The following is a 57,671-nucleotide window of genomic DNA, read 5'->3' on the forward strand; positions in this document are numbered from 1 at the left end:
CCTTCCTGATAGATGTTGCCGACCGAGTCGGAGGTGAAAGCGCCCTGGGTGATATTGCCCTGGGTTTTGCCGGTGATGGAGATATAGGCGGGTGTGGACATGACGGATTCCTTATGTCGTCGAGAGGGCCGCAGCGGCCGTTGATTCCGTCCCATGCGGGGATGATGACGACATCGCAGGGGGCATGCCAACATTTGCTTTGATTCGGAGAAATCGCTGAAACCCGCGAATTTACTGGGGGTGGCGGGTGCTTGGATGATTTTGGGAAGGCGTATTCGGCGAGATAAAACGCGGGGAATTCAGGGGTGTCGGGCCATTTTTGGCTCGGTGTTATCTAAGTTATTGAAAATAAAGGAAATTGACCGGGCCATTTTTGGCCCGATTGGGCCAAAAATGGCCCGGTCAAAATTTGATCAATGGCGCTTGAGTGAGAGCTTGCCTGGAATACGGTTTCCTGACTCGATTGAGAACGCGAAACGCATTCCTGCTTCGATGGATTTTGTCAGTCCATGCGGGAGGCGCTGAGGCAGTCTGTCATCAGCTTTGGTTAAAGCTGTCGGGTCATTCGACCAAAAAACAAGCGCTTGGAACAGCTTCGTAAGAAAATGCTTGCCAAGTTTTCTGAGGCAGTACCTAATTTAGTCTTTTAAACAGCGGGGTGTTCCAAAAACCTCTGTTGAATCAAGGAGATACGTGGAAAGCGGTTGTCCCGTTTCCCGCTCCAGTTTGAATACTGTGGCGTTCGCACGGTGCAGTGGTGGTGAAGGCTGTAAAGGCGCTTCACGCCGATTAGCGGTAAAGCTTCAAATTGCGGGAATAGCTCAGTTGGTAGAGCACGACCTTGCCAAGGTCGGGGTCGCGAGTTCGAGTCTCGTTTCCCGCTCCAATTATAGATTTACAGAGTTCCATGGAGGTCTGTAAGTCGTTGAAATCAGACGCTTCGGCGTCTTTTTTCGTTCTAGCCAAAGCCACTCCGATTCATGGGCATTCGGACTTTTTTAGTCCAGAAATTAGTCCATGAACTCCGGACTCCCACCGTGGCGGTTTGTTGCTGGAGCGGAGCGTCGAGCGTCACGTTTATCTAGCCCTGAATTTCATGTTCAGGAGCTTTTGCACGGCACTCTCAGATGCAACCGTCCGCCAGGCCAAGGCCACTGGCAAGGACTACACCCTCGGCGATAGCGATGGCCTCTCACTTGGCGTGAGCGGGGGGGGAGCAAGTCGTGGCACTTCCGCGGTCGTGTGCTCAAGAAGGGCCGGCAGAGCACACTGGAGCAGATCGAGCGTGTTTTCGACAACGACGTGCTGCCGGCGTTGGGTAAGTCTTCGATCTATTCCATCAAGCGGCACGATTCGCTTGATGTATTGGCCAGAATCGAGCGGCGTCGAGCCTACACCGTGGCCGAAAAGGTCAGGACTTGGTTCAAACAGCTGCTTTGCTTCGTCTTGGTCAAGGCGCCAGGGCTGGAGCGCGCATGCGCAACTCCAGGTCATAGGCCCCAACATCGCGAAGCAGAAACGCCACCAGTCGGGCCAGTCTGTGGTAGTTGTCACCGCTGGGCACGAACTCGCGAAACTGCTGTTGGTCCAGCCCCGCGATCACGATGGTGAACTTGCTGTTGCGTGACACGGTGCTGCCGCCCACCAGGAAGTTGTCGTTGAGCGTACAGTTGCGCGAACTCAAGCCATTTCGCTGAGCCTGTGGTATCTGCACGGCGCGTTTCTCGGACTCACGGATCGTCATGTCCTGAAGATCGAAGCAGTGCGCTCAGCACTGAGTACATCGGCGATGGGGAGTGACAGTTTCGGAGAAACTTCGAGTCGCAAGTGTCTTCGGGTTTGGGGGGGAAGGGGAGCGTTGCTCAAGATCATCGCCGTGTACCTGGTAAATCAACTCCAGAAGCTGGAAGTCCGAGTACTGATGGGCCTTTGGCAACATGCAGTCCACAAGCAGCACGGACTTTTTGTCTAATTCATCGCCCACGTCAAATCCTCAGAGAACGGGATGGTTTCTATATGAGGGGTAGATTTGTAGGGATAATTACCGGTTAGTAGGCGTTGATCAAACAGGCGCTATTCGGCAGTTGTCTCCAAAAGAAAACCATGCAATGAAGAAGGACTTCCAGTCGAGGCGCGAAGTGTAAGCAAATGTTTTTAGAAAGTTGGTTATCGCTCTGTCGCGCAGCCCACAGCATTTTCCTGTTCGAAATAAGTCTGGCGCGTGGGGTGTTCAGTCGTGCTGGTTGCTGCCGCTAATTCCGAGCGATGCGGTGGGGAAATGCAGAATTTCGAGTTAAATGTTCGGTTACGGCGGGCTCAGCGGCTAGCGACCCTGACCAAACTCGGAGAACAGTTTGTGCAGTCATTGAACTATGTCGTTCACTCAATAGAGCAACTGCGCGTGGATCGCCAGAAGGCGACGATGATAAGTCCAGCATTGGGTTCGATCTACGAAACGTTTATCGAATTGCTGTGTGAGAGCGTCAAGTTCATCCTGCCCAACGTGCGTTTTTTTCTGGAAAATGGCCCGGCCATGGCAATTCACACCATGGCCTGCCCTTTAGCGGTACTCGATGGTGAAGCTCAGTGCACCTTTGGCCTCGCCAGGGGTAACCGTCGCTTCAGTCTGGTAATACCGTGCGCGAAGATCAAGGCGCACCGTGCCAGGGGCAAGGGCCACCATATCCACGAACTCTTCCAGTTGCACTGGGGTGTTGTCGCTGCGCAGTACCTGGATGCCGAGGCCGCTGGCGGTCGAGTCTGTGGTCAGGCTGAACAATCCAATGCTGCGGTCTATCGAGACGGAGCCGTCTACGCCGTCCAGGCGCATGAAGGCGCGGGCGACGCTGCCGGCCGGATCATCCTCGCAGTCGCTGAGCGCGATAAAGAAGTCCACAGGGGCGGTGGTGCTGCCCGGGCCTGTGAAGTCGGCGATGTCGTGAGTGCCAAGTTGTACCGGGTTTGCACTGACTGCGTCGGCCTTTACTGTGCACTGGGCCTGCTGGACTTGCCCGACCAGGGTAAGCCTTACGGCATCTCCGACATCGCTGACTACACCCCTGACAACCTCTTGATTGAACGGGCTGACGCCAGCTGGAATGGGGCCGGTCTTGATCAGGGCCATGTATTTGATGGTGAGGTTCCTCATCAGCATTGAGGAGGGCTGCATGTTCTGCTGGTTTACACCCACATAAGGAATGGCGCCGACGCCCCCGTCGTCGGCAAGGAACGCGTTGGTGGCCGAACCATTGAGGAAACCGCCCAGTTCCAGGTACAAGCCTACGCCCGGAATGTTGGTTTGCAGCACTTTGCCCGTCACATCTTTACCGTCGACAGGGGGGAAGGTGCCGGGAGCGATAGGTAGTGGCGTACCCATATTGGCCGTGAGGGTTAGCGTGCCGTTGTTGTCGCATGCCAATCCAAAGCCGGGGCCCACTACGCCGGTAGTGGTGGTTGAGTAGATCTTGCTACCCACGGGTGCCTCGCGTGCCACCCACTTTACACCAGTCAGCGTATGGGTGAACTGCATGGGGCCTGTGACCGTTGGCCATTCGCAGCCCAGCGCATGGGCCTGGTTCGACATTGCCATTATCGTCGCCGCCGCAGCGATGCCGATGAAATAACGTGATAAAGAGGGCATGGTCGGTTCCTGTTGCAAGCATGCGGCTTCGTCGCACGGACTGAATCATGGGATAGGGCAGCGCAAGGTTTGCAAGTGGTAGCCTTGCTCTTGCGGCATGGTTGACGGGTCGATCTTCAGCAGGCAGCGCTGCTCGGCACGGTCGCCCCAGCTCACTTCCAGGGTTTGGGCCTCGGCACCGGTTGCAACCAGCGCCTGACCGGCCTGGCCCACTACTGCCAGGTGCTGGCCTTGCTGGTCATTAACCTGGGCGCCGAAGGGCAGTGGGCGGCCGTCGTTATGCTGTAGGGTGAGGATCAGGCGGGTAACCTGGCGCGCTTTGAAGGTTGCCAGGGCGACAGCGCCTCGGCGGGGTACGACCTGGGTGGCACCGTTTTCGATTTCCACATCAGGGCCGAGCTGATCGGTTTGCAGGGTTACTTGGTTGACCCGATAGGGGCGCATGTGCGGGGCCAGAATGTAACCATTGCTGTCGGTGCTGCCACCAGGCACGTTATCGACGCCAACACCGGGCACGTCCGGCACGTGCACCAAGGCAGTGGTCTCCCCCAGGTATTGCCCCAGCACGACGCCGCCCGCGTGTGCCAGCACCGCACCACTGGCGTTGACCGAGAGGCTACGGAAATCATCCGCTTCGGTATAGCCGGCACCCAGGTTCACTTTCTGTGTCTGGTAGCCCACCGAGACCGAGGCCGTCTTGTTCTGTTGTTGGTCGTTGGCCAGCGATGCCAGGTAGCTTAGGCGGTTGTCCTGCGAGCCGCCGTTCAAGGTGGCGCGTTCGCTGAAGTGGCCGTTGCTTTCCTGTACATCGAAACTTGCAGTGGTTGAGGTGCCCCAGCCCAGCGGAATGGTGACCCCCAGGCCAACGATGCGGTCACTGCCGCTGGTATCGCTCAGCGACTGAGAGGCATACAGATTGATGCTGACGCGACGGTATTGGGTATTGAACTGGAACTGGTATTGGCGACGCTGGCGGTTGGTGTGCCAGTAATCGTCCTGGGACAGAGTCAGGCTCAGTGAGTTGCGGTTGTTGAACGTTTGGTAGATCGAGCCCTCCACGCGGCTGCGACGGTTGCCCTGGTAGCGGCTGGAGGCGTTGCGCTGCTGCACGGCTTCGTCGAATTCGCGATAACCCTCAGTGGAGTAGCGGTAGCCGGCGAAGCGCAGGCTAGTGCCGGTCTGAAAGGCTTTACCGTAGCGTACGGAGTAACTCTGCCCCTGCACCTGGCCGCCTTGTTCGCCCAGGTCGGTACGGGCCTGGGTCACATCCAGCGATACTGCGCCAAGAGGGCCGAAGTCGCGAGCGATGCCAAGGTTGGCAGCATCGTAGTACTCGCTGCCCAGCAGCCCGCCATACAGTGTAGTGCCCCACTTGCCGCCGCGGGCCAGGGTGGCTTGCCACAAGGCCGGGTTGTCGATGCCGTCGGCGCCATCATAACGCCCGGCCACGAGGTTGTAGCGCCACACCCCTTCACGCAGCAGGTTGCTGAGCGTGGAGTAAGGCTGTATGAAGCGGCGCACCTGGCCGTCGGCCTCGGTGAGGACGATTTCAAGGTCACCGCTGCTGCCACCAATGCCCAGGTCATTGATTTCGTATGGGCCAGGGGCAACGTAAGTGGTGTAGATCGGGTAGCCGTTCTGCAGCACCTCCAGTTTGGCGCGGGTCTGGGCCACGCCACGGATCACGGGTGCGTAGCTTTGCATCACGTCGGGCAGCATACCCATGTCGGTGGCCAGTTGTACCCCTTTGATGGGCAGGCTGCGAAATACGTCGCCACTGCTGAAGGTTTCACCCAGGGTCAGTGTGCCCCATTGGCCGGGTAGGTCATGCTGGGCGTAGGTGTTGAAGTGCACCCAGTCCTGCCCTTCGCCGTCGTCGCGCCAGCTTTGACTGCTGCGCAGGCGCCAGCCGCCTAGGTTGATGCCACCGTTGAGGTTCAGGTCCTGGCTGCTGTTGGACGTGCCGGCGCGGCCGCTGAAATGCTGTGCGGAGGCCTGATAGCTGACGAATGCGGCATTGATGCCGCTGTCCCAGCGCTCTGGTGCGACGCTGCCGGCCACATCTCGGCGCAGGGCGATCTGTGGAATGGACAGTGCCAACTGCAGTTGGCCGGGGTCCAGGTCGTAGGTGGTATCGGGTACCAGCGCGGGTAGGTCCACGCAGCGCTCGTCACTGGGCAAGGGCTCGGCCAGGCCCTGTTCGCGCAGGCCCAGCTCGCGCAGCAGGTTGGCGCTCAGGCACGGCTCCAGGCCCTTGCCGTCGCTGCGTGCACGGAAGTCGATTTCGTGCTTGCCTGCCGGGGCCAGGTTGACCATGACTTCAACCTGGTAGCGGCCTGGCGCCAGCGACGCTTGATTGGCCAGCGTGCGCAGGGCGGCCACGCTGGCGTCGCTGGACTGGCCTGGGGTTTGGCGCATGAAGTTGGGATTGAACTGCAGGGGGCGTTCTTCTGCTTGGGCCAGATCAGCAAGTAAAAAAGACAGGACGTAACCTGCCATGGGTAGACCCAAGGACAAGTAAGAAAGCGTAAGTTTTTGCCGATGCTGAGTCAGTTTGAACATATTAGGCACCGCTGATGTATGCCGCACATTGACTTTGACGATTCGTCGGGGATGGTGGAAGGGCGACAAGGCTACGGCAACATAGAATAAGGTCGTGTAGGAAAAAGCTGATATAAAGTCAGAAAATCCTACACGTTGCCCTCTGTTTTCATAGGCATGAGGGCAACCCGTTTGTGGGCTGCACTTATGCGTGTTCTACGATTTGATTGTTGTGGCGTATCCCTCTAGTTGAACTTCGGATTTTTAGGAGGAACGTAGCTGTATTTTGTTCGGCTTGGCCAGTGGAGTGTCCCTTCTTTCATTGCGCCGATCGCACTTCCACTCCAATCTCGAGTGGGCGCCGGAGGTACGACTTGAGCGGGCTCGGTAAACAGATTTTCTAACTGGTAGGAGCCAATTGAATTACCAGATCCAGTCGACGCCGTGGACGCTGTAGACGCCGTGCTGCGAATCGAGTGTTGTGGCGTCATGGAAGTGGCCGCCTCAGCGAATGTTGTAGGGGCCATCTGCGTGCCTGCGTCAACGCCTATACCTGTTGCCACTGTTTGGGTTGAAATATTATTGTTGAATGGCGTTGTCACTTTGCGCCAGAGTCGTCCAGGAGCAGTGCCGAATCTACGCCCGAAGAAAACATCACCTTCTCTGGCGATCACCCGCGGTCCGCTCAGCGAAGCGGCGCTGTCAGTTTGGGTGCCAATACTGGCGGCCTTGCCCGCTCCCTTCGCCGCCAACCTGCTGTAACCTATGATCCCCAACGTACTCAGTGCACTGGCAATCCCCAGCCCGAATGCCCAGTCATTAGCCGTTTCGTTCATTGTCACCAGCCCTACCACAGAAACAACTGTGCCAGCCACGTCAATTGCCAGGCTGGCTGCGCCGAGCGAGAACGCCATGGTTAAGCCCACCGGCGGCAACAGCATGAAACTGACCACAGCGAAAACAGCACCCAGCGCTACACCAAGCCAGGAGCGCCAGTCGGCCTTGGGCTTGGGTTGTGCAACGGGGGGCACGTACGGGTACTCTGTGCTGTTACGCATGCCGTAATGGCCGCTTGGGTCGTACCAGTTGACTGGGTTGCCGCCGCAGTACACATACGGGTTGATACCGGCATTTTCTGGTGACGCCGAGTCCGGGCTGTGGAAGCGCATCAGCCCTGGGTTATAGGCGCGGTAGCCGCGCCCCAGCAGCGACCAGCCCAGGGCGCGCTCGCGGACTTCGCCGTTGAAGCCTAGCAGGCCCACCAAGGGGGCGTTGTCCGGTGAGTCGCCATAGGCGCTGTAAGTATTAGCGTGCAGTTCGTCTTTGCTGCATTCACCAATCACGCTGTTCGCCGCGTCGGTCATGAACAAGCGGTTGTCTGCTGTGCTGGCAGGGCGTTGTAGCCCCAGGGGGCGCTCGCCTGCATACAGGTACTCGGTGAGCAAGTCGGCGTCGCGTGTACTGGTTAACCGGTAGCCCTGGTAACGGCGCGTTACTTCCGCGGCTTGCTCATGGCGCACACCTATCAGGTCGTTGTGGCCGTCATAGCGGTAGCGGTAGAGGGGTAGCCCATCGCTGGAACGTTGTACTTCCTGCAAGCGACCGCGGTCGTCGTATACCAGCTTGTTGCCCTGCTCATCGTTCAGCAAGTTGCCCTCGGCATCGTGCTCGAAGGCCTGGCTGGCTGGGTAATCTGGCTGCAGCGAGTGCTCTGCCTGTTTCAGGATGAAACCGTCGTAGGTGTAGAAAGCCTCGTCCGATGTGCCATCGGCAAAATCGGTATAGCACTCGGTCAGGTTGTTCAGTTCGTCGTAGACGAAAAACTGATTCTTGATAAACCGCCCAGCCCCGTTTTGTGGCAAGGCAGTGCCTTGGCAGTTGTGCTGCTCCAAGCGGTCGAGCGTATCGTAGTCAAAGGTTTCCAGTAAGAGTTGCTTGCCGTCACGGGTAAGGGTGCGGCTACGTAGCTGGTCATCTTCCTGCCATGTCAGGGCGATGCTTTGGCTGAGGGTGGTGCCATCGTGCCGTGTGAGGGTTTGCTCGCGATTTATTTCCCTACCCAGTTCATCGTAAGTCTGCAGGCACACCAATACCTGGGTGTTGCTCAGGTCTTTGGTGGTGGTTTTCCACAGCCGTCCGAGAGCGTCATACTCGAACTGGGCAACCAGGTCGCCCTGGCAGGTCTTTTCAAGCTGGCCCAGGTCGTTGTAGGTGTGGTCCACCTGAACGCCGTCACTTTCCCGATAACCTAACTGCATTCCCTGAAACGAACTGCGGTAGTCGCAATGGTGGCCGATGGCGCCCTCGCCCACCCATTGGGTTCTCAGCAGGTAGCCTTGATCGGTGTAGGTATAGCTATGCGTGCCTTGGGCGTCGCTGGCCGAGCTGATAGACGAGGTCCTGGCATCGTAATCGAACGTAGCCCTCTTAGCAGTGTTGACGTCGATCTGGCTGGGTTGGGCAGAGCGCGCAGGGCGGTAGTGGTAGGTAAAGGTGCGCTGCGCTGTTGTGCGGGTTTCTACCAGCGAGGTGTTGCGCTTGTAGTTATAGGTTTCCTTCTGTTTGCCGGCCGTCAGGGACTTCAAGCGCTCCAGGCCATCGTAATCCCGTTGCCAGGCAAGGGTGGGTTCAAGGTCTTTACGCCGCTCGACCAGCAGCTGTTCGGCCAACGGGGCGGCACTGTGTAGCGCGAAGCGGCTGAGTACGGCCGACTGGTCGGGCCGTTCGCTACGGGTCACCCGGCCTTCGCTGTCGTAGGTGTATTTGCTGATCCGGCTGACCGGCTTGTCGTTCCGTTTGAAGGTGTGTTCTTCGAGGGTGCAGCGGCCAAGGCCGTCGTAGCTGAAATCCCGGCGGCCAACGATATTGCCTGCGTCGTCCAAGCGGTAGTGAGCTGCCGGTTTGTCGAAGCCATTGCTTTCGGTAACCTGCTGCTGCTGACGCACACCAGGGTTGCCCGGTGTTTCGACCCATTGGGTGACGATGTCGCCAGCTTCGCCGAACGGGGAGAATTCGCTGTGCTGGGTAACGCCGTGGGGCAAGGTGGTCTTGCACAGCTTGCCCCATGCATCGTATTCGAAGGTGGTTTGCAGCGTCAGGGTCTTGTCGTCGAAGTAGTCGAAGGAGGTTTCGTCTTTCAACTGGCCCAATTCATCGTAGTTGCGCTGTGCTACCCGCTCACGCTTGCGTGGTTTCTCATCGCCCGCTGCGGTGTCTGGGTCTTGTGCAACTTCCGCTTCGCGTTCTTCGGTCACCATGCGGCTGCAGCCATCGAAGGTGAGCACGGTGATCACGCCGGTACTGCTGGTGACCGACTGCGTGGCCAGCCCGGCAGCGCCTTCTTCGGGATGGTTCACTAGCCCGTACTCATAGCGCTGCTTGGACTCCTCCATACCCTGGCCCGGCGCTAGGGTTTCCTCCACCACGCGGGCCAGGGCGTCGTAGCGGCGGCGAATGCTGTTGCCGGTGTCATCTTCTTCGTAAACGTTCTGACCATGTAGGCTAGATACAGCCATGCTGGTGGTCTTTTGCACCAGATCGAAGCCGAGCACGGTTTCATCGGTCCAGTACTCCAGGCCATAGACGTCGTCGACGACCTTGCGGTACCCCCATTCGATACGTGAACTGCGGCTTTCAATGGCCCGGCGCACCGTGTCGGTACTGTCGTCACCATAGCGGGTGGTTACCTGGTAGTCGGGGCGGCCGTGCAGGAAGGCATTGTCAGGCAGGTTCAGGTAGCCCCGTTCCACCTTCAGCAGCAGCTGTTCGCGCTCATCGGGCTGGCTGGGATTGAACACTTGCAGCACTTGTTCTTCACAAGGCGCAAGCCACTGGCTCGCCTGGCCAAGGCTGGCTAGCGCCGGGAAGGCTTTGTAGGTTAGCCGCGTACGTTGCACGGGGGCGTCGTTGGGCATATTGGGCACGGGGTAAACCGTCTTGCATTTCAAATTGCGCACAAAGCCCTGCGGGTCAGGCGGACAGGCCCAGGTGTCTCCGTCTTTTTCGCCTTCCTTGTCATAGTACTCGTAGGTGGTGCGTACACCGGTGGGGGCTTGCTCCTCGGTGACGTTGCCGTAATCGTCGAAGTGGGTGATCGCGGTTTCCAGGTGCAACTTGCTGGCGTCATCACGCAGCTTCCAGCGTTTGGTGATGGTCTTGGGCAATTGGAAGTAGCGCGGCTGATCGTCGAAGCCGATGCCGGGGCGTTCATGGAAAACAGTTTCGGTTTCTTCGATATGGCCATCCTGTTCGAGCGTTTGCTTGGTCATCAGGTGGTAGCGGTTGAACGTCTGTGTCTGCTTGCGTGCGACCTTGCCTGCTTTCCAGTAATGGGCGGTGACGCTGTAGCGGTAGGAGGATTGTGCGCGGTACAGGTTGTCTTCGCCGTCGTCACGCCAGCTGATACCGCTGTTGCTGCCGACAAAGCTGTGTGCCACTTCGATGCTGTTTTCCTCGTCGAAGTGCTCGTAGGTGTAGGTCGTCCTCATCGGTGGCTGATCGGCGCGGGGCTTGACTTCATGGCTGGTCACCCGTGGCCAAGCCCTTTGAGGGTTTGTCCCGGGCAGCAGATGGCCAGGGTCGTCATTCTCCCCGTAGCGGATTTCCTCCACGGTGCCCGAGGGTGCGGATACTTTGGCAAGGCAGGTTAGACCACGGGCGGTGGTGTAGCCGAAGCGCCAGTTGCCGCCCACTTCAGGAGGCAGCTTTACCTCAACCAGTACTCGGTTTTTAAGTTCCAGCATGTAGCGCATGAACGGAAGGCCTTCAGCACCGGCCCCAGGGTGAGTATCAATGGTTACCCTGCCATCGGTGTACTTCAACGCCAGCAGCTGTGCGCCATAGTCATCAACGATTTTTTCCAGCCGGCGGTTTTCTGGGACGTAGCTGAGGGTTATCCCGTGGCCGGAGGGCGCCCTGACTTTGCTGGGCAGCGCAATAGGGTTGAGCACATCGTGCAGGGTCAGTATTTCCACAAGGCCAGACTTGTGCTCCACCCGGTACGAGCCATTTTCGCCGTCGTCGTAAAAGTGAAAGCTATGAATTTTCTTTTCACGCATAGCCGGTTGCGGACCACTGCCGGTGACCTTGTAGCTTTCCCCCGTGTGCATGGTAAGCATCTGGGTGGCGGGGTCGTATTGGGTCAATGCTAACTGCCAGCCGATGCCAAAACCCGAGTCTTGTGTGTTGAACGGGCTGTACGACAGGCGCAAGGGCAGGTTGGGGCCGGTCAGGTCATTGCCTGCCGGCATTCTCAAGTCGATCGCCAGGTTGTATTGGCCCGTGCGCTGGTCGACCTGGTTTTGTACAAAGCTCTGGAAGTTGGTGGCGTTGCTGTGAGCACCCGCAGAACTGGCCATGTTCAATTACCCCTCTCGGCAAAGGTGACTACGATACAGGCGAGCTCTCCTTGCTTGATTGGGTCACCTTTGCCGGTCACCCTGAAGCCACGGCTTGGCGCATTGCTATCGATGCCGTTGTTGGTCAGGTAGCCCGGTTTCTCGGGGCTACCAGCGTAGGTCCATAATTTGTCGATGCCTATTTTTTCCAGCGAAGCGTTGGCTCGGCTAGTATCGAGTTCAACCCAGGCGCTGTTGACCTTTTCACAACGCTCGTTATTAGTGAGCAGAAGCGTCGATTTGATCGGTACGTTCCGAATGCGGATGGCATGCGGCGCTATGACGCTACCGTCTACTTCCGCGCACTCTTTTTTGGGGAGCAGTTTCTGGGGTAAGCCGCCAGGTATTGCCGTCAGTTCCAGCCCGCAAGCAGGCTCGGTGTTGTTATCCACTGTCTGGTACAGGGCGAGCATAGGCGTTGGGTCGGCCTGGGGTGAATCTGCGGCGCCAGCACCCAAGGCGGCTGTGCCATACACAAGCACGGGTGCGGCCAACATCAACTGTTTCATGGTCGATGGGATGGCTAGGCGCCAGCAGTTTAATGGTCTCATATTTAGGCTCCCTGTTCGTTCAGGTGACTTGAACAGTTAGAAGAAACGTATTTACGTCGTTGGGTGAATAAGGCGGTGTGTTCGGAGCTTATTGAACTTGTTGGGGTGTGACACCTATTAGAATTAACAGGTGCGCTAAAGGTGCCTGCGTGGGCATCGAGGGGGCATGCAAGTTTTTGAAGGGTTGTCACCTGGTAGATTTATCAGGTGCAAGCGTGCCTTGAGCGGGCGTGCTAACTGTTATTTCTGCCAGTAGCCAGCGATGGGCATTAGTCTGAAAACTAGGGGCATCTCAACCCGCCTGGAGCCTATCCATGGTGCCTCAACGCCCAGTGAAAAATAGGGGACAACAGTCCCCGCGTAACCCCGCACCTGAAATCCCCGCGCAAAATGCGTTGGGTGAAATTGATCTCAATGAATTAAATGGCCAGCCGTTAAAGTTTCTGATCAAGGATGCGGACTTAAAGTTCGGTCAGTATATCTTCCCCGTCTGGCGAGGCCTCGCCGCAGACGGCACGCCTTTTGATGACCTGGGTGCGCAATGTGAAGTGCCTGTGGACTACGACACTACAAAAACGATGGTGGCCGAGATTTCTAATCGTTTTGTTGAACCCTTTGATGGGGGGTGGGCATTTTTATCATACAAGGTTGATGACCGGGCAGAGAGCACCCCGGATTCACACCGCATCTTTTGTTACTTGGGTTTGCGCGACCGTGGCGATGTTGCCGAAGCCCTGGCGGTTGCGCAGGCGCGAGAGTCGCATGACCGTGTGATTGTCGCAGCAGACCTTGAAACAGAAGGTGTGCGTTTGCTGGCGCCAAGTTACCGGGCCATGCAGGCCGGCGACCGCATCGAACTGGTGGTGCGCAAGTTCAATGCGGCAGGCGACGAGGTAACGCCTCCGGCGAGCGAGTTGTTTGAGGTGACCGAAGCCAATGTGGGCGAACCTTTGCAATGGCAGGTGGCCAAGTCGCATTTCATTCGCGTGCAGGAGGGCAGGGTAGCGTTTCAGTACACCGTCACGCTGGTCGGTAACGGCGAAGAAGTTGTTTCCCCTGTGCAGGAAATGGCAGTAGCCAGGGCTTCGAGCCCCGTTGACCTGTTGCCAGAGGCTAAGCTCGATGGTTTTACGGGGGCGCCGCTTGACCCTGGCAAGTTTCCCGACGGGGTAACTGTGCGTGTGCCGGTAAACCCCGATGTGCAAGCGGGGGACTACTTGCTTCTGCACTGGAAAACACCTCTCAAGACCGAGCCTGAGGTGCAGTTCGCGCGTATGGATGCCAGCAGCCTGGAAAGCGATGAAACCGTGTTCCGAGTTGACGCGGCGTTGCTTGTGCCGGGTGATCACCAAGTGTTCTACCAAATTGCGCGTGCGGGCCATGCGCTGACGTCGCAACGCCTGGATGTCGCGTTCGAAACGGCACGCAACCTTGCTGCGCCAGGCATCGAGCGCGCTAGCGAAGATGGCAGTGGCAAGCAAGTGCTATTGGCGGACAGCGCGATTTTAGGGGCTTACGTCACGGTGCCTGATGTGCCTTTGCGCCCCGGCGAACACCTTGAGGTTCACTGGGACGGTTATGAGCATAACGGCAAGCAGATTACCACCACGCCGGTGGAGGAAGGCGGCCGACGCTTCAAGATTGACCCCAGCGTGGTGGCTGCGAACATGCACCAGCCCGGCGCGGATAACAGCAGGCGTTTTAAAGTGTTCTACCACATCGTCGATGACGAGGGGGGGCGCTCGGCGGCGTCCCAAGCTGTGGACTTGCGTGTTCAGCCGCTGACTTTCGATAACAATATCAAGTGCCTGCAAGCCCAGACCAACGGCGAACTTTGGCGGTCCAAGCTTGTTGCGAACGGTGCAATGCTCGAAGTGTCCGGCGCGTTACTTTGGCCGTTCGCTGCGCCAGACCAACTGTTCACACTGGCCATTCAAGACGGCGTCATATTACGGGATCGAGTGCCGGTGACACCTGTCGAATTCGCTAACAAGCGGATACAGCAATGGTTGAGTGTTGCGGTTTATAACGGCTTGGACGAAGGCAAACAATACACCATCAGCGGAAATGTCAGCTTCGACAAGGGCGACAGTTGGCATAAACTTCTGCCGCTGTTAATCATTCCTAGAAAGTCAAAGTAGACGAAGCCGGCGTCGGCCTAAATCCGTCTGACGGTCGGGTTGGCGTCGCACCAATCAATGCATGGGCATGGAGACTAAAGCGATGAAAATTGAAAGTGCTGGAGTGGCTCAAGCGGTAGAAAATCAATCACTTGAAGCATTTTATAAAGCAATGGATGCGGGCCCTAAAACATGGGGTTGGGATGCGCTGTTAGTGTTTTCCAGGAGCGCTACAAACGCGCTGCTCTCGCAGGAGTACATTGATCGGGCGCATATTCCGGAATTGTTCTTTCCCCCTTTACCCGATGGCAATGTCGACTCCGGCAATGGTATCAAGCATGTCTTGCTCGGGCTGCGTCTCGACAAGGCGAGGCTGTCGTTCGAAAATGCGAACTTGAAGGACCCGAAAGCTAAGTTGCAAATGCGTCTGGTCGGGGGGAAGCATCTTGAAGTGATCGAAACATTTCTGGATGGCAAGCCGGTCAGGAGCGTGCAAGCCCTGATCCTCTACAACGCCGCTACGCACGCTGTGCTGGATATGAACATTACGTTAGACGCCGCTGCCGGTACCGTTGATGAAAGCGGTAAAGTTTTACTTGATATCAATAAAGGTTATGACCATCTGTTCAGTGGTGGCGGCACTGGGCCTGAGCGCGTTCGCTTGGGCTTGTATTTCAAAGAGCTGTTTGAAACCTGGGCGAAGGAAAATAAAGAAATGCTGCAGTTCCCGCTCAGCGAACTGGCCGTTGACGATACTTCGCTGCTCAATCCCGGCGTCTTTATGTTAGGGACTCATGCAGAACCCGGTGCGAAAGTGTTGGGTAGTGCGAATCAGGGGGACGGTGCAGTGGTGGTGTTCGTTGCCATGCGCGGAAATGATTCAGGTGCTTATCCTCCAGAGGATAAAGATTTGTTGTACATGCTGCCTGATTCGACTGACCCGTATACCAGTAATTTAGTGTTGTCGCACAAGCTGGTTGCGCAGCACGTCGTGAAGCTGGGCTTTGACCAGTTTGACTGGATGGAAGGAAAGTTTGACCTGGTGGCGTTGAAAGACGACCGCTACCGAGTGGATGAAAACCGCTACAAATTGGTGGCCAACGCCATGAGCGGTGGAGCCTATGCCGAGTTCAATTATTCTGATACCAACCATGGTGGGACAACGCAGCCGTGGCGCTGGAGGTTGAACATGGACGGCGCCACCCTCAACCTGTTTGACAAGGGCAGCGAAGTCGTTTTCGATAAAAGGATGCTGAAGATAAACTGGTCCTCCGCTATGCCAGTGGGTACTTTGGTGTATTGGCTTCAGACCGGCAATTCCTCCGGCGACACCATTCCTCTGCAGGTCTCTGCGAAGGTAGAGATTCGTGCAGATTGTAAGTTTGATGTTTCGCGAGAGGACAATAAAACCACGCTTAAGTTTTCGGTGAGCAACTTTGAATCGAGTGTAGAGATTTCTATTGAAGATGGCTTCCGGTCTGGGGATGTTGGCAAAGATGCCAGAGCAAAATCCGAAAATCTAAAAGCGCCACTGGAGGCTGCATTGATTAAGGCTGCCAAGGAAAAACTTGAGAGCCTTAAGAACATGACGTTCGAAATTGATGCGTTGCGTCTTAACCAATTGCTATTCCGAGGCGATAATGTCGTTGACCCGCGTGACGTGGCGGTGCCGAACGACTTGACCCTGCTCGGTAACTTGGCGCCCAAGCGCACCGCGATGTCCATCACGCCTCTGGAACCGATCGTGGCAAGCGGTGGGTTTATTGATTTCAGCGCCTCGTCTACAAGCGGTATCACCTGGACAGTGGAAAATCTCCCTGGCGAAACTGGAGAAACTGGGAAGTTCGCTACACCGTCGGTGGGGCGATATACGGCGCCATCCGATGACGCCTTGGTTACAGAAGGCCAGCGCCGAGTGATTGTGAAGGCCACCAGTGGGGAGCAGGTCAGCCGCGCGCTGGTCAGCATCGTACCTAGCCATGTCTCGGTGAACCCTTGGGTGGCGGTGGTAAGCCTGGGCAAAAACTATTCATTGTCGGCAGGCACTCCCGATAATGCCGAGCTGAAGTGGAATCAGCCAACACTGGGTAAAGTCGATGAGGATACCGACCCGCTTAACCCAGGGGGTCATAAGTACACCGCGCCAACCACATTGCCTAAGCGTGAACCAACCCAGCCGAACCATTACAGAGTGCTGCGCCTGGTCGAGGTCACCGTTGAGCCGGCTGCAGGTGGCACGCCCGCGACCATCGACATGCTGGTCGTTGGGGCCAAGAGCCCCAACTACTGGATAGAGCCGGCAGTCAATGCCGATGGCTCCGTGGCGCTGCCTTTCTATAGGCTTAGTATGGACATGGAAAAGGTCAAGGTACCTGAGCCAATCGAGTGGCACGTGCTGCGCGGTAGTGGGACCATTGACAGCAACACCCAAACCTATAAGCCCGCACCCGGTTCTGACGACCAGTACGTCATCATATCGGCCTTCTACGTCAACGACTCTCCCGATACCCACGACTATGTGATTTTGCCACTGCCATTCGTACCGGTGCGCAATTACGCCGAGATTCTCAGCCCAACCATCAAGGAGGTTTGAGATGAATACTAAGGCTACTTCGCATGAAAAACAGGAAACATCGGCACGCCTAGGCTGGGGTGGCATGCTTGCCTTGGACCGCAGCCTCCTTGACCTTGTGCTACGTGAGCAGTATCTCGATGCGCTTGCTAACTTTGGTGCGATGGACCCTATCCATCTGGAGGCCTACCTTGACGAGGGCGAGCGCATCAGCGTTTCGGTGCAAGGGATGGTGCTGGGCGCGCCCCAGGTCGGCTTCCAGAATGCAACAGGGTTCAGCTCGGACTTGACGCTGCGGATGAACATCATTGCCGGGGAGTACATGCGAATTCTGCATCTTCCTGGCAGGCCTAAGCGCGTTGTGGAAAGCTTCACCATCACCGAAGGCATGGGCTATCGTGTCGAAGCACCGCTGGCCCTGGAGTGTAGCCGGCCAAAGACGAGCCGGTTCGCCTCGCTGGAGTTAAACCTTGCCCGTGCGGTCGAGTTTTCCACCAATTTGGGGCCAACCGAGTATGCCGGGGTCATGATTGGCCGGCGCTTGCAGGAATCGATCAGCTATATGCGGGCTTACCAGCTCACCTATTCCCTGGGCCGTTTCGTCATGGACGACTACCATCCGCTGAGCCCGGATCAGTTCATGGTGCGCACCATGCTCGCACCTTGGGGAAAAAGTGAAGGTAGCCCCCGGTACGGGGACGGGGCAGCGCTGGTCTTCATGAAACTGGGGATCGACCTGCGCGCAGGGGGGCAGCCAACCCCGGGTACCGAAATCCCATATCCGATCGCAGAGAGTGCTACCAATTTGCCGGGTACCCTGATCCTTGTTCCGGATATCGCAGAGCTCGGGGCTGGTGGGGTCAAGGATGTGCTCAGTACCTTCAGCCTGCCCAACGGTTACGAGTTCGTTACTGGTACACCGCAACCAGGCATCGACCTTGTGGTGCCCGGACAGTGGACAAAAACGCAGAACGCCGCAACGGTAGAGCCTGCTTTGGCGAGCGTGGTATCCGGGCGCACCATCGCCTTCACTGTTGATGGCGCGCCTGGCCCAGTGCAGTGGTCGGCCACCAACCTGAAACGCCCAGCGGCGGTCGGCACATTCAATGGTGCCATCTATAGTCCGCGTCCTGCAGGCAGTTTCGTCGAGGACCAGCAGATGGTGCTGGTGACTGCCACTTCGGCTGAAGGCGGTGACGCAATGCGCAGTCATGCCTTGGTCATGGAAACCGCCCGAGCGGTGCAGGTCGTACCGCGCGTTGCCACCTGGGTGCAAGGTGAAGATGCGATCGAGCTGCGCGCCTCTAGTGTCGATGCCGGTAGCCTGCAATGGAGCCTAGTGGAGGCAGTACTGCTGTCGGAGGGGGAGCAGCGAGTTCAGACGCTTGCCAACCCGATAGGGAAACTTGAAGACAAGGGGGGCGGTCGGGCCATTTTCACGCCCGACCCGCCTGGCAGCGACCGCGATTTGTTCAAGGTACAGCGAATCCGTTGCACCAACCGGCAGAACGGGGACAGTGCTGAAGCTTCGGTGGTGGTGATCAGGTGGCATGCGGGCCTGAACGTGGTGCCGTTCCACGTGGTGCAGGGGCTTTCGGTTCAATCCATACCCTTCACGGTAATGCCTGACGAGCCTGAGCTAGACCTTGGCCGCGATATAACGTGGACTGTGAATGGCGAAGGCGTGTTTGTTGGCAACGTTTACACGCCTCCGGAAGATCCCCGATCACCCATTGCGGTGGTGACTGCGTTCGATGGCGTTGAGCGCACCGGCTACGCCATCGTCGAGTTCAGCGAAAGTCGGCAGGAAACCGCTGGCCTGTTGTCATGGGAAAGCCTTAGCACCTTTGAACTTAAAGCCATCAGCGCGCCGCAATGCTTCGCCAATGGCTGGCAGCAGATAGAAGTTGAGGTGACCGTTGCTGCGAGTAACGATCACAACGATCAACCGGTCGAGATCTCCGACGCCGATTTGGCAACGTTGAAGTTCTTGAATGTGGACAGCAACAACGAGCTACCTTTCCTGGCGCCGGATGAAGAAGCCTTGGCCGTTGGCAAGGCGGATGAAGACGAGGAGGACTGGGCGGTAAACAGAGAGGCGAACAACATCGACCGGCAAGCAACAGCGCCCGCTGGGGGGAGCGCGCCCTTGGCGGCCAGAACCCGCCGATTCTACCTGCACTCCCGTAAGGCGGGGGTGATCAAGGTGATTGCGTCGATACAGAACACCTTGACGGGCAAGACGGTCACGTCTGCAGCCACCGGCGAGAAAGGTAAGCTCGAGTTGCGCGGGCTGGTCACCCCATCCTTCACGCAGGAACTGTATTCCTTCAAGCGCACGCGTGTGGCGGGGGATGCGTCACCGTCCGAGGGCGATGAATTCGCTTATGTCGATACCAGTACCGACAACTGGTTGCTGGAGCACGTCCTCAGAGAGGGCCGAGTAATCAAGTTCGCTCGCCTGTTCATCAAGGATACCGACCCAAAATCGGCTGTACGGTGGTCTTGGGAGCCCGGGACGTCGCCGGGGCCAGTTCTGGACGATGATTTCGTCAGCTTCACTGGGTTCTCCTTCCAGTCGGTTGATGGCCGAGTGAAGGACGATTTGCTGTTCGACGGACTTCTTTACCGCATGGCCAAGCATCGAACGTATGCACTGCCGACGAAGGTGCAAGGCACCAAGCCCGGTGCCGGGCAACTGATGATCGTCCTGCAGCGGGATACGGGGTTTGTTTTCTCGAGAAAAAGCGAGGAGTCGGGTTATCGCCAGGCGCTTGAAAAAAACTTGGAGTTCACGCTGCTGGATGTGGAAGGTAACGAACATCCCCTGACATTTTCTTTTGCTGTCACGGCTGACGAAGAGAGGCAGGGCATCACCCACCGCGATGTTCTGAAACTTTCAATTCGTTGAGCAACGGCTCACCTGGGTGCACGGGTGTGCCGAGGTGAGCCCACCATTCTTTTTCGGATGATAAACAAGATGGCTATTGAAACTGTACTTCACTCCAATGCACTGAATGCGTCCAGCTTTGTGCAAAATAATGTCGACCCACGTACTGGCCAGTATGCGGTAAGTATCAACTTGCCAGCCCTTGTTGGTAATTATCAGGTCGGTCCAGAGCTGCCCATTCGCCTGGTGTTCAATCCATTCAGCGACAACAATGTCGGCTTCGGCCGGGGGTGGTATGTCGACCTTACTCAATACGTGCCGGCTACGCGCATGTTGCGGCTTCACACCGGAGAAAGTTTCAAGGTGACCGGGTCTGGTGCAGAGCCGGGCATCAAGGAAAGAAAACTCGAAAGCTTTCGTTTTTTCGATGACAGTGAAGGGGGCAAGAAACAATACCGTGTGGTGCACAAGTCCTATATGGAAGAAGTGCTGAGCGAGTACGGTACCGGGGATAATCTTGTTGCACTGCCGTCTGAGGTTCGCGCCGCTTCGGGCCATCGTATTCTGTTGAGCTACACCGCCAACCAAAGGCTGGAGCGCATTGTCGACGGCACGGGTCAGGCGTTGCTGGAAATCAGCTATGGCAGCACGGTAACACTCAAGCTGCACCCTGGGGCCAATGGCGGCAAGCCGGTCGCCGAATACAAGCTCAGCCTGGTCAATGAGCAGTTGCGTCAGGTCGACTTGCCGGCCGAAGTGGGTGGCAACTGGCGGTTCGAATACACCACGTCTTTTGGTCTGACCTGCCTGGCCAAGGTTTCGACACCCTACGGTAGTGTGGAAGATATCCGCTACGGTGAGGGCGGTGATACAGGCCATCTGCTGCCAGGCGGTGGAACCCGTGCGGCGTTACCGCGTGTGACCTCGCATACGGTCAACCCTGGCGGCGGCCAGCCGTCGATGAAAACCAGCTACACCTACACCGTCCTGCAAGACAGCATTGAGGCGCCGAACAACTTCGTCGGTAACGGCAGCGGTGTCAGCTGGCGTGACGATGGTGAGGACAACCTCTACCGTGCCCGCTCCACCTACCTGTATGGCAGCACGGCGTCTCAATGGGGTAAAGGTGCGGATGGCAAGGACCAGGTATTGCGCACCACTCATCGCACGTACAACCGTTTTCACTTGCAGGTGGGTGAGGTCGTGGTGCAAGGCAAGAACCAACTTGTCAACAGCACGACGTATCACGGCAATGTAACGACTGAGTTCGACAATCAGCCGCGTAACTTCCAGTTACCGCTGGAGCAAACCCGGGCGTGGTCACTGCTAGGGGATGCTTCCAGGTTTCGCCAAGAGCCTGCCACCAGGACCGTATATGACCTGCATGGCAATTTGGTCGAGCAGATCCTGCCCTCCGGGCAGCGCACCGTGATCGCGTATTACCCTGCCGAAGACGACCCGGACGGCTTCGTACGCAACCAAAAAAGCGTGACGGAACATCCCGCAGCGGATGGCGACGAACCTGCGCCGGTACTGCGAAAAAGCTTCCAGTACAAGGCGCTCGCTCGGGTAGCTTATCCGGGTGCCTCGATCAAACGATCGGCGTCCGATTGGCTGGTCCTTACGCAGGAAAGCCTGTGTGAGGTCGTTGGCGAGGTAGAGCAGGCAGCGTTGAAAGTGACCACCGTGAGCCCGGTCGATGACCCTGCCGACTTGCTGCGCCATGGGCGTTCATCGCTGGAAACCCTGGTCATGGGGGGTAAAAGTACCACGACCGGTTTTACGTACAGCTTGGACGATCTCAATGGGCACCCTGTGCTGGTGACCGAGCAGCAGGTGACCGGCTTTGATCATGGGAGTATTGACCAAGAAACTGGCGAGCCGCGCCATGTTCGCAAGGTGATCACGCTGAAGCATTCGATGCTCATTGGCGAGCCGTTGCTCAATCGCGATGACAACGATGTTGAAATCGAGTACGCCTACGATGCGTTACGCCGTGTGGTTCGTGAGACGGTGTCACCCAATGACGATGCGTATAGGGCATCTCGCATCTACACGTACGGGCTTGTGAGCGCACCGGGTGGTCAGGCCGTGCAAACCCGAATAGACGTCAAGGGAGTTGCCATCAACTCATACATTGATGGCCTGGGGCGAGTGGTCCGCGAAGAGCGGCACGATGCTGACGTCGACGCAGAAGATGTCCGCCTGCGTCAAGTCTTTCGCCCACGCAGCTCGTTTACCTACGATGAACTTGGCCAGTTGACCGAGGCAATTGAATACGACTGGAAAGGCGAACAGCAAATGCCGTTGGCGACCCAGTATGCCTACGACGATTGGGGCGTACAGCGTTGCGAGACAGGGCCGGACGGGGTCAAGCGGTTCCAGGAGCATGACCCGATCGGGTCCAACCCTGACGGGACCGACCCCAAGGGCAACCTGGCCACCCAAACCGAGTGGAGCGAGTCTGCAGATGGCAAGCTGAGCGTGGGCAAGACCATCACTTGGTTGAACCTGTTCGAGCAGCCTGCCCAAGTGCAGCGCTTTGACCTGGCGGATAAAATGTACGCCACGCATGAGTACTTCTATGACGGCTTGGGGCGCAATGTACGGGAGATCGATGCGCGTAAAGCCGTTACCCGCTCCGGCTATGACGCTTTCGGCCGCCTGGTCGACCAGACACTGGCGGACAGGTCGGTGGTGCATCGCGACTATGCCGTGCACAGCAGTGAAGACTTGCCGATCAGTATCAGTGTCAACGGTGTCGTGCTGGGGGAGCAGGTTTTCGACGGTCTGAACCGTATGATCACCTCTGTTACCGGCGGACGGGCGCGGCACATGCACTATGAGCCTGGCCAGATCAAACCGAGCAAGGTGCGGACAGCCGCTGGCAATGTCATCGAGTATCAATACCTTCCTCAACTGGGTGAGGAGCCTCAACTACGGCGCATTCCGGGTAAGCAGGCCGACTATACATTCGACCCGCTCAACGCCCGGCTTACCCACTGCAAGGAGGAGGAAGAGGAATTGAGCCGCGTCTATTTCAGTACCGGCGAAATCAAGCAGGAAACCCGCGTCATCGGCGACGAAACCTGGACCATGGAGTACGGCACCAGCCTGTTGGGGCGCCAGTTGTTCTATAAGGATGTTCTCGGCCAGACGCAGACCTACGATTATTACCCCAGCGGCCTGTTGGAGCGTACTGCGCTGGGGAGCACAAGCAGTTGGTTCTTCTATGACGGGCTGAGCAATTCACAATGCATACTCACCCTGGATGGCACTCAAGGACTAGCCACCGAGCTGGAGTACGATCACCAAGGGCGCGAATGCCTGCGTCGGTTTGTGTTCCTCAGTAGCGTGCCTGAAGCGCCGATCAAAGACTTTACGTTCGCCAATGAACGTGTGCAGGCGCTGGTTGCAGAGGCCGGGCTTTTGGTGCAGGCAGTACAGGAGCTGGCGCAGGAATACAGCGTGCTCGACCAGATCACGTCAAAACGCTTGAGTGATAATGGCACTGTCTTGCGTGAGGAAACATTCAAGTACGACCTGCGTGGTCGGCTGGAGGAATACAGTTGCGATGGGCTGGTTTCCCATAGCCCGACCGACCCGGCTGGGAAGACTATTCGTCAGCAGTATTTCGAATTTGATGCGCTCGACAACATCACCTGGGTGCTGACCGAATTCGAGGAAGAGGACGGCAGCAAGGGCAGTAACGAGGCTACCTATCTATTCGACAATGAAGACCCTGCGCAATTGAGTGGCGTGCGGAATACCCATTCCGACTATGCAGACTTCACATTGCAATACGACAAGGACGGCAATATGAGCCTCGATGACAAGGGCAAGACGCTGACGTACGACGCCCTGGGCCGCCTGAGCAGCTATGACGGCAGTGGTTACAGTTACGATCCTTTGGACAGGTTGTCAGGCCAGGCGGTATGAAGGCAGATGAAGTGAAGATCGGGCCGAGGAGCTAGTGCCCCTCGGTTAAGCGGATACTCAAGCAAATTGGGGCCATTTTGCACCCCTTCGCGTCAAACCGCCGCGCAGGGGTGCAAAATGGCCCCAGTAACGCTTACGGTATGTCCACCCTGAACTGCACATCACTGTTGGCAAAGCCGGCGGTTACCTGCCTATCGATCGCTTTGTAGGCAGCAGAAAACAGCATGTCGGTGGGTTTGGTGTCATACAGGGGGTACTGTTTGGAGGCTATTCCGTTGTCTACTGGTGTGCCTGTGTTGTCCTTGATGATCAAGGCCAAACCCGTAGCACCACCTGGTTCCAGAGCATACAGTGTACCGCTGGCGCCAGCGCCGCCGTAGTTCCCGGTAAAGGTCACGCGGGCATTGGCCCCTGGCAGCAGTATACAGCCACCGCCCGGTGTAAGGCGCAAGCCGAAGGCGCGGTTGGCGGCCTCGTCATCTGCTTGCTTGAATTGGGCTGTGTGCACTGTGCCCATGTAGATTCTGGAAGCAGGTAGACCTGTCGAAGGGTCGATGATTTCAATCGCACAGGTCCCGCTGCTCACCTGGCCGAAGAAGTTGATCGAGCCGCTGTTCGCAAACGCCTGTTGACTGGCCATGGCGAGCGCAAAGGCAATGACTAGAGGCTTCATGGAAATCTCCTTGATTTCTTGAGTCACAATGGCAAACGAGCCCATAGGGCTCGCTTGCAGGTGTCGGGTGGGAGTGCTCAGGGGCTGCTGGACAGCGCCTTCTGCATCACCGGAGTAGCGACCCCGTAGTCATTGATGGTGGTAAAGGTCAACTGCAAGCCACTGAGCGATTTGATCCGGGCAAGGTCATAGACCTGCTGGCCAAACGGTGGCGCCATGGCCATGGCCTGTATAGCCTCTGTCGCACCTGCAGCGCTGACTTCCAGGCGGCCGAATGTGTAATGGAAGGGTGTCGGGTTATCGACCACCAACTGGACACGTCCAGGGCCTTGACGTACGGACCATTTTAGCTCGCCGATGCGGTCGGCGGGCCGGTCAGTCAATTGGCTGGGGCGATAGAAGAGCTTGAGGCGCGTACGCAGTGCGATATTGAGGACGTTCACATCATCAGGGCTGACCTCGGGGATTTCCTGAATATTGAGGTAGAACAGTGTTTCCCTGTCATTAGGCAGCGCGTTGGGCAGGTGGTTGATCTGCACCATCTGCTCCTTGCTCGGGTCCAGACGGAACAAACCGGGAGAGGTCGCCAGCGGGACGGGTGTGTCGGTATCGTCCTTGGCGGTGTTGACCCAGCTTTGCACCGCGTAGGGGCGAGGGCTGGGGTTGGCTATCACCACCGAGGTGCTGCGTTTGTCGCTGTCGAACACGACTCGCGTGGTGTTGACGGTCAGCGCTGCCTGAGCAGTCTGCAGGGCGGCTGCCAAGTAAATACCCAATGCGAGGCGGCGCGGGTGAATCTTCATCTGACGATACCTTCTGAATAATATGAGGAAGCCTCAGGCGGTATCAGCTCGCCTGAGGCGCGTTCTCATGGAATATCGACCAGAAATTGCACATCGGTGTTAGCCGTACCGGCCGTCACGGCGGTACCTATGGATTTGTAGGCCGCAGAGAAGATCATGGTGGTAGGGTTCGTGTCATCCAGTGGGTAATCCTTGGAGGCCAGGCCGTTATCCACGGGGGTGCCGGCATTGTCCTTGATGATCAAGGCCAGGTTGTTGGCTCCGCCTGGTTCCAACGCATACAACGTACCACCTGTACCGGCGCCGCCATAGGCGGCAGTGAAGGTGACAGTGGCATTGCTACCAGGGGCAACAACGCAACCAGCGCCTGGGGTGATACGCATGCCGAAGGCGCGAGATGCCGCTTCATCGCCAACGGCGGTGAACTGCGAAACACTGACGTTGCCCATGTTGACGCGGGCTACCGGCAGGCCTGTCGACGGGTCGATGATTTCGATCGGGCACGTCCCGGCATGCACCTGGCCGTAGAAGTTGATCGAGCCAGTGTTGGCTAATGCGGCGTTGCTGGCCAGGCCAAGTGTTAAAGCCAGGAGAGTTTTTTTCATTAGGAGCTCCAGGTTAGCGTGTGTCAGGTGGATATTGGGTAAGGCTGCACAAGCATCGCTAAATGCGACGGTGCACAGCGTGCGAGTTTGCTTGTGGTTCGTATGTAGGAAAAATCTGAAGTCCGATTGGCTTGCGCTGATCTTCTCTCCCGGTTCTACGGCAGTTGTTCGATGGAAGGTGGTGCTGTTTCCATGGTCTGTTTCATAGAGCGTGAAAGGGCCGTGCGGTTGCGTCAACTGATAGAAATACCAGTTGCCAAACCGTTAAGGCCATGCACGCCGGGCAGCACAGTCGCACTGTGAGACTAAACTTTGTCTGGCACTGGTAAAAATGCCAGTTGATTCGATTCTTGTGGGGTGGGGTAATTGGCGCTCATACCAGGCAGGGGACTCTGAGGTGAAAAAAACCAAAAATAATGAAGCGACCGGGATCGGCTCTTCGTCTATGGCGCCGGAGGCGGTGTGCACAATGTTCACGAATGTATTGTGGATTAATACGCTGTGGCTAACAGACGCTAATAATGATTTTCTGATTGAGTCGTTTGTTAAGACTAGGCCGCCTGCTTTAATGGGGCGCGAGGGGGCAGAGGCGTTGCTGAGGAAGTTTTCCAAAATCGAAATTCTGTCATACGGTGACGTCAGTAACAAGTTGATTCTTCATTCATCCCAAGAATTCCTCATATTTACGAAGAGACTCTCCAACTTGGGCGCCGAACAGATCCTGCGCTTGACGGAGATCAACGGCCCCTGGGTGAGATTCTCGGTCACGTTACCAATGCGAGAGTGCTACCTGCGGTACCAGGCGCAAGGTCAAAGTATGCTGAGTTTCGAATGGACGGGTGGGGCCGACTATGGCTCCTACGACACGAATGACTCAACTGTCGAGACTGCGGCGCCTCCCGAGTATATTGAATATTATGACCAGAGAAAGAAAATTGACATTGCGATCATGCCGCGCCCTGAAAGTGCGAAGCTGCAAGATCTTTATATCTATATGATTCCAGACGAAAACCGGCGCGTCCGGCATTTCGGTTTTCTGGAGCGGCCCATTGCCTATGAAAGTTTGGTAAGCGGGGTGCAGCAACCCATCGCGCCCGCAGCAGATGCAGCCTTGTTTGGCTATTTTCCAAAAGAAAATTTTCCAGAGGTGGGGGCAGGTAGAGCACCTGTGGACAGCGCATTCATTAGCGATTTGGTGACCCCACCGGGGTCGACTGAATTGGTTGGTGTAATGGATGCCGGGGGGTCGTTATTCGGCTACAGGAGGGTCTACAAGAAGTCGTTGAAGCCCGCTGAGTCGGCTACCCCAGCCGCGACGTACAAAATTTCACCGTACTCACAAGTTTTCCATGCAGGGGATGCAAAGGAGCGGCTTGGTTTCGTCAGTCTACAAATGCCTGGTGTCAATTGGAGTGTGACGGGTGATGCAGGCGGTACCCTTGTCAAAGAGGGTAATGATCACTTCTACGTACCTGCCCTCAAGCCACCCGGTGTCGTCTTCAGTGCACCGGGAGAAACCTTGATCCCAGCCGCTACCAGGGCTAGTTTTCCCCGGGTGCCAGCACGTACAGATGTGCTGACGGCGGCGGGAGATGGGATGAGAGAGTCGGTATCTTTCGTCACGACATTCGTGTATCCGACGCATTTCATCCGATTTACCCTTGCAGGCAATGCGTTGCAACTCAACTGCTGGTATTTCAACCTCGACATGGAAGAAACCGCAGTGCCGGCCGAGGATGTTGAGTGGCACATCCTTGCAGGCAACGGTGTGGTATCGGCGCAAGGTGTGTTTACGCCTGCGTCGACAGCGCCGAGCGGTGTCACGGTGGTGATGGCTCTGGATACGCGCAATGTTGTTGAGTGGCGCTTCGCGGTGACAATCATTCCGTTGCCATTGCTGTCTGTGTACGACGCGTTGCGGCTACAGCAAGCGTGACCAGGGCTGCCCGAGGCGCATCGCCCCAAACGGATGGAGTCAGTGGGGAGGGCCGGGCTGCAGGCTCAGCACCTGTTTTTCCTGGTTCCAGTCGAACGGTTCATCGTTCTGCTCGGCTTCGTAACGGCGCTCTTCAAGACGTTGATACAGGTCCAGTTCGTCATCGGGCATGAAATGCAAGCAGTCGCCGCCAAAGAACCACAGTAGATCTCTGGGTACAAGATGAGCGATCTGCGGGTAACGCTGGATCACCTGGCAGATCAGGTCTTGCCCCAGGTATTGACTTTTCAGCGGGTTTTGCGGCAGCAGGGTCAGTAGTTCGTCGAAGCGTTCGAGGAACAGGGCGTGGCTTTCCTCGGGTACCTGCTCGGCTTCGCCCAAGGCCACCAGGATAGTACGCAGGTGGTTAAGCAGTTGCAGGTTGTAATCCAGGTGGGAATTGGCCATGGGGCGGTCCTCGGGGTGATTGAAACGAAGGCGGAGTATACGCCGGTTGGGGATGGGGAGGCAGAGCGCCCCCATCAATCAACGCACCTTGCCAGGTACTGGCAGCAATTGCTCCTTGTCGAAGGCATCCACATCGATCACTGCCCGGCGTGCCTGTTCCGCTGCGTGCAGCCGTTGCCCTTCGTCAGGCTGCAGCACACCGCTTTCGATGGCCGCATCAATCACCGACTGCCCAGGTGCCGGCCGTACCTTGCCGTCCTTGATCCCCAGGTGCAGCGCCTTGTGCAGTGGCACTGCCTCATCAAGCAAGTCGCAAGCCCGTTGCAGTGCTGCCACTGGGTCACCGTCCGCCTGTGGCCGGAAGCAGCCCGCGAGCAGCTCTTCCAGCGCTGGGTCACCCTTGCTACGCCCAATCAGCGCCGCGACCTCGGCATCCAGTTCATCGCTCGGCCCGGTATGACGACGGCCGAAGGGGAACACCAGGACCCTTAGTGCACAGCCGACAAAGCGGTTGGGGAAGTTGTCGAGTAACCTATCCAGGGCCTTTTCCGCCTGCCCCATGCTTTCTTCCATGGCCCAGCGTAGCAATGGCTGCATCTGCTCGGGCGAGCCCAAGTCGTGATAACGCTTGAGCGCCGCACTGGACAAGTACAGATAACTCAGCACATCGCCTAGCCGGGCACTCAGGCGCTCGCGGCGCTTGAGGGTGCCGCCCAGCAGCATCATCGACAGGTCCGCCAGCAATGCAAAGGCTGAGGCCTGGCGGTTCAGGGCGCGGAAGTAGCCTTGGCTGAGGGTATCGCCTGGTACGCTTTCCAGGCGGCCCAGTCCCAGATTGAACACCAGTGTGCTAGCCGCATTGCCGGCGGCGAACATGATGTGCTTCATCAACAGGTCATCGAACTCTCCTAGCGCCTGGTCGCGGTCCTCACGGTGGGCCAGAGCCATTTCCTTGAGTACGAACGGGTGGCAGCGAATGGCGCCCTGACCGAAGATCATCAGGTTGCGTGAGAGGATGTTGGCGCCCTCGACCGTGATGAAGATGGGTGCCCCTTGCCAGTTACGCCCCAGGTAGTTGTTCGGGCCCATGATGATGCCCTTACCGCCGTGCACATCCATGGCGTGCTGGATGCATTCGCGGCCGCGCTCGGTCAGGTGGTACTTGAGGATCGCCGACAGCACCGAGGGCTTCTCGCCCAGGTCTACCGCTTTGGCCGTCAGCAGGCGCGCGCTGTCCATCAGCCAGGCGTTGCCGCCGATGCGTGCCAGCGATTCCTGGATACCTTCGAATGCGGCCAGCGGCACGTTGAATTGCTCGCGGATGTTGGCGTACTGGCCGGTGACCAGGCTGGTGTACTTGGCGGCGCCGGTGCCCACGGCGGGCAGGGAGATGGAACGGCCTACCGACAGGCAGTTCATCAACATCATCCAGCCTTTGCCGAGCATGGCCTGGCCACCGATAAGGAAGCTCAGTGGCACGAACACGTCCTTGCCACTATTGGGGCCATTCATGAAGGCGGCGCCCAGCGGCAGGTGGCGTTTGCCGATGTCCACGCCGGGGGTGTCGGTAGGGATCAGCGCCAGGCTGATGCCCAGTTCTTCCTCCTCGCCCAACAGGTGGTCCGGGTCGTAGGCCTTGAATGCAAGGCCCAGCAGCGTGGCAACCGGGCCTAGGGTGATATAGCGCTTTTCCCAGTTCAGGCGCAGGCCGATGACTTCCTCGCCATGCCACTGGCCCTTGCACACCACGCCGGTGTCGGGCATGGCGCCGGCGTCTGAGCCGGCCAGAGGGCCGGTGAGTGCGAAGCAAGGAATGTCGTCGCCACGGGCCAGGCGTGGCAGGTAGTGGTCGCGTTGCTCATCGGTGCCGTAGTGCAACAGCAATTCGGCCGGGCCGAGCGAGTTGGGAACCATCACCGTGGAAGCCAGATCGCCGCTGCGGGTGGCCAGCTTCATCGCCACCTGGGAGTGTGCGTAAGCGGAAAAACCCTTGCCACCGTACTGCTTGGGGATGATCAGGGCAAAGAAGCCATTCTGTTTGATATGCGCCCAGGCCGCGGGTGGTAGGTCCATGTCCTGGCCGATCTGCCAGTCGCTGACCATGGCGCACAGTTGTTCGGTAGGGCCGTCAATGAAGGCCTGCTCTTCGTCGGTCAGCTTGGGTGCCGGGTAGGCCAGCAAGGTGCGCCAGTCGGGGCGGCCGCTGAACAGTTCGCCGTCCCACCATACGGTACCGGCGTCGATGGCTTCACGCTCGGTTTGCGACATGGGCGGCAGGGTGCGCTGGAACCAGTTGAAAACCGGGCCGGTGAACACCTTGCGGCGCCAGTCGGGCAGCGCCAACAAGGCGCCTTTGAGTGCCAGCACGAGCCAGATCAGTGCTAGCAGCCAGCCAGGAGCGCTGCTGAAAATGCCCATCAGCAGCACATAGGCGGCCATGATGCCGAGAATCTGCAAGGGTGCCAGGCGCCTGTGCGTGAGGTACGCCGCGCCTATCACCAGCACTACCAACCACAACAGCAACATAATCGGTCCTCCTTGGAACCAGGGGGCTTGAGCCGTTCCGGACAGCTTAGACGCAACGCCGGGAACGGCAGGGTCAGAACAGTGACAGGGTGTGGCAGTGGGAGTTTCAGTCCGGTGATTGCCTGTACTAGCCCTTTCGCGGGCAAGCCCGCTCCTACAGGGTGCACCGTCCCTAGATAAGCCGCGATTCTTGTAGTAGCGGGCACGCCCGCGAAAGGGCCGGTACAGGCAACAAAACTCTGGAGTAGACTGTGCAACATCCGCATTCATAAGGACGTTGCCATGCTGAAGATCTGGGGCCGCAAGAATTCGAGCAATGTGCGCAAAGCGCTGTGGATCGCCCAGGAACTGGGCCTGGACTTCGAATCGATCGACGCCGGCGGCGCCTTCGGCGTGGTCAACGAGCCGCACTACCGCGCCCGCAATCCCAATGGCCTGGTACCCATGCTTGAAGACGGTGACCTGACCCTGTGGGAGTCCAACACCATCGTCCGCTACCTGTGCGCCGAATATGGCACCGAGCAAGGTTGGTACCTGGAAGACCCGCGCCAACGCGCTTTGGCCGACAAATGGATGGACTGGGCCACCTCATCCTTCGCAGCGCCGTTCCGCCCGCTGTTCTGGGGCCTGGTGCGCACACCCGAAGACCAGCGCGACTGGGTGGCGATCAACGCTGCGCACAAGCAGTGCGCCCAGTTGCTGGCCATTGCCGACGAAACCCTGGCCACACAGCCCTATCTTTCCGGTGACCAGATCGGCATGGGCGACATCCCACTGGGTAGCTTCGTCTATGCCTGGTTCGAAATGCCCATCGAGCGCCCGGCTATGTACCACCTGGAAGCCTGGTACGAACGCCTCAAGGCCCGCCCGGCCTACCAGGCTGCAGTAATGACTGCGCTGACCTGATCGAACACTACGGCTGTTTCGATAGTCACTATCAATACACATGACTGTACTTGTGCGGCCGCGCCTTGCACCATTGGCCGCACTCACTGCGCCAGTGACCTTGTCTGGCGTGTCCTGCACCTTATTTTTCGGTAAGTGACCCGCTATGAGTTCTGCCCTGTCCATTCGACAGCTGACCAAAACCTACGGCAACGGCTTTCAGGCCCTCAAAGGCATCGACCTTGATGTCGCCGAAGGGGACTTCTTCGCCTTGCTCGGCCCCAACGGCGCCGGCAAATCCACCACCATCGGCATCCTCTCCACCTTGGTGAATAAAACCAGCGGCACGGTCAATGTGTTCGGCCACGACCTCGACCGCGAGCCCTCGGCGCTGAAGCGTTGCCTGGGCGTGGTGCCACAGGAGTTCAATTTCAACCAGTTCGAGAAGTGCTTCGACATCGTCGTGACCCAGGCTGGTTACTACGGCATCCCGCCAAAGATCGCCAAGGCGCGTGCCGAGCAGTACTTGACCCAACTGGGCCTGTGGGACAAGCGCGACGTGCCATCGCGTTCGCTGTCCGGCGGCATGAAGCGCCGGCTGATGATTGCCCGTGCGCTGATCCACGAGCCGCGTTTGCTGATTCTCGACGAGCCCACCGCCGGCGTGGACATCGAGCTGCGCCGTTCGATGTGGAGCTTCCTCACCGAGCTGAACCAGAAAGGCATCACCATCATCCTCACCACCCATTACCTGGAAGAGGCTGAGCAGCTGTGCCGTAATATCGGCATCATCGACCACGGCACCATCGTCGAGAACACCAGCATGCGCCAACTGCTGGGCAAGCTGCATGTCGAAACCTTTGTCCTCGACATCAAGCAGGGCCTGGCCACGGCGCCGGTGTTGCAGGGTTACCCGTGCCGGCTGCTGACCCCGCACACCCTGGAAGTACAGGTTGAGAAAGACATCGGCATCACCGCCCTGTTCGGCCAGTTGGCCCTGCAGAATATCGACGTGCAAAGCCTGCGCAACAAGACCAACCGACTCGAGGAGCTGTTCGTGGCCCTGGTGGAAAAAAACCTTTCGAAGGTGGCCGTATGAGCGTGGAGCTGCGTACCAACTGGGTCGCCCTGAACACCATCGTCTATCGCGAAGTGCGGCGCTTCTTGCGCATCTGGCCGCAGACCCTGTTGCCACCGGCAATCACCATGGTTCTGTATTTCGTCATTTTCGGCAACCTGATTGGCCGGCAGATTGGCGACATGGGCGGGTTCACCTACATGCAGTACATCGTGCCGGGGCTGATCATGATGTCGGTGATAACCAACTCCTATGGCAATGTGGTATCGAGCTTCTTCGGTAGCAAGTTCCAGCGCTCGATCGAAGAGCTGATGGTCTCGCCGGTATCGCCGCACACCATCCTGGTGGGTTATGTCCTAGGCGGCGTGCTGCGTGGCTTGGCGGTAGGGGTGATCGTCACCATCCTGTCGATGTTCTTCACCGACCTGCAAGTGCATCACCTGGGTGTGACTGTGGCAGTGGTACTGTTGACGGCGACCATCTTCTCCTTGCTGGGGTTCGTCAACGCGGTGTTCGCTCGCAATTTCGACGACATTTCGATCATCCCGACGTTCGTACTGACTCCGCTGACCTACCTGGGCGGCGTGTTCTACTCGATCACCCTGCTGCCACCGTTCTGGCATACCGTATCGCTGGCCAACCCTGTGCTGCACATGGTCAATTCCTTCCGCTACGGCATTTTAGGGGTGTCGGACATCAGCATCGGCACGGCGATCACGTTCATGTTGGTGGCCACTGCCGTGCTCTACCTGTTGTGCGTGCGGCTGCTGGTCAGCGGCCGGGGGATGCGTGCCTGAAACCTTGCACCGGCATTGGCGACGACGCCACTGCCGGCCTACCCACCAGCGCCAGTACATCAGGGTACTGAAATAGCCGAGCATACCCAGCAGTACGGCGCACACGATTGAACCGAGCAGGAAGGGTTGCCAGACCGTCGACAGTTGGTCAGTGATCCACTGGAAGGTCAACGTGTCAGGCAGTGCGCGTGGTGGTACCTGCATTAGCCAGGCACCGACCATGTAGGTAACGAAGAACACCGGCGGCATGGTCAGCGGGTTGGTCAGCCACACCAGGCTGACGGCGATCGGCAGATTGCCTCGCAGCGGGATGGCCAATGCAGCGGCAAGCAGCATCTGTGCGGGCATCGGGATCAATGCGGCGAACAGGCCGACGCCCATGGCTCGCGCTACCGAATGACGGTTCAGGTGCCACAGGTTAGGGTCATGCAGCAACTTGCCGAAAAAGCGTAAGGACTTGTGTTCCCGAATACTGCTCGGGTCCGGCATGAAGCGTTTGAATAGTCGGCGCGGCATGGGGGCTCCCGGGGCGTTGACCGGGGCAGTATGCCCTGATTCCCGTTCAGCCTCGTTCAGAGTTTGTGACAATTGTTGAGCAAGCAGTGCCGGCAAGTGGGCTATGCCTCAGAGGTTGATTCAGCTTCTGGAGCTCTACCTCATGCGCACAGGGATGTTGGCGCTCGCGCTCGGTCTGCTCAGTCTCTGCGTGGTACCTCAATTGCCATCGGTCGGATGGCTGCTAATGCTTGCAGCGGGCGCCGTCGTCAGTCTGTTCACCCGGGGTTGGTTATTGGGTTTGTTCCTGCTGGGCTTCTGCTGGGCCTGTTGGTCTGCCAAGCAGGCCGTGGACGATCGTCTGGCGCCAGGGCTCGATGGTCGCACCTTGTGGCTGGAAGGGCGGGTGGCCGGACTGCCGGCGCGCACTGCGCAAGGCGTGCGTTTCGAGCTTGAAGGCGCGCATTCCCGGCGTGCCGATTTGCCGCAACGCCTGCAATTGAGCTGGTTTGACGGACCACCGCTGCGTGCCGGCGAGCAGTGGCGCCTGGCCGTCACCCTGCAGCGGCCGACCGGCCTTCTAAACCCCCACGGGCCCGACCGGGAGGCGCAGCTGCTGGCACGTCGGATCGGCGCCAGCGGAGCGGTGAAAGCCGGGCAGTTACTGACGCCCGCGGCAGTCGGGTGGCGCGATGGCCTGCGCGAGCGTCTGCTGGCGGTCGAAGCCCATGGTCGGCAAGCCGCGTTGGTGGCGTTGGTGCTTGGTGATGGGACCGGCCTGGCGCGCGAAGACTGGCAGGCGCTTCAGGCCACCGGCACCGTGCACCTGCTGGTGATTTCAGGCCAGCACATTGGCCTGGTGGCGGGTCTGCTCTATGCCGTGGTCGCGTGGTTAGCCCGCTGGGGGCTATGGCCGCCCCGGCTGCCGTGGCTGCCTTGGGCCTGTGTGCTGGCCATGAGTGCAGCGCTGGCCTACGGCTGGCTGGCCGGGGCAGGGGTGCCAGTACAGCGCGCCTGTCTGATGCTGGCCGTGGTGCTGCTGTGGCGCCTGCGCTTTCGTCACCTTGGCGCGTTCCACCCCTTGTTACTTGCCTTGGTTGCCGTTTTGCTGTTCGAGCCGTTGGCGGCGCTGCTTCCAGGCTTCTGGCTGTCATTCGGCGCCGTGGCCACGCTCATCTACAGCTTCAGTGCTCGGCTAGGGGCCTGGCGACCCTGGCAGGCATGGACGCGAGCGCAGTGGGTCATCGCCGTCGGGTTGCTCCCGGTGCTGCTGGCCGTGGGCTTGCCGGTGAGCCTGAGTGCCCCGTTGGCCAACCTGGTGGCGGTGCCGTGGGTGAGCCTGGCGGTATTGCCGCTGGCGCTGTTGGGCACTTTGTTGCTGCCGCTGGGCGACGCAGGTGAGGCATTGCTGTGGCTGGCAGGCGGCCTGCTGGATGTCTTGTTTCGCGCGCTAGCACTGGTCGCCCAGCAGCGCCCGGCATGGGTGCCTCCGGCACCGCCGTTGTGGGCCTGGCTGCTGGTATGCCTGGGTGCACTGCTGCTGTTGCTGCCACGGGGTGTGCCGCTGCGTGGGTTGGGCGCGGTGATGCTTTTGGCGCTCTGGGTGCCTCGGGAGCCGGTCTCGCACGGCCAGGTCGAGGTCTGGCAGCTGGACGTGGGGCAAGGCTTGGCGGTGTTGCTACGCACCCGGCAGCACAGTCTGCTGTATGACGCCGGGCCGGCCAGGGGCGAAAGCGATCTGGGTGAGCGGGTCGTGTTGCCCACCTTGCGCAAGTTGGGGGTCGACAGCCTGGATGTGCTGCTGGTCAGTCACGCCCATGCCGATCACGCCGGCGGTGCAGGTGCGATCCAGCGCGGGCTGCCGGTCAGACGGGCGATTGGCGGTGAGCCGCTGGAAGAGGTTCAGTTACAGCCTTGCGTCAGTGGCGAGTCCTGGGAGTGGGACGGGGTTCGCTTTTCCCTGTGGCGCTGGGCGGATGCGCGCACCAGCAATGACCGCTCCTGCGTGTTGCTGGTCGAGGCGTCGGGGGAGCGGTTGCTGCTGGCCGGTGACATGGAGGCGGGGGCCGAACGTGCGTGGCTGGCTGCCATGGATTCACCACGCATCGACTGGCTGCAGTCGCCGCACCACGGTAGCCGCAGTTCGTCGACCGAAGCTTTCATCCGCGCTGCGGCCCCGCGTGGGGTACTGATTTCCCGCGGGCGCAACAACAGCTTCGGGCATCCCCATGCACAGGTGGTCGAACGCTATCGCAGGCATGGCATGACCCTGCACGACACGGCAGTGGAGGGGGCGTTGCGTCTGGTGCTCGGTGCGCAAGCCGGGGTCGAGGGTATGCGCAGCCAGCGCCGCTTCTGGCGTGACGTCAGGGGTGGTTAATGCTGATGAGCGCCTGCCGCGCCTATGGTAAAGTGGCGACCTTTTCCAGAGGGCTTCTACTGTGTGGGAATTGGTCAAGTCCGGCGGTTGGATGATGCTGCCGATCATTCTGAGTTCCATCGCCGCCATGGCTATCGTCGTCGAACGCCTGTGGACCCTGCGCGCCAGTCGCGTCAGCCCGCCCCACCTGCTGGGCCAGGTGTGGATGTGGATCAAGGACAAGCAACTGACCAGTGACAAGCTCAAGGCCCTGCGTGCCGACTCGCCCTTGGGCGAAATCCTCGCGGCGGGGCTGGCCAACTCGCGTCATGGTCGCGAAATCATGAAAGAGTGCATCGAGGAAGCCGCCTCACGCGTTATCCACGAGCTCGAGCGCTACATCGGCACGCTGGGCACCATCGCCGCCATGGCGCCGCTGCTGGGCCTGCTGGGCACCGTGCTGGGCATGATCGACATCTTCAGCGCGTTCATGGGGTCGCAGATGACCGCCAACGCCGCGGTGCTGGCGGGTGGCATTTCTAAGGCGCTGGTAACCACGGCGGCCGGGCTGATGGTGGGTATCCCGGCGGTGTTCTTCCACCGCTTTCTGCTGCGCCGTATCGACGAGCTGGTGGTCGGTATGGAGCAGGAGGCAATCAAGCTGGTGGAAGTGATTCAGGGTGACCGTGAGGTGGAAGTGGCTGGAGGCAAGGCGTGAAGTTTCGGCGCAATCGCCAGCGCGAGAATATCGACATCAACCTGGCGTCGTTGATCGACGTGGTGTTCGTGCTGTTGCTGTTCTTCGTGGTCACCACCACGTTCACCCGCGAAACCCAGCTACGCGTCGAGTTGCCCGAAGCGGCCAGCGCCGAGCGGGCACCGGGCGATGAGGGCAAGCTGGTAGAAATCACCATCAGTGCCGATGGGGTGTACTCGGTCAACAACCATCTGCTGCCCAAGAGCGATCTGGCCACCCTCAGCGAGGCCATCGAGCGTGAATCAGGTGGCGACAACAAGCTGCCCCTGGCCATCAGTGCCGATGGCAAGACCCCGCACCAGGCTGTGGTCACCGCAATGGATGCTGCCGGCAAGCTCGGCTTCAGCCAATTGCGCATGACCACCGTCGAGGCGGCCCAGAGCACACCTTGATGACACTAGCCGATCGCCTGCTTGCTGCCTGGTACACCGGCCATCCGGCACTGGCATTGCTGCGTCCGCTGGAAGCGCTGTACCGCTGGGTGGTCAAACGCAAGCGCAGGCGTTTTCTCAACGACGAGCGCGCTAGCTATCGCGCTCCGGTGCCCGTCATCGTGGTGGGAAACATCACTGTCGGCGGTACCGGCAAGACTCCTATGATTCTCTGGCTGATCGAGCACTGCCGCCAGCGGGGGTTGAGGGTGGGAGTGGTCAGCCGTGGCTATGGCGCCAAGCCGCCGCAGTTCCCTTGGCGGGTGACGGCCGATCAGGCGGCCGAACAGGCAGGCGACGAGCCGCTGTTGATCGTGCAACGTACCGGTGTGCCGCTGATGATCGATCCGGACCGCGCACGTGCGGTGCAGGCCCTGCTGGTCAGCGAACCCCTGGACTTGATTCTGTGTGACGACGGCATGCAGCACTACCGCCTGGCGCGAGACCTGGAATTGGTATTGATCGACGCAGCCCGCGGCCTGGGCAATCGCCGATGCCTACCGGCCGGCCCCTTGCGCGAGCCTGTCGAGCGTCTGAATGCGGCCGACGCAGTATTGTTCAATGGTGCAGCACTAGACAGTGCCGAGGGCTTTGGTTTTCGCCTGCAACCCAGCGCATTGGTCAACCTGCGCACGGGCGAGCGCCGTGCACTCGACCATTTTCCCGCAGGCCAGCGCCTGCATGCGGTGGCCGGCATTGGTAACCCTCAGCGTTTTTTCAATACCTTGCAGGGCCTAGGCTGGCAGCCGCTGCCGCATCCCTTTGCAGACCACGCGCAATTCAATGCCCGAAACCTTGCCTTCACACCGTCACTGCCGCTCATCATGACCGAGAAGGATGCGGTGAAGTGCCGCTCTTTTGCCGCCGAGAACTGGTGGTACCTGGCTGTAGAAGCACAACCCACGCCGGCATTTGGCACTTGGTTCGACCTGCAGTTGCAACGTTTGCTACCCAAGCCCTGATCCCGTTTTCAATTTCGGCCTTCTGGCCTAGAGGAAGCCTTCAATGGACACCAAACTGCTCGATATCCTGGCCTGCCCGATCACCAAGGGCCCGCTCAAGCTCAGCGCCGACAAGACCGAGCTGATCAGCAAGGGCGCCGGCCTTGCCTATCCCATTCGCGACGGTATCCCGGTGATGCTGGAAAGCGAGGCACGTACCCTGACCGATGATGAGCGCCTGGACAAATGAACCTGGACTTCACCGTCGTCATTCCAGCCCGTCTGCGCTCCACACGCCTGCCAGGCAAGCCCCTGCTGCCCATCGCCGGTAAACCAATGGTGCAACACGTATGGGAACAGGCGCGCAGGAGTGCCGCCAGTCGCGTTGTCATTGCAACCGACGATGCCAGTATCTTTGAGGCTTGCCAGGCATTTGGCGCTGAGGTGCTGATGACCCGCGTGGACCATGAGTCCGGCACCGACCGTCTGGCCGAAGTGGCCGTGCAGCTTGGCCTGCCCAGCGAGGCCATCGTGGTCAATGTGCAAGGTGACGAGCCGCTGATCCCGCCGGTGATCATCGACCAAGTGGCCGCCAACCTGGCGGCTAATCCGCACGCCGGTATCGCGACTTTGGCCGAGCCCATCCATGAGCCGCAAGCGGTGTTCAACCCCAACGCAGTTAAGGTAGTGAGCGACAAGAACGGCCTGGCCCTGAGCTTTAGCCGTGCGCCGCTGCCGTGGGCGCGCGATGCGTTTGCCAAAGGTCAGGAGCTGCCGCCCGGTGTGCCTTACCGCCGCCATATTGGCATGTACGCCTACCGGGTTGGTTTCCTCCATGATTTCGTCGGTTGGGGCCCATGCTGGCTGGAGCAGACCGAAGCGCTGGAGCAGCTGCGTGCGTTGTGGCACGGCGTGCGGATCCATGTGGAGGATGCCATCGAGGCACCCGCCGTGGGCGTGGACACCCCTGAAGACCTGGAGCGCGTACGGCGCTTGCTGGAGGCCTGATGCGCGTTCTGTTCGTGTGCCTGGGCAACATCTGCCGCTCGCCGACTGCCGAAGGCGTGCTGCGTCATCAACTGCAGGCCGCTGGGCTTGCCGATCAGGTGCAGGTGGCCTCGGCCGGTACGGGCCACTGGCACGTTGGCAAGGCGCCCGACGAGCGCACCCTCAAGGCCGCACTGGCACGTGGCTACGACCTGTCGGAACAGCGCGCCCAGCAGGTCAAGGTGGGGCACTTTGCCGAGTTCGACCTGGTACTGGCAATGGATCAGAGCAACCTGCGCGATTTGCGTGCTCTGCGCCCGCATGCGGCGATAGGCGAGCTCGACCTGTTTTTGCGCCGCTACGGTTCTGCGCTCGATGAAGTTCCAGACCCGTACTATGGCGGTGCCGATGGTTTCGAGCAGGTGCTCGACCTGATCGAAGCCGCCTGCCAAGCGCTGGTCGTGGAAATCAAGGGGCGGTTATGACGGGGCAATGGCAAGAGCAGGTCTCGCTCAAGCCGTACAACACGTTTGGCATCGACGTGAAAGCGCGCTACTTCAGCCAAGCCAAAGACGACCTGCAGGTGCGTCAGGCGCTGGACGCTGCGCAGCAGCAGGGTATACCCGTGCTGGTGATCGGCGGGGGAAGCAACCTGCTGCTAACCCGCGATGTCGATGCCCTGGTGCTGCACGTCTCAAGCCAGGGCCGCCACGTGGTCAGTGACGATGGTGAGCGCGTTTTGGTCGAGGCCGAGGCGGGTGAGGCCTGGCACCCGTTCGTGCAGTGGACGCTCGCGCAGGGCTTTTGCGGGCTGGAGAACCTCAGCCTGATTCCCGGCACAGTGGGTGCTGCCCCCATGCAGAACGTGGGCGCTTATGGCGTAGAGATCAAGGATGTCTTCGCCGGCCTGACCGCGTTGGACCGCAAGACGGGTGACGTCTGTGACTTCGCCTTGGCCGACTGCGCGTTCGGCTACCGTGACAGCGTGTTCAAGCGTAACCCTGGTCGCTGGCTGATCCTGCGTGTGCGCTTCGCCTTGAGTCGCACCTTGCAGGCGCGCTTGGACTACGGCCCGGTGCGTCAGCGCCTGGCCGAGCAGGGCACTACCGCGCTCACTGCGCAGGCCATCAGCGATGCCATCTGCAGCATTCGTCGTGAAAAATTGCCTGATCCGGCCGAGCTGGGTAATGCCGGGAGCTTTTTCAAGAACCCTGTGGTTGCGGCGCAGGTGTTTGAGCGTATCCGTACGCAACATCCAGGTGTCATTGCTTACCCGCAGGCCGATGGCCAGGTGAAGCTGGCAGCAGGCTGGCTGATCGAACAGGCGGGCTGGAAGGGCTATCGAGAAGGCGATGCCGGGGTGCATCGCCTGCAATCGCTGGTGCTGGTCAACTATGGCCAGGCGAGCGGGGCGCAAATGCATGCCCTGGCGCGGCGGATCCAGGTCGACATCCTTGAGCGGTTCGGGGTTGAGCTGGAGATGGAGCCCAATCTTTATTGATACTGCCTACGGCAACTTCCTAGGCGCCGTGTCCGCCGACCACGGTAAACGCCCGACCAAGAAAAAGCCCCGCCAGTTCGCACTGGCGGGGCTTTTTCATTCAGCCTTGGCTATCAACCCTGGTAGGTTTTTGGCTCGTCGGCGGTCTCTGGTGTTGGCTCGTCGGTAGCAGCGCCAGCCTGAGCGGCTTTGGCGGCAGCTTCGGCTTCACGCTTGCGGCGACGCACTTCACGTGGATCGTTTGGTGCGCGGCCGTTGGACAGCATGACGGTGGCAGGCTCTGCCGCGGCAGCTGGGGCTGGCTCAGGCTCAGGCGCAACCGTTTCAGGCGCGGCCAAAACCTCTGGCTGGGCCTCTACCGCCGGGGCAGGCTGTTCGGCAACCGGGGCGACCTCGATCACAGAGGGTGCCTGCTCGATTTCGCCGGCTTCGATGGCCGGGGCTTCTGCAGGCACTTCGGTGATCAGCGCTTCGGGTGCCTGAACGTCTGCCGGGGCTTCAACGACTGAGGTTTCGGTGGTCGCGGCTGGCTCAGCAACGGGCGCCTGTTCGATTACCGGCTGCGGGGCGACTTCGACCACTGGCACGGCCGAGGCCTCGACAAATGGCGCTGGCTCGCTGATCGGTTGCTCGACCACTGGGGCCACGGCGACCGCTTCTGCTGGAACTACAGTTTCAGCTTGCTTGGCCGGTTGAGCGATTTCGCTGCTGTCGGTTGGGGCAACAGCGGCGACTTCGGCGGTAGCGCGCTCGGCCTGCTGATTGGCCTGGGCTTCGGCGTCGGTGCTGATGTTGCTGGTTGCAACCGCAGCGGTCACCGCAATACCTGCGGCCAGCTCTGCGCCCAGCTCGGTGGCCTGGCGCTGTTGAGGCTGCTCTTCGCTGCCTTCTTCTTCGCCGTCGATCAGCTCACCGTTGGCGTTGCGCTGGCGCTCGCGACGGTTGCTGCGGCGACGCTGGCCACGCGACCGGCGGCGCGGACGCTCGCCATCGTTGCCGTCCTGCTCGTCCTGTAGCTGCTCTTCGTTCGGCAGTTGCTCTTCGGCCATTTCGGCAGCGTGTTCGGCAGCTTCCTCGGCCGCGCGTGGCTGACGTTCTTCACGAGGTTGGCGCGGGGCGCGTTCTTCCCGGGCGGCACGCTCTTCGCGAGGCGCTCGGTCTTCACGTGGTGCACGTTCTTCGCGAGGCGCGCGTTCTTCACGCGGAGCACGTTCTTCGCGAGGTGCGCGGTCTTCACGCGGAGCACGTTCCTCGCGAGGTGCGCGGTCTTCACGCGGAGCACGCTCTTCGCGAGGTGCGCGGTCTTCACGTGGAGCCCGTTCTTCGCGAGGCGCACGCTCTTCACGTGGGGTACGTTCTTCGCGAGCTACACGTTCTTCACGGGGCTGACGCTCCTCGCGTTCTACTGGCGGCGTGGCGTCCAGCGGCTCGCGCAGTTCACGCACGCGCTCTTCGCCACGGTTGCCGCGACGGTCCTCGCGAGACTGGCGTGGTGCACGCTCTTCGCGCGGGGCACGTTCTTCTCGTGGGGCACGTTCTTCACGCGCAGCACGCTCCTCGCGTGGCTGGCGATCCTCGCGCGGGGTACGTTCGGCACGTTCTTCACGCGGCTTGCGCTCTTCATCGCGGCGACCGTTGCGGTTACGGCTCTGCTGCCGTCCGTTACGGCGTTCCTCGTTACGCGGGCTGCGTTCGGTAGTCGGCTTTTCCGCAGCAGGGGCGACAGGGGCGGCAGCAGGTTCTTCCTTGCCAGCGAACAGGCTCACCAGCGACTTCACCAGGCCCTTGAACAGGCTTGCCTCCGGGGCGCTTGGGGCAGGGGCGGCGGCTGGCGCAGGCTGTGGCTCCTCGCTGGCTGGCACGGGTGCATTCGCACGGGCCGGTGCGGTTTTCACGGCGGCTTCCTGGCGAACCAGGGTGCGGGTGGCGGTTGGCTGTGGCGCTTCTTCGGTCTCGCTGGCAGCGATTTCGTAGCTGGACTGGTTGTTCAACACCTCGGGATTGTCGTCGCGCAGGCGCTGGACTTCGAAGTGTGGGGTTTCCAGGTGATCGTTTGGCAGGATGATGATGCGCGCACGGGTGCGCAGCTCGATCTTGGTGATGGAGTTGCGCTTCTCGTTGAGCAGGAAGGCGGCCACCGGGATCGGCACCTGGGCGCGGACTTCGGCAGTGCGATCCTTCAGCGCCTCTTCTTCGATCAGGCGCAGGATAGCCAGCGACAGCGATTCCACGTCACGGATGATGCCGGTGCCCGAGCAGCGCGGGCAGACGATGCCGCTGCTTTCGCCCAGCGACGGACGCAGGCGTTGACGGGACATTTCCAGCAGGCCGAAGCGCGAGATGCGGCCAACCTGCACGCGAGCGCGGTCGGCCTCAAGGCATTCACGCACACGCTCTTCCACGGCGCGCTGGTTCTTGGCAGGGGTCATGTCGATGAAGTCGATGACGATCAGGCCGCCGATGTCGCGCAGACGCAGCTGACGGGCGATTTCCTCAGCCGCTTCCAGGTTGGTCTGCAGGGCGGTTTCCTCGATGTCGCTGCCCTTGGTGGCGCGCGCCGAGTTGATGTCGATGGACACCAGCGCTTCGGTCGGATCGATCACGATCGAACCGCCCGATGGCAGCTCGACCACGCGCTGGAAAGCGGTCTCGATCTGGCTTTCGATCTGGAAGCGGTTGAACAGCGGGACGCTGTCTTCGTATAGCTTGACCTTGCTGGCGTATTGCGGCATGACCTGGCGAATGAAGGTCAGGGCTTCTTCCTGGGCATCAATGCTGTCGATCAGCACTTCGCCGATGTCCTGGCGCAGGTAGTCGCGGATGGCGCGGATGATGACGTTGCTTTCCTGGTAGATCAGGAACGGCGCGGCGCGGTCCAGCGAAGCTTCCTTGATGGCGGTCCACAGCTGCAGCAGGTAGTCCAGGTCCCACTGCATCTCTTCGCTGCTGCGGCCAAGGCCCGCGGTGCGAACGATCAGGCCCATGTCGCCTGGTACGGTCAGGCCATTGAGCGCTTCGCGCAACTCGTTGCGCTCTTCACCTTCGATGCGACGGGAAATGCCACCGGCGCGCGGGTTGTTGGGCATCAGCACCAGGTAGCGGCCGGCCAGGCTGATGAAGGTGGTGAGGGCCGCGCCTTTGTTGCCGCGCTCTTCCTTCTCGACCTGGACGATGACTTCCTGGCCTTCGCTGAGCACTTCCTTGATGTTGACGCGGCCTTCAGGGGCCTTCTTGAAGTATTCGCGGGAGATTTCTTTCAACGGCAGGAAGCCGTGACGTTCGGAGCCGAAGTCGACGAAGGCGGCTTCGAGGCTGGGTTCGATGCGAGTGATCTTGCCTTTGTAGATGTTGGCCTTTTTCTGCTCACGTGCACCGGATTCGATATCCAGGTCGTAGAGGCGTTGGCCGTCCACCAGGGCTACGCGCAACTCTTCGGGTTGAGTGGCGTTAATCAGCATTCTTTTCATGTTGTACCGTCGGTTTCCGGGCTGCCGGAAACGGCGTTCGGCACACACGACGTCTCATGGTCGGTGCCAAGGTGCGCAAAGGGTGATTAACCACCCCCGTGTCGAGCAACGTTCGGCACCAGCCGGTTGCCCAGCCTGCCGTTGTCGCGACGACGCGTCCTGTTTTGCTGCGGTGCCAACAAGGCCCCGGAGGCTTCGAATTGTTATCCGAATCAACCAAGCGGGCCTGGTGCACTCAGTCAGGAGGAGGAATCAACCTTCAGCCGTGGACGCCCAGGGGCATCTGTTCAGGACCTTATCCGCTCGCCAGCCGTACGATGGGGCTGGTGGCCGGACGCGGTGCTACACGGTCCGAGGGCTGTGCATCTCCACCCTGCACGTATCCCTGATAATTCGGGTGCTGCCGCGCGCTGAATCCGCAACGGGTTGCATTTTTCGCCAGCGCGATTCTGCGCTGGCGCCATTCATGTCCAAGGCAGGTATTTCCGAGGCATTCGCCATGGGTTGCGTGGAAGCGACGGGCGGGCAGAGGTACTGCGAAAAGAAGCGTGTAAGCAGGTTGGACACCGCACTTGTCGTTTATTTTCAGTCTTCTCTACACGGCGCTGGTGGCGATTCCAGGCAATTCGGTAAACTGGCGAACCCCCGTAGGACGGCCTCGCGTCCTGGAGAATTGCGAAGGTCAGTGACTGGCGCACAGCCTGATTCCACTGGCCTGCCGCTTATGGCGGCGTTCGCGACTATAGCAGCAATGATTAAGTGCTTCAATTCCATAAAAATTGTATGATTGCGCCATGACAACCAATACCTCTCCGACTTCCGGCGTTCAGCTGATTGAAGTCGCGCCGGAACTTGCCGGCCAGCGTATCGACAACTTTCTCATCACAGCCCTCAAGGGTGTGCCCAAGACCTTGGTCTATCGCATCCTGCGCAAGGGCGAGGTGCGGGTGAACAAGGGTCGGGTCAAGCCCGAGTACAAGATCCAGGCGGGCGATATCGTGCGGGTGCCGCCCGTGCGACTGCCTGAGCGCGACGAGCCGGCCCCGGTGGCCCAGGGGCTGCTACAGCGGCTCGAAGCTGCCATCGTTCACGAAGACAAGGCGTTGATCGTGATGAACAAGCCTGCCGGGATCGCCGTGCATGGCGGTAGCGGGCTGAGCTTCGGCGTGATCGAGGCGCTGCGTCAGTTGCGCCCCGATGCCAAGGAGCTGGAGCTGGTGCATCGCCTGGACCGGGACACCTCGGGCCTGCTGATGATTGCCAAGAAGCGCAGCATGCTGCGCCACCTGCATGCTGCACTGCGCGGGGATGGCGTGGACAAGCGCTACATGGCCCTGGTTCGCGGTCACTGGCCAACCGCGAAGAAGCAAGTCAATGCACCGCTGCTCAAGAGCAACCTGCGCTCAGGCGAGCGTATGGTCGAAGTCAATGACGAAGGTAAGGAAGCGCTGACCCTGTTCCGTGTGCTGCGCCGCTTCGGCGACTTCGCCACCCTCGTGGAGGCGCGCCCGATCACGGGCCGTACTCACCAGATTCGTGTGCATGCCCTGCATGCCGGGCACATGATCGCGGGGGACAGCAAGTATGGCGACGAGGATTTCAGTCGCGAAATCCGCGACCTGGGCGGCAAGCGGCTTTTCCTGCACGCCTACGCACTGACGGTGCCGCTTCCGGACGGTGGGGAGCTCAAGCTGGAGGCGCCCGTGGATGAAATGTGGGCCAAGACCGTGGAGCGTTTGAGTGCGCCGTGACTACACGCTGCTGATCTTCGACTGGGACGGTACCCTGGCCGACTCCGTCGGGCGCATCGTCGAGGCCATGCAGGTCGCTGCCAAGCGTGCCGGCCAAGCGCCCATTCAGGAACAGGCCATCAAGGGGATCATCGGGCTGTCGCTGGCTGAGGCGATCCACACCCTTTATCCGCACCTGACGCATGAGCAGGTGGAGCGGTTTCGTCAGCATTATGCCGATGTCTACACGGCACTCGATCAGCAGCCTTCGCCGCTGTTCGACGGCGTCGCCGAATCGCTGGCCGCCTTTCGCGCCGAGGGCTATCGAATGGCGGTGGCTACCGGCAAGGCGCGCCGCGGCCTCGACAGAGTGCTCAAGGCCAATGGCCTTGAGCGGTTTTTCGATATCACGCGTGCGGCGGATGAGACGCGCGGCAAGCCGCACCCCTTGATGCTCGAACAAATACTTGACCACTGCGGTGTCGAACCGGGTCGTGCGCTGATGGTCGGAGATTCTGCGTTCGATCTGCAGATGGCCAGCAACGCGGGGATGCACTGCGTGGCCGTGGGTTATGGCGCGATGTCACTCCAGGCGCTGGCCGAGTTCGGGCCACAGGTTTGCATCGATCACTTTGGCCAGCTGCGTCAGTGGCTGTCCGGTTTCACAGGTTCATTTTCGAGGTAGGTGAGCATGGCAGGCGAATGGAAGGCCCCCGAGGCCGAGCCCGAGGAGCGCGAGGAGCGCAAAAGTTGGAAGCTGCTGGAAAAGACCTTGCTGGCGGGTATCCAGGAGCAGCGCCGGTCGCGACGCTGGGGTATCTTTTTCAAGCTGCTGACGTTCATCTACCTCTTTGGCATCCTGGCGCTGTTCCTGCCCTGGACCGACATGGACAAGGCTGCCTCGCGCAGTGCCAGTCATACGGCCCTTGTGGAAGTGCGCGGGGTCATCGCCGACCAGGAGGCTGCCAGTGCCGACAACATCGTCAAAGGCCTGCGCGATGCCTTCAAGGATGGCAAGACCAAAGCCGTGGTCCTGCGCATCAACAGCCCGGGCGGCAGCCCTGTTCAGGCGGGCTATGTGTATGACGAGATTCGCCGCCTGCGTGCCGAGCACCCCAGCGTCAAGCTGTACGCCGTCATCACCGACCTGGGTGCGTCAGGAGCCTATTACATCGCCAGTGCGGCCGATGAGATCTATGCCGACAAGGCCAGTCTGGTCGGGTCGATCGGCGTGACGGCTGCGGGCTACGGTTTCGTAGGTGCCATGGACAAGCTCGGCGTGGAGCGCCGGCTCTATACGTCCGGTGAGCACAAGGCATTTCTCGATCCGTTCTCGCCGCAGAAGCCTGAAGAAACTCAATTCTGGCAGGGTGTGCTGGACACCACCCACAACCAGTTCATCGCCATGGTCAAGCAAGGGCGGGGCGAGCGACTCAAGGACAAGGATCACCCGGAGCTGTTCAGCGGCCTGGTCTGGTCCGGCGAGCAGGCCAAGGCGCTTGGTCTGATCGATGGCCTGGGCAGCGCCAGCTATGTGGCGCGTGAGGTGGTGGGCGAAAAGGATCTGGTTGATTTCACCGTGCAGGAATCGCCCTTTGACCGTTTCTCCAAGCGCATGGGTGCCAGCGTGGCAGAGCGCCTGGCCATGTGGATGGGTTTCCAGGGCCCGCAACTGCGCTAAGGCCAGTCGCCTTTGTGGGGGCGGTGCACGCCCCCTGGTCTGGCTACGGGACGCGCACCCCTTCCAAGGCCAGCATGTCGACGAGCCGTATCAGTGGGAGCCCCACCAGGCTGGTCGCATCGCGCCCCTCGGTGCTTTCGAACAGGCTCACGCCAAGCCCTTCGGCCTTGAAGCTTCCGGCGCAGTCGAGGGGCATTTCCGCTGCCACGTAGCGCTCGATGCGTTCACGGTCCAGCACCCGCAGCTTCACGGTAAACGGCACGCAGTCCACCTGGCACTGCCCGGTGGCGCTGTTGAGCAGCGCCACTGCGGTAAGAAACGTCACCTGTTGGCCGCTGCAGGCGAGCAATTGTTCGCAGGCTCGCTCGACCGTGTGGGGTTTGCCCAGAATGTGCTCGCCTAGCACTGCGACCTGGTCCGAGCCGATGATTAAGTGGTTAGGGTGGCTGCCTGCAAGGGCTTGGGCTTTTTGCATGGCCAGGCGCCGGACCAGGTCGATTGCAGGCTCTGCTGGCTGGCGCGTTTCGTCTATGTCAGGGCTTGCCCAGGTAAACGGAAGCTGCAAGCGCGCGAGTAGCTCGCGACGATAAAGGGAACTGGAAGCCAGTAACAGTGCAAGCATGGTAAGCTCCTGATTCGGTTGAACCCATCCTACCACGCACGATGCCACCAAATTCCTTTGACAGGGACGGGGGGCATCCCTAGAATGCTGCGCCTATGTTGAATGACCCGATTCCACCTCACGTTGACCCGCGCAAATTGGCTGATCGTGGCGTAACCCTTGGCGGTTCGCTACCACTCGCTGATTTGGAAAGACTCTGCGACCCGCTTTCCGACGATGTCGGTATGGTGCAGGCGAAGTTCGATTTTGAACGAGACGAACAGCACACTGTGGTTATCCACAGCGAGCTGGATGTCGAGGTCAAGATGGTTTGCCAGCGTTGTCTTGAGCTGGTCACCCTGCCGATCCACAGCGAGTGTACCTACGCCGTGGTGAAGGAGGGTGCGAATACCCAGTCGTTGCCGAAAGGCTATGACGTGCTGGAACTGGGCGAAGATCCTTTGGATCTGCAGGCGCTGATCGAGGAAGAGCTGTTGCTCGCCTTGCCCATCGTGCCTGCTCATCATCCGGAAGAATGCCAGCAGCCGGCGGGCGCAGACGAGCCCGACTCGAGCAAGGACGAGGTATCGCGGTCCAACCCGTTCAGTGTTTTGGCGCAGTTAAAGCGTGACCCAAACGTTTAGGAGTTAATCAATTATGGCTGTTCAGCAGAACAAAAAATCCCGCTCTGCCCGTGACATGCGTCGTTCGCACGATGCCCTGTCGGAAAACGCGCTGTCGGTAGAGAAGTCCACCGGCGAAGTGCACCTGCGCCACCACGTTTCGCCAGAAGGCGTATACCGTGGTCGCAAAGTGATCGATAAGGGCGCTGACGAGTAATCCTTGTCCGCTCAGATCATCGCGATCGACGCAATGGGCGGGGACTTCGGTCCCCGCAGCATTGTCCAGGCTAGCATCGCCTGCCTGTCGGCTACCCCCTCGCTTCACCTGACCCTCGTCGGTCAATCCTCCCTCTTGGAAGAACTTGTCAGCGGCTTTTCAGCTGCCGATCGCGCGCGCCTGCAGATTCTCGGTGCCGCAGAAGTGATCGGTATGGACGAGCGGCCTTCACAGGCATTGCGCGGCAAACCCGATTCATCCATGCGTGTTGCCTTGGAATTGGTGCGTGACGGCAAGGCCCAGGCCTGTGTCAGCGCCGGTAATACCGGGGCCCTGATGGCGCTGTCTCGCGCCGTGCTCAAGACCCTGCCAGGCATTGATCGTCCAGCCATGGTGGCTGCCATCCCGACACGCACCGGCTACTGCCAGTTGCTTGACCTTGGCGCCAATGTCGACTGCACGGCCGAGCAGCTTTACCAGTTTGCGGTCATGGGGTCGGTGGCGGCGCAGGCGCTGGGCGTGCAGCGCCCCCGAGTGGCACTGCTGAACGTAGGTACCGAAGACATAAAGGGTAACCAGCAAGTCAGGCTGGCGGCGAACCTGTTGCAAGGGGCTCGCGGCCTCAATTACGTCGGCTTCATCGAAGGTGACGGCTTGTACAGAGGGGCCGCGGACGTGGTGGTCTGCGACGGCTTCGTTGGCAATATCCTGCTCAAGTCCAGCGAAGGGTTGGCCACCATGGTTGCGCAGCGTATCGAGCAGACCTTCAGGCGCGGCCTGTTGTCGCGCCTGGCGGGCGCTGTGGCCATGCCGCTGCTTAAACGCGTGCAGGCCGATCTGGCCCCGGCGCGTCACAACGGTGCCAGCTTTCTGGGGTTGCAGGGCATCGTCGTCAAAAGCCACGGCGCGGCAGGCGTTGAGGGGTTTCAGAGTGCGATCCAGCGCGCCCTGATCGAAATTCAGGAGAATTTGCCCGGGCGCCTTCATGGTCGCCTGGAGGATTTACTCAAGTAATGTGATGCGAGCCCGCGCTTAGCGGTCTTGCCGACGAAATGCTTAAATGTGACCGCAGGGTTTCGGTCTTCATCCAAATGTTCAGATTCCGCGCCTGGCATGCGCCAGGCGCCTCTATCCGACGACAAGATCATAAGGGCTTGTTCAATGTCTGCATCTCTCGCATTCGTCTTTCCAGGTCAAGGTTCCCAGTCGCTGGGCATGCTCGCAGAACTCGGCGCCGAGAAGCCGGTGATCATCGAGACCTTCAAGGAAGCTTCCGAGGCGCTGGGTTACGACCTCTGGAAACTGGTTCAGGAAGGTCCGCAAGAGCAACTCGATCAGACTGATAAGACCCAGCCAGCCATTCTGACAGCCTCCATTGCGCTGTGGCGCCTGTGGCTCGAGGAGGGCGGCGCCAAGCCTGCATTCGTCTCGGGTCATAGCCTGGGCGAGTACAGTGCCTTGGTCGCAGCGGGCAGCATCAGCCTCAAGGACGCCGTTCGCCTGGTCGAGCGCCGCGGCCAACTGATGCAGGAAGCCGTGCCTGCCGGGCACGGTGCCATGGCCGCAATCCTGGGGCTGGACGACGCCGTCGTGGTGCAGATCTGCACCGAAGCGGCTGAAGACGAGGTCGTCAGCGCGGTCAATTTCAATTCGCCGGGCCAAGTGGTGATTGCCGGTAACAAAGCCGCAGTGGACCGGGCCATGGAGCTGTGCAAGGCAAAGGGCGCCAAGCGCGCCTTGCCGCTGGCAGTCAGCGTACCGTCGCACTGCGCGCTGATGAAGCCTGCGGCCGAACGATTTGCCGCCGCGATCAATGCCATCGATTGGCAGGCGCCACAGATTCCGGTTGTGCAGAACGTGACAGCCGCCATCGCACCCGATCTGGATGCGCTCAAGCGTGATCTGCTGGCTCAGCTGTACCAGCCCGTGCGCTGGGTCGAGTGCGTCCAGGCGCTGGCTGCCACCGGTGCGGTCAACCTGGTCGAGTGCGGTCCGGGCAAGGTCCTGGCTGGCCTCAACAAACGCTGCGCCGATGGCGTAACCACCTACAACCTCAACACCCCTGACGCCGTTGCCGCCACGCGTGCGGCACTGGCCTGATTTGGAGAAGCTTGCATGAGCCTGCAAGGTAAAGTTGCACTGGTCACTGGCGCCAGCCGTGGCATTGGCCAGGCCATCGCCCTGGAACTGGGTCGCCAAGGCGCCACCGTCATCGGTACTGCGACCTCGGCCTCCGGTGCCGAGCGTATCGCCGCGACCCTGAAGGAGCATGGCATTGCCGGTACCGGCATGGAGCTGAACGTGACCAGCGCCGAATCGGTTGATTCGGTACTGTCGGCCATTGGCGAGCAGTTCGGTGCGCCGACCATTCTGGTGAACAATGCGGGTATCACGCGTGACAACCTGATGCTGCGCATGAAGGACGACGAGTGGTTCGATGTCATCGATACCAACCTTAATAGTCTCTACCGTCTGTCCAAGGGCGTGTTGCGCGGCATGACCAAGGCGCGCTGGGGTCGTATCATCAGCATCGGCTCGGTGGTCGGCGCCATGGGTAACGCTGGCCAGGCCAACTATGCGGCGGCCAAGGCCGGTCTCGAAGGCTTCAGTCGCGCCCTGGCGCGTGAAGTGGGCTCGCGCGGTATCACCGTCAACTCGGTCACGCCGGGCTTCATCGATACCGACATGACCCGCGAGCTGCCAGAAGCGCAGCGCGAAGCCCTGCAGACCCAGATTCCGCTGGGCCGCCTGGGTCAGGCAGATGAAATCGCCAAGGTGGTTTCGTTCCTGGCCTCTGACGGTGCAGCGTACGTGACGGGCGCAACCGTGCCCGTCAACGGCGGGATGTACATGTAATATCGCCGGTCAATGTGACGGATTTCGTAAAAAAAGAGTCATACTGCGAGCCTAAAATCCGTTATAAAGCTGCAATCAGATTCCAGGCGGCTGGTCGTGGGACTAGGCTGAAGGCGCGTTGAGCTTGAAAAGCGAACGTTCTTCTATAAAATTAGCCACCGGCCAGCTGCCTGACATATATCCATTAGGAGTGAAAACTAGGTATGAGCACCATCGAAGAACGCGTCAAGAAAATCGTCGCCGAGCAACTGGGCGTCAAGGAAGAAGAAGTGACCAACGAGAAGTCCTTCGTCGATGACCTGGGTGCCGATTCGCTTGACACCGTTGAGCTGGTGATGGCTCTGGAAGAGGAATTCGAGACCGAGATTCCTGACGAAGAAGCCGAGAAGATCACTACCGTTCAAGCTGCCATCGAATACGTCAACAGCCACCAGGCCTAAGACGCTGTAGTCGACGCTTCTTGTCGGGAAAAACCGCACTGCCTTGACTGGCGTGCGGTTTTTTCTTTGCAAGCTTCGGCTGTCGCCGTGTCGGCTGCCAAGCCCCGCATCAAGAGCTTGTTGCCATTTCATTCCGTCCAACTGGATGCAATGGCAAGAAACTCTGTCATTAGAAAAGGAGAGTACTGTGTCGCGTAGACGCGTCGTGGTCACCGGTATGGGCATGCTGTCGCCACTGGGTACGGATGTACCGAGCACGTGGCAGGGCATTCTGGCTGGCCGCAGTGGCATCGGTCCGATCGAGCATACGGATCTTTCTGCCTACTCCACCCGTTTTGGTGGCTCGGTGAAGGGCTTCGAGGTTGAACAATACTTGTCGGCCAAAGAGGCTCGCAAGCTGGACCTGTTCATTCAGTACGGCTTGGCAGCCGGTTTTCAGGCAGTGCGCAACGCTGGCCTGGAAGTGACCGACGCCAACCGTGAGCGCATCGGCGTGGCCATGGGCTCGGGCATCGGTGGCCTGACCAATATCGAGCAGACCAGCCGTACATTGCACGACGCAGGCCCTCGGCGTATCTCGCCGTTCTTCGTCCCTGGCTCGATCATCAACATGATCTCCGGCTTCCTGTCGATCCATCTGGGTCTGCAAGGGCCGAACTACGCCATCGCCACAGCCTGTACCACCGGTACCCATTGCATCGGCATGGCTGCGCGCAATATTGCGCACGGTGAGGCCGATGTCATGATCGCCGGCGGCGCTGAAATGGCCGCCTGTGGGCTGGGCATGGGCGGGTTTGGCGCATCGCGCGCGCTTTCTACCCGCAACGATGAGCCTGCGCGGGCCAGTCGTCCCTGGGACAAAGGCCGTGACGGCTTCGTCCTGTCCGACGGGGCCGGTGCATTGGTGCTCGAAGAGCTCGAGCACGCCAAGGCGCGGGGTGCAACGATCTACGCCGAGCTCGTAGGGTTTGGCATGAGCGGCGATGCCTATCACATGACGTCGCCGCCCGAATCGGGTGAAGGTGCAGCCCGTTGCATGGTCAATGCCCTGCGCGATGCCGGCGTGCAGCCTCAGGAAGTCAGCTACATCAACGCCCACGGCACCTCGACACCGGCTGGAGACCTGGCCGAAGTGGCAGCCATCAAGCGCGTGTTCGGCGAGCATGCCTATAAGCTGGCCGTCAGCTCCACCAAGTCGATGACCGGGCACCTGCTGGGGGCTGCCGGTGCGGTGGAGGCGATCTTTAGCGTATTGGCGATCAACAGCCAGATGGCGCCGCCGACCATAAACCTGGATGAGCCAGACGAAGGCTGTGACCTGGACTTCGTGCCGCACCAGGCCCGCAGCATGCCAATCGATGTCGTGCTGTCCAATTCGTTCGGCTTTGGTGGCACCAACGGCTCCCTGGTGTTCCGCCGGTTCGCCGAGTGATGCAAAGCTGGGTCGATGGCACGCCTGCGGCTGCGATCAACCTGCACAATCGCGGGTTGGCCTACGGGGATGGTCTGTTCGAGACGTTCGCTGTACGCCATGGGCGGCCCTTGCTGCTGGATGAGCACATGGCGCGTCTTGCACTGGGCTGTCAGCGCCTGTCCATCGCCACTGACGTGGCCCTGGTGGCCGATGAGGTAAGGCGCTATGCCGCTCAGCTGGGTGAGGGCGTGGCCAAGCTGATCCTGACCCGCGGCGACAGCCAGCGCGGATATGCACCCGCGGCCGGTGTCGCGGCGCGGCGTATCCTGCAAGCCAGCCCGTTGCCCAGCTACCCAGCCGAACACGCCGACGTGGGCGTGCGCCTGTTCATGTGCCAGACCCGGCTTGGGGAACAACCCTTGCTGGCAGGGCTCAAACACCTCAACCGCCTCGAGCAGGTGCTGGCACGTTCCGAATGGCAGGACGGCGAACATGCCGAAGGCCTGATGCGTGACGGGCAGGGCAGGCTGATCGAAGGTGTCTACAGCAACCTGTTTCTGGTTAAGCAAGGCACGCTTCTTACTGCCAGGCTTGATCGTTGCGGGGTGGCAGGCGTGATGCGCGCCGCACTGCTGGCGCGGGCGAAGATGATGAACATCCCGGTGCAAGTGCGTGACCTGGCGTTCGATGAGCTCGCACAAGCTGATGAAGTATTCGTTTGCAATAGTGTCTACGGCATCTGGCCCGTCCGCGCCGCAGGCGCGCTAAACTGGCGGCCTGGCCCGCTCACCCGTACGTTGCAGGCCATTGCCCGTACGTTACTGGAAACCTGAATTCGTGAGACGTAAATTCCTGCTGCTGCTGGAAATGTGCCTGATCGTCATGGGCCTGGCCCTTGGCTGGTCGGCCTGGAAGGTCCATTCGGTGCTGGATCAGCCTGTGCATGTGGCACAGGAACGCCTGCTGGATGTGCCCAATGGCGCTACGCCCAATCGCATGTTCTACCGCATGCAACAAGAGGGGCTGTTGGGCGACGCGCTATGGCTCAGGTTGTACTGGCGCTTCAACATGGCCGGCGTGCCACTGCACACGGGCGAGTATCGCCTGACGCCCGGCATGACCGTGAAACAGCTTTTCGACGCCTGGCAGCGGGCCGACGTGGTGCAATACAACCTGACCCTGGTCGAAGGCTGGACGTTTCGCCAAGTGCGCGCGGCCGTGGCCAAGCACGAAAAGATCAAGCAGACCCTTGATGGCCTCTCTGATGCCGAAGTCATGGAAAAGCTGGGGCACGCTGGCGTTTTCCCGGAAGGCCGTTTCTTTCCGGACACCTATCGCTTCGTGCGCGGCATGAGCGATGTGGAACTGTTGCAGCAAGCCTACATGCGCCTGGAAGAGGTCCTGGCGCGTGAGTGGGCCGAGCGCGCCCGCGACCTGCCGTACCGCGACCCCTACCAGGCACTGATCATGGCCTCGCTGGTGGAAAAGGAAACCGGTATTCCACAGGAGCGCGGGCAAATCGCTGGCGTATTCGTCCGCCGCCTGCGCCTGGGCATGATGCTGCAGACCGATCCGACGGTCATCTATGGCATGGGCGAGCGCTACAACGGCCGCATTACACGCGCTGATTTGCGCCAGCCAACGCCTTACAACACCTACACCATGACGGGGCTGCCGCCAACGCCTATTGCGATGGTCGGGCGTGAGGCCATCCATGCGGCATTGAACCCGGCAGATGGCACCAGCCTTTACTTCGTTGCGCGCGGTGATGGTAGTCACGTTTTTTCCGATGACCTGGACGACCACAATTCTGCTGTGCGCGAGTTTCAGCTCAAGCGTCGGGCCGATTACCGTTCAAGCCCTGGCACCGCTCAGCCGACACCCTCGAACGATGCAGCGCCGTCCGGTTCATCTCAAGTGCCTGAGGCGGGAGCATCGGATGATCCATCTGCTCCAGCCGCTGCGCCTGAACAGGGCAAGGTCGAGAGCGATCGGGCAACCGAACCGTCGGCGCTCGACGCCCCCCAATAAGGACTGTTTGTGAGCGGCTTGTTTATTACATTGGAAGGCCCCGAAGGCGCGGGCAAAAGTACTAACCGGGAATACCTGGCTGCCCGGCTGCGCGAGCAAGGGCTGGACGTGGTGCTGACCCGCGAGCCAGGCGGCACGCCCTTGGCTGAAAAGATTCGTGAGCTGTTGTTGTCGCCGAGCGATGAAGTCATGCACGCCGATACTGAGCTTTTGTTGGTGTTCGCTGCACGCGCTCAACACCTTGCACAAGTGATCCGCCCGGCGTTGGCGGGTGGGGCGGTGGTGCTGTGTGACCGGTTCACAGACGCTACTTACGCCTATCAAGGGGGCGGGCGCAGCTTGCCCGTCGAGCGTATCGCGACGCTTGAGCAGTTCGTGCAGGACGACCTTCGTCCTGACCTGACCCTGGTATTCGATCTGCCCGTCGAAGTAGGCCTGGCCCGCGCTGCAGCGCGAGGGCGGCTGGACCGGTTCGAGCAGGAAGGGCAGGCGTTTTTCGAAGCGGTCCGCCGCGCCTACCTGGATCGCGCAGCCGCGGCGCCACAACGCTACACGCTGCTGGATGCATCGCAGCCGCTGGCGGACGTCCAGCAAGCGTTGGACAGGCTGCTGCCAGGTATCGTGGAGCGCTGCCGTGGCTGACGCCTACCCTTGGCAGCAGACACTGTGGGAGCAACTGGCTGGCCGCGCCCAGCATGCCCATGCCTATCTGCTGCACGGCCCGAAGGGGATAGGCAAGCGTGATCTGGCCGAGCGCCTGATGGCGCGGCTGCTGTGCCAGCGCCCTAATGGCACCCTGGCTTGCGGCCAGTGCAAGTCCTGCCACCTGCTCAAGGCCGGTAGTCACCCCGACAACTTCATGCTTGAACCTGAAGAGCTGGACAAGCCGATCAAGGTGGACCAGGTCCGCGAACTGGTTGCCTTCGTCGCTCAGACCGCGCAGTTGGGTGGGCGCAAGGTGGTCATGATCGAGCCTGTCGAATCCATGAACGTCAACGCGTCCAATGCACTTCTCAAAAGCCTTGAGGAGCCTTCCGGCGACACGGTGCTGCTGCTGGTGACCCATCAACCCAGCCGCTTGCTGCCTACCATCAAGAGCCGGTGCCAGCAGGTTACCTGTCCACTGCCGACCAAGGCCCAGAGCCATGCCTGGTTGGCCAGCGCCTTGCCGGAGACCGATCAGGCCCGGCGCGACGATCTGTTGACCTTGTCTGCCGGTTCGCCGCTGTTGGCCCTGAGTCTTCATCAGCAAGGCGTGCATGAACAGCGCGCCCTGGTGACCGAAGGCGTAAAGAAGCTGCTCAAGCAGCAGCAATCGCCCAGCCAGTTGGCCGACGCATGGACAGCCGTGCCGTTGTTGATAGTGTTCGATTGGTTTTTCGACTGGGCCCAGTTGATCCTGCGCTACCAGTTGACCGAGGACGACGATGAGCTCGGCATGGCCGACATGCGCAAGGTGGTGCAATACCTTGCGCAAAAGAGCCGTCCGGCCAAAGTCCTCGAGGTCCAGGCCTGGATCCTTGAGCAGCGTCAGAAAGTGCTGGGCAAGGCAAACCTGAATCGTGCTTTGCTGATCGAATCGTTGCTGGCCCATTGGCTACAATTGCCCACTGGGCGCTGACTTTAATTCTTATCCGTGTGTGTACCCATGCTTGTAGATTCCCATTGCCATCTTGACCGCCTTGACCTCAGCGCCCATGGGGGTTCGCTCGATGCTGCCTTGCAGGCGGCGCGTGCTCGT

At 59.9% G+C, this 57,671-nt stretch carries 44 protein-coding genes, 1 tRNA gene and 2 pseudogenes (1 of these 47 running past the window's edge); 33 read left to right on the top strand and 14 right to left on the bottom strand.

Going from position 1 to position 57,671, the window contains the following annotated elements:
* Positions 1 to 101: pseudogene (locus ACF8GB_RS08540) on the bottom strand (type VI secretion system tube protein Hcp); the annotation flags it as partial.
* A gap of 709 nt (positions 102 to 810) precedes the next feature.
* Between ACF8GB_RS08540 and ACF8GB_RS08545 the strand changes: the two are divergent.
* Positions 811 to 886, top strand: a tRNA-Gly gene (locus ACF8GB_RS08545).
* Between the two features lie 210 nt (positions 887 to 1,096).
* Positions 1,097 to 1,524: pseudogene (locus ACF8GB_RS08550) on the top strand (hypothetical protein); the annotation flags it as partial.
* On the opposite strand, the gene ACF8GB_RS08555 reads toward ACF8GB_RS08550, so the two are convergent.
* The 5 genes from ACF8GB_RS08555 to ACF8GB_RS08575 form a co-directional block, all read right to left on the bottom strand.
* Positions 1,451 to 1,744, bottom strand: a complete 294-nt coding sequence (locus tag ACF8GB_RS08555) for a type VI secretion system baseplate subunit TssG (protein WP_058637725.1) — start codon at positions 1,742 to 1,744, stop codon at positions 1,451 to 1,453. The pseudogene ACF8GB_RS08550 and the gene ACF8GB_RS08555 overlap by 74 nt on opposite strands.
* Positions 1,745 to 2,560: 816 nt before the next feature.
* A complete protein-coding gene (locus ACF8GB_RS08560; protein ID WP_392526871.1) occupies positions 2,561 to 3,640 on the bottom strand; it encodes a fimbrial protein in 1,080 nt (359 codons plus the stop codon).
* Positions 3,641 to 3,685: 45 nt separating this feature from the next.
* Positions 3,686 to 6,139 carry a fimbria/pilus outer membrane usher protein gene (locus ACF8GB_RS08565; protein ID WP_232105846.1) on the bottom strand — a complete coding sequence of 818 codons (2,454 nt, stop codon included), beginning with the start codon at positions 6,137 to 6,139 and terminating at the stop codon, positions 3,686 to 3,688.
* Positions 6,140 to 6,426: 287 nt separating this feature from the next.
* The gene (locus ACF8GB_RS08570; protein WP_392526872.1) at positions 6,427 to 11,538 is read right to left on the bottom strand and encodes an RHS repeat-associated core domain-containing protein; all 5,112 of its coding nucleotides are present in this window, start codon (positions 11,536 to 11,538) and stop codon (positions 6,427 to 6,429) included.
* A 2-nt stretch (positions 11,539 to 11,540) separates the two neighbouring features.
* On the bottom strand, positions 11,541 to 12,086 hold the full coding sequence (locus ACF8GB_RS08575) for a hypothetical protein (RefSeq protein ID WP_196186051.1): 546 nt from the start codon (positions 12,084 to 12,086) through the stop codon (positions 11,541 to 11,543).
* 356 nt (positions 12,087 to 12,442) lie between these two features.
* Between ACF8GB_RS08575 and ACF8GB_RS08580 the strand changes: the two genes are divergently transcribed.
* From ACF8GB_RS08580 to ACF8GB_RS08595, 4 genes are all read left to right on the top strand, one after another.
* Positions 12,443 to 14,269 (top strand): hypothetical protein, encoded by a 1,827-nt coding sequence (locus ACF8GB_RS08580; protein WP_392526874.1) that lies wholly within the window; start codon positions 12,443 to 12,445, stop codon positions 14,267 to 14,269.
* A gap of 82 nt (positions 14,270 to 14,351) precedes the next feature.
* The gene (locus ACF8GB_RS08585) at positions 14,352 to 16,841 is read left to right on the top strand and encodes a hypothetical protein (protein ID WP_196186049.1); all 2,490 of its coding nucleotides are present in this window, start codon (positions 14,352 to 14,354) and stop codon (positions 16,839 to 16,841) included.
* A 1-nt stretch (position 16,842) separates the two neighbouring features.
* The gene (locus tag ACF8GB_RS08590) at positions 16,843 to 19,731 is read left to right on the top strand and encodes a hypothetical protein (RefSeq protein WP_197844133.1); all 2,889 of its coding nucleotides are present in this window, start codon (positions 16,843 to 16,845) and stop codon (positions 19,729 to 19,731) included.
* A gap of 69 nt (positions 19,732 to 19,800) precedes the next feature.
* Complete coding sequence (locus ACF8GB_RS08595; RefSeq protein WP_392526876.1) at positions 19,801 to 23,649, top strand: sugar-binding protein; 3,849 nt, start codon at positions 19,801 to 19,803, stop codon at positions 23,647 to 23,649.
* Positions 23,650 to 23,782: 133 nt separating this feature from the next.
* Here the strand turns inward: ACF8GB_RS08595 and ACF8GB_RS08600 are convergent, their stop codons facing one another.
* The 3 genes from ACF8GB_RS08600 to ACF8GB_RS08610 form a co-directional block, all read right to left on the bottom strand.
* A complete protein-coding gene (locus ACF8GB_RS08600; protein WP_230375208.1) occupies positions 23,783 to 24,367 on the bottom strand; it encodes a fimbrial protein in 585 nt (194 codons plus the stop codon).
* A 32-nt stretch (positions 24,368 to 24,399) separates the two neighbouring features.
* Entirely contained in the window at positions 24,400 to 25,125 is a 726-nt protein-coding gene (locus tag ACF8GB_RS08605; RefSeq protein ID WP_145255140.1) for a molecular chaperone, read from the bottom strand.
* A gap of 65 nt (positions 25,126 to 25,190) precedes the next feature.
* Positions 25,191 to 25,730, bottom strand: coding sequence for a fimbrial protein (locus tag ACF8GB_RS08610; protein ID WP_058637715.1), 540 nt, complete (start codon positions 25,728 to 25,730; stop codon positions 25,191 to 25,193).
* A 397-nt stretch (positions 25,731 to 26,127) separates the two neighbouring features.
* Between ACF8GB_RS08610 and ACF8GB_RS08615 the strand changes: the two genes are divergently transcribed.
* A complete protein-coding gene (locus ACF8GB_RS08615; RefSeq protein ID WP_197844135.1) occupies positions 26,128 to 27,666 on the top strand; it encodes a hypothetical protein in 1,539 nt (512 codons plus the stop codon).
* 39 nt (positions 27,667 to 27,705) lie between these two features.
* Here the strand turns inward: ACF8GB_RS08615 and ACF8GB_RS08620 are convergent, their stop codons facing one another.
* Complete coding sequence (locus ACF8GB_RS08620; RefSeq protein WP_058637713.1) at positions 27,706 to 28,113, bottom strand: PA2817 family protein; 408 nt, start codon at positions 28,111 to 28,113, stop codon at positions 27,706 to 27,708.
* A gap of 78 nt (positions 28,114 to 28,191) precedes the next feature.
* On the bottom strand, positions 28,192 to 30,639 hold the full coding sequence (locus tag ACF8GB_RS08625) for an acyl-CoA dehydrogenase (RefSeq protein ID WP_196126116.1): 2,448 nt from the start codon (positions 30,637 to 30,639) through the stop codon (positions 28,192 to 28,194).
* Between the two features lie 282 nt (positions 30,640 to 30,921).
* Here ACF8GB_RS08625 and ACF8GB_RS08630 point away from each other — a divergent pair, with 282 nt between their 5' ends.
* The 3 genes from ACF8GB_RS08630 (at position 30,922) to ACF8GB_RS08640 (ending at position 33,399) form a co-directional block, all read left to right on the top strand.
* Positions 30,922 to 31,545 (top strand): glutathione S-transferase, encoded by a 624-nt coding sequence (locus ACF8GB_RS08630; protein WP_392526877.1) that lies wholly within the window; start codon positions 30,922 to 30,924, stop codon positions 31,543 to 31,545.
* Between the two features lie 145 nt (positions 31,546 to 31,690).
* Positions 31,691 to 32,623 (top strand): ABC transporter ATP-binding protein, encoded by a 933-nt coding sequence (locus tag ACF8GB_RS08635; RefSeq protein WP_058605758.1) that lies wholly within the window; start codon positions 31,691 to 31,693, stop codon positions 32,621 to 32,623.
* Positions 32,620 to 33,399, top strand: coding sequence for an ABC transporter permease (locus ACF8GB_RS08640; RefSeq protein WP_392526878.1), 780 nt, complete (start codon positions 32,620 to 32,622; stop codon positions 33,397 to 33,399). The genes ACF8GB_RS08635 and ACF8GB_RS08640 overlap by 4 nt, the downstream gene beginning before the upstream one ends.
* Here the strand turns inward: ACF8GB_RS08640 and ACF8GB_RS08645 are convergent.
* Positions 33,283 to 33,915, bottom strand: a complete 633-nt coding sequence (locus ACF8GB_RS08645; protein WP_145255149.1) for a DUF2062 domain-containing protein — start codon at positions 33,913 to 33,915, stop codon at positions 33,283 to 33,285. The genes ACF8GB_RS08640 and ACF8GB_RS08645 overlap by 117 nt on opposite strands.
* A 142-nt stretch (positions 33,916 to 34,057) precedes the next feature.
* On the opposite strand from ACF8GB_RS08645, the gene ACF8GB_RS08650 reads away from it, so the two are divergent.
* From ACF8GB_RS08650 to murB, 8 genes are all read left to right on the top strand, one after another.
* Positions 34,058 to 36,274 carry a DNA internalization-related competence protein ComEC/Rec2 gene (locus ACF8GB_RS08650; RefSeq protein ID WP_392526880.1) on the top strand — a complete coding sequence of 739 codons (2,217 nt, stop codon included), beginning with the start codon at positions 34,058 to 34,060 and terminating at the stop codon, positions 36,272 to 36,274.
* A 61-nt stretch (positions 36,275 to 36,335) separates the two neighbouring features.
* Complete coding sequence (locus ACF8GB_RS08655; RefSeq protein WP_058637708.1) at positions 36,336 to 36,971, top strand: MotA/TolQ/ExbB proton channel family protein; 636 nt, start codon at positions 36,336 to 36,338, stop codon at positions 36,969 to 36,971.
* Positions 36,968 to 37,402, top strand: coding sequence for a biopolymer transporter ExbD (locus ACF8GB_RS08660; protein ID WP_058605755.1), 435 nt, complete (start codon positions 36,968 to 36,970; stop codon positions 37,400 to 37,402). Before ACF8GB_RS08655 ends, ACF8GB_RS08660 begins: the two co-directional genes overlap by 4 nt.
* Positions 37,402 to 38,403: a tetraacyldisaccharide 4'-kinase gene (gene lpxK, locus ACF8GB_RS08665; RefSeq protein WP_078478208.1), complete on the top strand. Its 1,002-nt coding sequence runs from the start codon at positions 37,402 to 37,404 to the stop codon at positions 38,401 to 38,403. Before ACF8GB_RS08660 ends, lpxK begins: the two co-directional genes overlap by 1 nt.
* Positions 38,404 to 38,446: 43 nt before the next feature.
* Positions 38,447 to 38,632 carry a Trm112 family protein gene (locus ACF8GB_RS08670; RefSeq protein WP_003247142.1) on the top strand — a complete coding sequence of 62 codons (186 nt, stop codon included), beginning with the start codon at positions 38,447 to 38,449 and terminating at the stop codon, positions 38,630 to 38,632.
* Positions 38,629 to 39,390, top strand: a complete 762-nt coding sequence (gene kdsB, locus ACF8GB_RS08675) for a 3-deoxy-manno-octulosonate cytidylyltransferase (protein ID WP_058637706.1) — start codon at positions 38,629 to 38,631, stop codon at positions 39,388 to 39,390. The genes ACF8GB_RS08670 and kdsB overlap by 4 nt, the downstream gene beginning before the upstream one ends.
* Positions 39,390 to 39,854, top strand: coding sequence for a low molecular weight protein-tyrosine-phosphatase (locus ACF8GB_RS08680; RefSeq protein WP_058637705.1), 465 nt, complete (start codon positions 39,390 to 39,392; stop codon positions 39,852 to 39,854). The genes kdsB and ACF8GB_RS08680 overlap by 1 nt, the downstream gene beginning before the upstream one ends.
* Positions 39,851 to 40,870, top strand: a complete 1,020-nt coding sequence (murB, locus tag ACF8GB_RS08685) for a UDP-N-acetylmuramate dehydrogenase (protein WP_078478210.1) — start codon at positions 39,851 to 39,853, stop codon at positions 40,868 to 40,870. The genes ACF8GB_RS08680 and murB overlap by 4 nt, the downstream gene beginning before the upstream one ends.
* 113 nt (positions 40,871 to 40,983) lie before the next feature.
* Here the strand turns inward: murB and rne are convergent, their stop codons facing one another.
* Positions 40,984 to 44,337 (bottom strand): ribonuclease E, encoded by a 3,354-nt coding sequence (gene rne, locus ACF8GB_RS08690; protein ID WP_058637703.1) that lies wholly within the window; start codon positions 44,335 to 44,337, stop codon positions 40,984 to 40,986.
* A gap of 794 nt (positions 44,338 to 45,131) precedes the next feature.
* Here rne and rluC point away from each other — a divergent pair.
* From rluC to ACF8GB_RS08705, 3 genes are read left to right on the top strand one after another with little or no spacing between them, the layout of a single operon-like run.
* Entirely contained in the window at positions 45,132 to 46,088 is a 957-nt protein-coding gene (gene rluC / locus ACF8GB_RS08695) for a 23S rRNA pseudouridine(955/2504/2580) synthase RluC (protein WP_058605749.1), read from the top strand.
* The gene (locus ACF8GB_RS08700) at positions 46,078 to 46,752 is read left to right on the top strand and encodes an HAD family hydrolase (RefSeq protein WP_145255169.1); all 675 of its coding nucleotides are present in this window, start codon (positions 46,078 to 46,080) and stop codon (positions 46,750 to 46,752) included. The genes rluC and ACF8GB_RS08700 overlap by 11 nt, the downstream gene beginning before the upstream one ends.
* Positions 46,753 to 46,758: 6 nt before the next feature.
* Positions 46,759 to 47,748 carry a S49 family peptidase gene (locus ACF8GB_RS08705; RefSeq protein ID WP_392526881.1) on the top strand — a complete coding sequence of 330 codons (990 nt, stop codon included), beginning with the start codon at positions 46,759 to 46,761 and terminating at the stop codon, positions 47,746 to 47,748.
* A gap of 43 nt (positions 47,749 to 47,791) precedes the next feature.
* Here the strand turns inward: ACF8GB_RS08705 and ACF8GB_RS08710 are convergent, their stop codons facing one another.
* Entirely contained in the window at positions 47,792 to 48,370 is a 579-nt protein-coding gene (locus ACF8GB_RS08710; protein ID WP_100851117.1) for a nucleoside triphosphate pyrophosphatase, read from the bottom strand.
* 95 nt (positions 48,371 to 48,465) lie between these two features.
* Between ACF8GB_RS08710 and ACF8GB_RS08715 the strand changes: the two genes are divergently transcribed.
* The 12 genes from ACF8GB_RS08715 to ACF8GB_RS08770 form a co-directional block, all read left to right on the top strand.
* A complete protein-coding gene (locus ACF8GB_RS08715) occupies positions 48,466 to 48,993 on the top strand; it encodes a YceD family protein (RefSeq protein ID WP_058637699.1) in 528 nt (175 codons plus the stop codon).
* 13 nt (positions 48,994 to 49,006) lie between these two features.
* Complete coding sequence (rpmF, locus tag ACF8GB_RS08720) at positions 49,007 to 49,189, top strand: 50S ribosomal protein L32 (RefSeq protein WP_008096416.1); 183 nt, start codon at positions 49,007 to 49,009, stop codon at positions 49,187 to 49,189.
* A 3-nt stretch (positions 49,190 to 49,192) separates the two neighbouring features.
* Positions 49,193 to 50,203, top strand: coding sequence for a phosphate acyltransferase PlsX (gene plsX / locus ACF8GB_RS08725; RefSeq protein ID WP_392526883.1), 1,011 nt, complete (start codon positions 49,193 to 49,195; stop codon positions 50,201 to 50,203).
* Positions 50,204 to 50,350: 147 nt separating this feature from the next.
* Positions 50,351 to 51,289, top strand: coding sequence for an ACP S-malonyltransferase (gene fabD / locus ACF8GB_RS08730; RefSeq protein ID WP_078478214.1), 939 nt, complete (start codon positions 50,351 to 50,353; stop codon positions 51,287 to 51,289).
* 15 nt (positions 51,290 to 51,304) lie between these two features.
* On the top strand, positions 51,305 to 52,045 hold the full coding sequence (gene fabG, locus ACF8GB_RS08735) for a 3-oxoacyl-ACP reductase FabG (RefSeq protein ID WP_058605744.1): 741 nt from the start codon (positions 51,305 to 51,307) through the stop codon (positions 52,043 to 52,045).
* 203 nt (positions 52,046 to 52,248) lie between these two features.
* Complete coding sequence (gene acpP / locus ACF8GB_RS08740; RefSeq protein WP_058637696.1) at positions 52,249 to 52,485, top strand: acyl carrier protein; 237 nt, start codon at positions 52,249 to 52,251, stop codon at positions 52,483 to 52,485.
* 187 nt (positions 52,486 to 52,672) lie between these two features.
* Entirely contained in the window at positions 52,673 to 53,917 is a 1,245-nt protein-coding gene (gene fabF, locus ACF8GB_RS08745) for a beta-ketoacyl-ACP synthase II (RefSeq protein WP_058637695.1), read from the top strand.
* Positions 53,917 to 54,732, top strand: coding sequence for an aminodeoxychorismate lyase (pabC, locus tag ACF8GB_RS08750; RefSeq protein ID WP_058637694.1), 816 nt, complete (start codon positions 53,917 to 53,919; stop codon positions 54,730 to 54,732). Before fabF ends, pabC begins: the two co-directional genes overlap by 1 nt.
* Before the next feature lie 4 nt (positions 54,733 to 54,736).
* Positions 54,737 to 55,930: an endolytic transglycosylase MltG gene (gene mltG, locus ACF8GB_RS08755; protein WP_196126123.1), complete on the top strand. Its 1,194-nt coding sequence runs from the start codon at positions 54,737 to 54,739 to the stop codon at positions 55,928 to 55,930.
* A 9-nt stretch (positions 55,931 to 55,939) separates the two neighbouring features.
* Positions 55,940 to 56,572, top strand: a complete 633-nt coding sequence (gene tmk / locus ACF8GB_RS08760; protein ID WP_058637692.1) for a dTMP kinase — start codon at positions 55,940 to 55,942, stop codon at positions 56,570 to 56,572.
* A complete protein-coding gene (locus ACF8GB_RS08765) occupies positions 56,565 to 57,551 on the top strand; it encodes a DNA polymerase III subunit delta' (protein WP_058605739.1) in 987 nt (328 codons plus the stop codon). Before tmk ends, ACF8GB_RS08765 begins: the two co-directional genes overlap by 8 nt.
* Before the next feature lie 27 nt (positions 57,552 to 57,578).
* Positions 57,579 to 57,671: the 5' portion of a TatD family hydrolase gene (locus tag ACF8GB_RS08770; protein WP_058637691.1), read on the top strand. Its footprint extends 690 nt past the window's final position; the window shows 93 of its 783 coding nt (coding positions 1-93); the start codon lies at positions 57,579 to 57,581; its stop codon lies beyond the right edge, outside the window.

Source organism: Pseudomonas sp. xss_4 (genome assembly GCF_043104125.1).
GTDB lineage: Bacteria > Pseudomonadota > Gammaproteobacteria > Pseudomonadales > Pseudomonadaceae > Aquipseudomonas > Aquipseudomonas parafulva_B.

Coding starts and splice junctions, on each gene's coding strand:
- ACF8GB_RS08640 (WP_392526878.1), top strand. CDS start 32,620: ATGAGCGTGGAGCTGCGTACCAACTGGGTCGCCCTGAACACCATCGTC.
- fabD (WP_078478214.1), top strand. CDS start 50,351: ATGTCTGCATCTCTCGCATTCGTCTTTCCAGGTCAAGGTTCCCAGTCG.
- ACF8GB_RS08580 (WP_392526874.1), top strand. CDS start 12,443: ATGGTGCCTCAACGCCCAGTGAAAAATAGGGGACAACAGTCCCCGCGT.
- ACF8GB_RS08670 (WP_003247142.1), top strand. CDS start 38,447: ATGGACACCAAACTGCTCGATATCCTGGCCTGCCCGATCACCAAGGGC.
- ACF8GB_RS08600 (WP_230375208.1), bottom strand. CDS start 24,367: ATGGGCTCGTTTGCCATTGTGACTCAAGAAATCAAGGAGATTTCCATG.
- rne (WP_058637703.1), bottom strand. CDS start 44,337: ATGAAAAGAATGCTGATTAACGCCACTCAACCCGAAGAGTTGCGCGTA.
- rluC (WP_058605749.1), top strand. CDS start 45,132: ATGACAACCAATACCTCTCCGACTTCCGGCGTTCAGCTGATTGAAGTC.
- ACF8GB_RS08595 (WP_392526876.1), top strand. CDS start 19,801: ATGGCTATTGAAACTGTACTTCACTCCAATGCACTGAATGCGTCCAGC.
- ACF8GB_RS08705 (WP_392526881.1), top strand. CDS start 46,759: ATGGCAGGCGAATGGAAGGCCCCCGAGGCCGAGCCCGAGGAGCGCGAG.
- fabG (WP_058605744.1), top strand. CDS start 51,305: ATGAGCCTGCAAGGTAAAGTTGCACTGGTCACTGGCGCCAGCCGTGGC.
- ACF8GB_RS08555 (WP_058637725.1), bottom strand. CDS start 1,744: ATGACGATCCGTGAGTCCGAGAAACGCGCCGTGCAGATACCACAGGCT.
- ACF8GB_RS08645 (WP_145255149.1), bottom strand. CDS start 33,915: ATGCCGCGCCGACTATTCAAACGCTTCATGCCGGACCCGAGCAGTATT.
- ACF8GB_RS08635 (WP_058605758.1), top strand. CDS start 31,691: ATGAGTTCTGCCCTGTCCATTCGACAGCTGACCAAAACCTACGGCAAC.
- rpmF (WP_008096416.1), top strand. CDS start 49,007: ATGGCTGTTCAGCAGAACAAAAAATCCCGCTCTGCCCGTGACATGCGT.
- ACF8GB_RS08560 (WP_392526871.1), bottom strand. CDS start 3,640: ATGCCCTCTTTATCACGTTATTTCATCGGCATCGCTGCGGCGGCGACG.
- ACF8GB_RS08605 (WP_145255140.1), bottom strand. CDS start 25,125: ATGAAGATTCACCCGCGCCGCCTCGCATTGGGTATTTACTTGGCAGCC.
- acpP (WP_058637696.1), top strand. CDS start 52,249: ATGAGCACCATCGAAGAACGCGTCAAGAAAATCGTCGCCGAGCAACTG.
- ACF8GB_RS08610 (WP_058637715.1), bottom strand. CDS start 25,730: ATGAAAAAAACTCTCCTGGCTTTAACACTTGGCCTGGCCAGCAACGCC.
- ACF8GB_RS08565 (WP_232105846.1), bottom strand. CDS start 6,139: ATGGCAGGTTACGTCCTGTCTTTTTTACTTGCTGATCTGGCCCAAGCA.
- ACF8GB_RS08585 (WP_196186049.1), top strand. CDS start 14,352: ATGAAAATTGAAAGTGCTGGAGTGGCTCAAGCGGTAGAAAATCAATCA.
- ACF8GB_RS08625 (WP_196126116.1), bottom strand. CDS start 30,639: ATGTTGCTGTTGTGGTTGGTAGTGCTGGTGATAGGCGCGGCGTACCTC.
- ACF8GB_RS08710 (WP_100851117.1), bottom strand. CDS start 48,370: ATGCTTGCACTGTTACTGGCTTCCAGTTCCCTTTATCGTCGCGAGCTA.
- ACF8GB_RS08570 (WP_392526872.1), bottom strand. CDS start 11,538: ATGGCCAGTTCTGCGGGTGCTCACAGCAACGCCACCAACTTCCAGAGC.
- ACF8GB_RS08680 (WP_058637705.1), top strand. CDS start 39,390: ATGCGCGTTCTGTTCGTGTGCCTGGGCAACATCTGCCGCTCGCCGACT.
- kdsB (WP_058637706.1), top strand. CDS start 38,629: ATGAACCTGGACTTCACCGTCGTCATTCCAGCCCGTCTGCGCTCCACA.
- ACF8GB_RS08715 (WP_058637699.1), top strand. CDS start 48,466: ATGTTGAATGACCCGATTCCACCTCACGTTGACCCGCGCAAATTGGCT.
- murB (WP_078478210.1), top strand. CDS start 39,851: ATGACGGGGCAATGGCAAGAGCAGGTCTCGCTCAAGCCGTACAACACG.
- ACF8GB_RS08590 (WP_197844133.1), top strand. CDS start 16,843: ATGAATACTAAGGCTACTTCGCATGAAAAACAGGAAACATCGGCACGC.
- ACF8GB_RS08650 (WP_392526880.1), top strand. CDS start 34,058: ATGCGCACAGGGATGTTGGCGCTCGCGCTCGGTCTGCTCAGTCTCTGC.
- lpxK (WP_078478208.1), top strand. CDS start 37,402: ATGACACTAGCCGATCGCCTGCTTGCTGCCTGGTACACCGGCCATCCG.
- ACF8GB_RS08630 (WP_392526877.1), top strand. CDS start 30,922: ATGCTGAAGATCTGGGGCCGCAAGAATTCGAGCAATGTGCGCAAAGCG.
- ACF8GB_RS08620 (WP_058637713.1), bottom strand. CDS start 28,113: ATGGCCAATTCCCACCTGGATTACAACCTGCAACTGCTTAACCACCTG.
- ACF8GB_RS08575 (WP_196186051.1), bottom strand. CDS start 12,086: ATGAAACAGTTGATGTTGGCCGCACCCGTGCTTGTGTATGGCACAGCC.
- pabC (WP_058637694.1), top strand. CDS start 53,917: ATGCAAAGCTGGGTCGATGGCACGCCTGCGGCTGCGATCAACCTGCAC.